Consider the following 57,088-nt stretch of genomic DNA (forward strand, 5'->3'; position numbering starts at 1 on the left):
CACGCACTTGCAGGACGTGGCCGGGAAGAGTTGCCCGCCTGTGCAGGCGAACTTCTCGTACCCGGCGCCGCCCCATGCTGCGGTCTACGCCGAATATCTGTGCTGCCCTTGTGCCTTCGACCAGGAAGTTTGCGAACTCATCTACGACAGCACGATCCTCGACCAGAAGCCGCAGCTAGCGCATCGGCATACTGCGGCAGTCTTGCAGGAAACCTGCGACCGGCTGATCGGGCAAGCCAAGACATCGCTTGGCGCATCGGGGGAGGTCTACCAGTTCCTGATGCGAAGCCCCGGAGAGTTTCCGTCGATGGAGGCGGTTGCCAGCGCATTCAATATGACGAGCCGGACATTGCGTCGACGGCTCGATGCGGAAGGCACTTCATTTGTCGCCATCGTCGATGACGTCCGGCGTTCGCTGGCGACGGAATACCTGAAGACGACCAGGATGAGCGGCGACGATATCGCGATGCTGCTGGGCTTCAGCGACACCGCGAATTTTCGTCGCGCGCTCAAGCGCTGGACGGGAAAGAGCCTGACTGAACTGCGCGGACCCTGAGCGCGAGATGCTCGGTCCGGAAGCGCTTATTGCGGCTGCAGATTGATCCGCTTCGCCATAGCGCGGAATTTTCCGGTCTCCGCCTGCAGGAAGCGCTGGGCGTCTGCCAGGGAGCTTGGCTTGGCCACTTCCGCGCCCGTTGCTTCCAGGCCGCTGGCTACCTGCGGATCTTGCAGCGTCTCGACGAGGGCCTGATGCAGGCGCGTGACCACCGCTTCCGGCGTGCCCTGTTTGACCATGATCCCGGCCCAGGTTGCCTGGTCGAAATCCTTCAACTGCGTGCCTTCACCGAAGGCCGGAATGGCCGGATCGGTCTTGCTGCGGCTGTTTCCCGCCCAGCCTACGAGTTTCAGCCTGCCCTGGTCTGCCAGGCCACGGAAACTGGTGGCATAAGGAAGGATCGCGAAATCGACATTCTTCCCGGCCAGGTCCTGGACGAGCGGTGCCATGCCTTTGTACGGGATATGGCTGACGCCGATGTGTGTACGCGTTGCCATGTCTTCGGTCACAAGGTGATACATCGAACCTGGACCGACGCTGCCATACGTCAGCGGCTTGGCAGGATTGGCCTTGGCGAGCGCGATGACCTCATCGACTGTGCGCGCCGGCAGGTCGGGCCGCGCCACCATCACCAGCCGGTTGACGGTTACCGGCGTCAGCAGCCGGAAGTCTTCGGTGCGCAGCTTGACCGCCGCGTTCGAGAGCGGCGCAAGGATGACCTCGTTGGGCGAGCCGAGGAAGATCATGTAGCCGTCGGCAGGCGCGTTCAATACCTTCTGTGCCGCCATGGCGCCGCTGACGCCGCCCAGGTTCTCGATCACCACGGGCTGGCCCAGCGCCTTCGAGAGGCGCGCGTTCATGCTGCGTGCAATCGCATCGGAGAGTCCGCCAGCCGGATACGGCACCATCAGCACCACCGGTCTGGAGGGATACGCGTCCGCCGCGCTCGCGCCGGGTGTGGCGAACAGGCCAACCGTGGCGACAGCGGCAAACGTGCAGCGGGCAAGCATTCGGCGAATCGGGTTCATGGCAGTCAGGCGGTGGGGTGGAAGAATTCGGTGGCAAGTGCCACCCAGAATGCCGCGCCCGTATCCAGGCAGCGGTCGTTGAAATCGTAGGAAGGGTTGTGCACGCTGCACGGGCCGGTCGGCACACCGTCCGCGTGGCCATTGTCGCCATTGCCGATCATCAGGTAGCAGCCGGGCCGCTCCGCCAGCATGTAGGCGAAGTCTTCGCTGGCGCAGAGCGGCGTGGCATCGTCATCGACGCAATCGTCGCCGTACAGCTTGCGCGCGACCTTCACGGCGAGCGCTGTCTCTGGCCCGGTGTTCACCAGCACGGGATAGCCGCGTTCATAGATGACGGTATGCCTCAGCCCGAACGTCGAAGCCTGGCCGGCAGCTACCTCGTGGATGCGCCGCTCGAGTAGCGCGCGCACGTCCGGCTGCAAGGCGCGGATGCTCAGTTCCAGTTCGGCTGATTCAGGGATGATGTTGTACGTGGTGCCCGCCTCAAGGCGCCCCACGGTAATGACGGCGGCGGCCTGCGGATCGACATTGCGCGCGACGATGCTTTGCAGCGCCATCACGGTTGACGCGGCGGCAATGGTCGGATCGGCCGCCAGTTGCGGCATGGCGCCGTGGCCGCCGACGCCGTGGAAGGTAATCACTGCACGGTCGGATGAAGCCATGAACGCGCCATCTGTCACATAGAAGCGTCCCACTGGGCGTCCCGGGTAGTTGTGCATGGCGAACACGGCATCGCACGGAAAGTTGTCGAACAGACCTTCGTCCATCATCCGCCGCGCTCCACCAGCGCCGCCCAGCTCCTCCGCCGGCTGGAAGATCAGGTGCAGCGTGCCGTTCCAGTCCACGCCCTGTTGCTGCATGGCTGCCAGATGCTGCGCCGCGCCCAGCAGCATGGCCGTGTGGCCGTCGTGTCCGCATCCGTGCATCTTGCCGGGCACCTCGCTGGCCCATGGCAGACCCGTGGCTTCCTGGATCGGCAGCGCGTCCATCTCGGCACGCAGACCGAGGCGGGGACCGCCATTGCCGAAGCGCAGCCGCCCGACGAGTCCTGTCCCCGCAATGCCGGTGGTGACGTCATAGCCCCACGTCTTCAGCTTCTCCGCGACAAAGGCGCTGGTCCGGAATTCTTCAAAGCCCAGTTCGGGATGGCGATGAAACTGGTGACGCCAAGCCGTCATGCTGTCTGCATCGGGAGTACTGAGGGTGGCGTGTGTCGCTTGGTTCATGGGCAATGGCGAGCGATTTGGTCTGCTCCATCATATGGCCCACGACGAAAACCAATTAGCGGTATATTTTCCGAGGTGAACACCCATGGTGTTCACCCCCTCCCGACATCCGCGAGTCCTTGCCATGCGCCAGCATCAGCTCCGAGCCCTTGTCCAGGTTGCCGAAAGCGGCACCATCCGCGCGGCCTCCCGCAGCCTGCATCTCAGCCAGAGCGCGCTGACCAAGGCGTTGCGCGAGTTGGAAGACGATGTGGGGACGGAGCTGCTGGTGCGCAGCCACAAGGGCGTGGATTTCACGGCGGCGGGACGCGTGCTGCTGACCAACGCGCGGCTGGCGCTGGCGTCTCTGGAACGGGCGCGTGACGAGATTCGGGCGCTGCAGGGTGGGGCCGGCGCGCATGTGACCGCCGCCGTCACGCCTTTGCTGGCGCTCGATGTGCTGCCCCGGGTCTGGGAGGCTTTCACGGCTCGGCAGCCCGACGCGACACTGTCGTTGAGCGAGGGCTTTCTTGCCGACCTGATTCCGCGTCTGATCGAAGGGCGGCTGGACTTCGCCATTGCCATTGCCGATCCAGAGGACCTTCCGCCCGAGCTCACTTTCGAGCCGCTGCTGGCGGTGACCGCCGTTCCCGCCGGCAGAGTGGGGCATCCGCTGGCCGGCGCGACGCACTGGGACGCATTGGCGGACGCCCAGTGGACGCTGAACCTCTCGCCGGGCAGCCAGAGCGAAACGCTGTTGGCATGGTTGCGGGCGAGCGGCCTGCCTGTGCCGCACCGAATCACGGCGTGCACATCGCCAACGCTGATGACGGAACTGATGCGGCGCACCGATGCGATCGGCTACTGCCCCACGCGGTTGCTGGCCGATCCGCTCTACAGCAACGGCCTGCAGGCTTTCTCTGCCCTGTCTCCACTACCGCCCGCCATGCAGGCGGGCCTGATCCGACTGCGCGCCATGCCACTGGGCACGTCGGCACGCATGCTGGCCGAGCTTTTCGTCAGGCAACTCGGGCGGTAGCGCGCGGGGATCGACCTGCGCACGGCACTGATCGATCGACAGGCGAAAAAAATCCCGGCAGGGCCGGGATTCTTTCTTACAGCGGTACGACTCAGAGACTTAGATCGGCTCGATCTTGGTCGCTGCCGGGCCCTTTTGGCCAACGCCTGCGACGTAGCGAACCTTCTGGCCTTCCTGGAGCGACTTGAAGCCGTTGCCCTGGATTTCCGAGAAGTGAGCGAACAGGTCGTTACCGCCTGCGTCCGGGGTGATGAAGCCAAAACCCTTCGAGTCGTTGAACCACTTAACAGTGCCGGTTTCCATGTGCGGATTCCTTAAAAAATAGATTCTCGCCAACCGATAACTGTTAGCGAGGCATGACGATCAAGGAAGAAACATGGAGAAAAGTGGCGCCACAGAGGGCTGGCACCTTGTGCTTCGGGTTGCTGCTTGAAGATCTTGCGGGAGTTTTTATACCCGTAACCGCAAAGGCTGTCAACACGGCTTCGGCGAATTTACGGTGACGCACGTGCGGTCGGCTGCACAACCTGCCTGGGTTCCGCGCAGAAGCCGCCGCCACGAATGGGTGGGGGCCGGTGGGCTCCCCCCATAGGTGGTATGATTCGCCAGCGCTCCCTTCATCGACATGTGTCGAACATCGCGCGCCGGCCGCAAGACAACATCACTAGAAGAGCAATAGCGGTCGATCGGGCTTGTGCCCGGTCTGTTCACGGCGACAGTCGCCGGCAAACCTCACCCCGCCCAGCGGCGCGTCCGCTCCGCAACCGATTCGCCAATACCGGCGCCGGTTGTGCAAGCAAGGCCTCCCTCACGACAGTTCGGTTTTCGCGATTTGCCATTCGGGCGAGAGGCGGCACCGATCACTGATTTCTGCAATGGCGACCGGCTGCCAGGAAAGCAAGGAACATCGCATGCCTCAGGGCATGAGGCATGTGCGTGCTGCACCCTGACCCGCTCCGCCACAACAAGGAGCATTTTTGGCTAAAGAAGAACTGGTGGAATTTGGCGGCAAGGTATCTGAAGTCCTGCCCGACAATCGCTTTCGCGTGATCCTGGAAAACGGCTTCGAAGTCTGGGCGTATTCGTCCGGACGCCTGAAGAAGAATCGCATTCGCGTGCTGGCTGGCGATCGCGTGACGCTGGAAATGTCGCCCTACGACCTGACAAAGGGCCGCATCAACTACCGCCACAAGAACTGATGGCGCAGCCAATGTCGACCAGCGAGGAATGGGAAGAATTGCATCTCACGCCTGCGGGCTGGGTTGCCGGTAGCTATCGGCATACTCCCTGGCCCGTGGTTGACGTGAGCCCGCCAGAAGGTGGTGTGCTGATGGTGCGCCGCCACGTCACCGCTACCTATTGCGGTCCGTCGCGTGCGGTGGAAGACCGCACGCCGCAAACGCAGGACATGGCGCTGATCGAATCGCTGCTGGCCCAATACGGTGGGCCCGAGTTCGGTATCTAGGCAATTCGCCGACCGGCGTTTTCAGCCCGGGCGATGGCGTCCTGCCCGGGTCGTCCTGCACATCTTTATCGTCCCGCCCTCACAGTCCTGCCACCGACTCGCCGGGCACCAGTCCGTCGATGATGTCGGAGCCGTGCTGCACGGCTGCGCGCTTGGCTTCGCCCACGTTTCCCCATTGCGTCACGGGAACGTGGAAGACCCGGCCATTGTCTGCGGATGGCTGTACGCCTTCGCGGCAGATCACCACGGAAGCCTTGTACGACCGATCCGGCCGGCGCTCGTGCCATTCGCGCGGCGGCTCGCATTTGTAGACCAGCGGATAGAGATCGAAACCCTTGCTGTTGGCGGCCGGGTGATTGTCCATTGCGTGCTCCTGTTCGTCTATCTGACGACTGTACGCTCTTTCCGCCCGGCCCAGTCAGTATTTCAGGCCCTTCCCAATTACTCCACCCGTGCGCCCGATCGTTCGACGATGGATTTCCATTTCCGGTAGTCGCTATCCACCAGATCGGAGAATTGCTTCGGCGTCATGAGCTTGGCCTCGGCGCCCTGGTCGTGGATGGCCTGGATGACTTCAGGCGTGGCGAGTACCTTGTTGACTTCGGCACCGATGCGTTCCACCACGCTGGCCGGCGTCTTGGCCGGCGCGAAGATCCCGTACCAGGTACTGACGTCAACGTCCTTGTAGCCGCTCTCCGCCACGGTGGGCACATTGGGCAGCGACGTGCTGCGGCTGGCCGATGTCACGGCCAGCGCGCGCAGCTTGCCGGCCTTCACTTGTGCAAGGGCCGAGGGGACGGATGCCACCATCAGGTCCACGTTGCCCGCCATGGCGTCCATCATCGCGGCGTTCGAGCCCTTGTATGGCACGTGCAGCAGCTTGATGCCGGCAGCCTGGCTGAAAATCTCGGCGGCCAGGTGGATCGTGGTGCCGTTGCCGGGCGAACCGTACTTGATGGATTCCGGATGCGACTTCGCGGCGGCCACCACATCGGCCAGCGTCTTGTACTTCGAATTGGCCGAGGTGACGATGACGATCGGGGTGTAGCCAACGTGGCTGATCGCGATCAGGTCACGCGACGGCACGTACGAGACGGTCTTGTAGAGCCACGGTGCCACGACGAGATTGTCTTTCTGGCCCATCACGAGTTCGTAGCCGGTGGGCGCCGCGCGTACGACTTCCGCAATGCCCAGCGTGCCGCCCGCGCCGGGTTTGTTGTCCGGCACGAACGTCCACTTGGTGGACTGCGATACCTGGTTGGCCACAAGGCGCGCCAGGATGTCGGTACCGCCGCCCGGCGGGAACGGAATCACCAGGCGGATCGGCTTGGCGGGAAAGCTGGTATCGGCAAGCGCCGGGGCCGTAGCCAGGCCGCTTGCCGTGACGACCAATGCGAGCGCCGCGTTCAGGAGGGTTCGCGCGGCGTTCCGGCGATCGATGTTTCGGAGGCGCGGCACCGCTGCGCAGGTTTGAGGCATGACAGATCCAGACAACGCGTGTTGGGTAATGACTAGCAGCGGCGGATTATACCGGCCGCGCCGCATCGATCTGTCCGGACTCGGAATACTCAGAACGTGGCTGGGGAGTTCACCCAGAGCACACGCGCTACCACGTCGCCAACATTGCGATAGCCGTGCGGCACCTGACTGGAAAACGTGAAGGCGTCGCCGGGACCGATCCGGTGGATGTCGTCGCCAAGCATCAGTTCAAGGTGTCCTTCAAGCACATAGCCCACTTCCTCGCCCTGATGCTCGATCTGCCCGTCGCTGGCCTGACCGGGCCAGACGATGTGGATGTTGGCCTGCAGCAGCCCGCCGCGCTTGGGCAATACCACGCGTTCCAATGCCACGCCGCCTGCGCGGATGACGGGGCGTTCGCCGTTGCGCAGGATGGGCGACTGGTTGGGTTCCTCTTCGCTGGTCAGCGTGCCGATGTTGGTGTCCAGCGCCACAGCCAGCCGGTGCAGCGTGGTGAAGGACGGCGTGGCCAATCCGCGCTCGACCTTGGAGATCAGGCTTTCGGAGCAGCCGGCCTTGCCGGCCAGTTGCAGCAGCGTGTAGCCGGCAACCAGCCGGGCGTGGCGCAGTTTGACGCCAAGCGTCAGCGTGGCCGACTTGCTGTCGGCCGGTTCGGGAGTGGGGCGCGCGGTCTTTGCCATGCGGTCGATATCGGTGGGGGCGGAGGCCGGGCGCCGGAGCCTCGGGGATTTCAGCGGCAGGCCAGTTCCGCGACAGTGTAAGCCAGTGCCTTCGCCCCGAGGAACAGTTCGGTAGCGTCGGTGTCTTCGGCGGCATTGTGGCTGATGCCGCCCTTGCTCGGGACGAAGATCATCGCCGTGGGGCAATGGTCGGCCAGATACATGGCGTCGTGGAAGGCGCCCGATGTCAGCCGCATCGGCATGGCCCGGCCCGCCTGTTCGCTGGCGCGTGTGCACGCGCGTTCGATCGCATCGAGCATGGTGCCGGGAAAATGCGTGGGCGTGCGATGGAAGAATCGCTCCACGGTGACGGCATCGCTCGCCTGTGCATGACGCACGCACGCAGCGCGCAGTGCGGCTTCGGCGCGGTCCAGCGCAGCGTCATCGAGGCAACGCATGTCCACCGTGAACGACACATGGCCCGGAATCGTGTTCACCGAGTTGGGCGCTACGGTCCAGCGGCCCAGCGTGAGGCGCAACTCGTTGCTGCCTGCTGCGGCATCGCGCGGTGCCAGCGCGTAAAGCTCTTGTGCGATGGCGACGGCCACGGCCATGGCATCGCGTCGCACGGCCATTGGCGTGGTGCCTGCATGGGCCATCGTGCCGGCACAGTCCACGCGGAACCAGCGCACGGCCTGGATGCCGGTGACCACGCCCAGCGGCACATTCGCGGCTTCGAGTACCGGTCCCTGTTCGATATGGAGTTCGACGCAGGCCGCCATCGGGCGCGGCATGGGCAGGCGCGGCACATCGGCGCTGGCAGTGAGCGCGGCATCCAGTGCGTCGCCAAAGCGCACGCCAGCCGGATCCACCGCGTCGCGATAGATGGCCAGCCGACCGGGATCGACGAATGCACTCGATCCCATGGCACCGGGACCGAAGCGGCTGCCTTCCTCGTTGGTCCACGACACCACCTCGATGGGTCGCCGGGTTTCGACACCGGCAGCGTTAAGTGCCGCGATGACTTCGAGTCCGGCCAACACGCCATAGGCGCCGTCGTACTTGCCGCCGACGGGTTGGGTATCGGCATGGCTGCCGGTGAGCACCGGAGGCAGGTCTTCGCGACCGGGGCGGCGGAAGAACAGGTTGCCGCAATCGTCGGTACTGACTTCACAGCCGAGTGCGCGTGCCTGTTCGATCAAGTGGCGACGTGCGGCAAGGTCGATATCGGTCAGCGTCTCGCGAGAGACGCCGCCATCATCGCGTCCGCCAAAGCGGGCCAGCGCGGCCAACGATGCGGCCAGTCGCGCGGCATCGACGTGATCCTGTACGGTACCTGCAATCTCTGCGTGCGCGGAAGGCGAGTCGGTGAAATTCAATCTGTGCTCCGGAATGCGTGGAAGGCAGGCGCTTATCGCGCTTGCAGCGACATCTCAAGTTGATGGGCAACGGCCAGTACGCGTGCATCGGCATGGCGCGCGGCGGTGACGGTCACACCCACCGGCATGCCCGTGACACCGGTACCCGTCGGCACATGCACGCACGGCGTGCCGAGCAGCGTCCACATGCGGCAGAAGATCGGGTCGCCCGTGGCTTGCAGGCCCGCAGGCGCTTCGCCTTCCGCGCTGGGTGCGAGGATGGCGTCGAACCCTGCCAGGGCTTCGGCGAGTGCCAGACGTGCACGCTCGGCCAGCGCCAGCGCTGCGTGAAAGCGTTCACCCGATACGGCGCGACCCGCTTCGAGTTGCCGCACGAACGCGGCGCTGAACTGCGCTGATGGGTTGCGTGCCTCGGGTGCAAAGGCGGCCACGGCCTCGAAGGCCATGATGTCCATCTGGGCTTCGGTCAGGCCTTCGCATGCAGCGGGAAGGTCGAATGCGTGAACGGTGGCACCTTCGCGTTCCAGTGCGCGCACCGCGGTGTCGAGCGCGGCGCGTGCGTCGGCGCTCGCGCGCTCCCAGTGCGGTGTACGGCAGACGCCGATGCGCAGCGGTGTGCGTGCTGCCAGTGTCGCGTTGGCAATCGATGCATCGCGCGCAAGCGTGCCGATGAACAACGCGGCATCATCCACGCGGCGCGCAAGCACGCCAACGGTATCGAGACTCGGCGATAGCGGCTTGATGCCGGCCAGCGGCAACGTGGCGTGCGTGGGTTTGTAGCCGATCACGCCGCAGTACGAAGCAGGGCGGATCACGGAGCCTGCGGTCTGCGTGCCGAACGCGAGCGGCACCATGCCAGCCGCCACGGCTGCGGCGGAGCCGCTCGACGATCCACCCGGTGTATGGGGCCGATCTGCGGGCGCGCGCGGATTACGCGTGGGGCCAGGCTGGAACGTGGCGAATTCCGTGGTGACCGTCTTGCCGACAATCACTGCACCCGCATCGCGTGCCAGCGCCACGGCTGCTGCATCGATGGTTGGTTGATGCCCGCGATAGATTGGCGAGCCGTATGTGGTCGGCATGTCGATCGTATCCATCAGGTCCTTGGCGCCGATGGGCACGCCTTGCAGCGCGGCAGTGCCGCCTACGGTGTCGTTGGCCCGTGCCTGCGCAATCGCGGCGTCGGTGCCCACTTGTTGCCATGCCAGGATGCCCGGCTCCAGCGACGCGATGCGGGCCAGCGCCGCGCGTGTCACGGTCTCCGCCGTGAGATCGCGCTGCGCGATCATCGTGGCCAGCGTGCGCACCGGAAAATCGAGAAAATCGTCCATGATCGTCTGCCTCAAATCCGTGGGTCAGCCGAAGTACGCTGCGCGTACTTCGTCGTTCTCGCGCAGCGCCTGTGCCGTACCTTGCGCCACTACGCGGCCCTGCGAGAGCACATAGCCGTGGTGCGCGATGGCCAGCGTCTGGCGCGCGTTCTGTTCGACGAGCAGCACGGTCATGCCCAGGGCGTTGATCTGCTGGATGACCTTGAAGTTCTCTTTCACGTACAGCGGCGAGAGGCCGAGCGAAGGCTCGTCGATTACCAGCAGGCGAGGCTGTGCCATCAGCCCACGGCCAATCGACACCATCGCCTGTTCGCCGCCTGACATCGTGCCCGCGAGTTGCCCAGACCGCTCGCGCAGGCGCGGAAAGATCTCGTAGACATTGGCGATGCGTTCGCGCACCGTGGCGGGATTCGCTTCGAGAAAAGCGCCCAGCGCGAGGTTTTCGGCGACGGTCATGCGCGGAAACACCTTGCGGCCTTCCGGGATGCACGCAATGCCGCGCGCGATGATGTTGTGCGTCTTCTCGCCCGCGAGGTCGTCGCCATCCCACAGGATGCGGCCTTTGCGCGGCGGCGTGAGACCGAGGATCGAACGGATCAGCGTGCTCTTGCCCGCGCCGTTGGCGCCGAGGATGCAGGTGATCTTGCCCGGCGGCACCTCGATGGACACATCGTGCAGCACGTTGACCTTGTCATAGCCCGTGGTCAGCCCTTCCACGCGCAGTGTGGTGTCACTCTGGCTCATGCGGCTTCCTCTCCCAGGTAGGCGGTCTGCACGTCGGGGTCGGCGGTGATCTCTGCGTAGGTGCCTTCGGCAATCTTCTTGCCGTAGTTCAGCACGATGCAGCGATCCGTGATCCGCTCGATCACGTTCATCTCGTGTTCGATCAGCACGACGGACAGGTCCTTCAACTTGCCCCGCACCTGCAGGATGTCGTTCATCAGTTCGTGGGTCTCGTCATGCGTCATGCCTGCCGAGGGTTCGTCGAGCAGCAGCAGGCGCGGGCGGCTCAGCAGCGCGCGGCACACCTCGATACGGCGGCGGTCGATCATGGTGAATGTTTCCACCGGTTCGAACAGTCTCGCCGCCAGCGGCGGACTGAAGATGTTCAGCAGTTCCAGCACGGATTCCACATAGCGGTCGTATTCGGCCTTGAACGCCTTGCGGCGGAACAGGTTGAACACAAGACCGTGGCTCATGTTCTGGTAGTCGCCGATCACGATGTTGTCGAACACGGTCAGCGGCAGCGACAGTCGCGAGCGCTGGAACGTGCGCGCCACGCCGCTGCGGTAGATCTGCTGCGGCGTCTTGCCGATGACCTGCTCGCCGTCATGCGTGATGGTGCCTGCGGTGGCCTTGTAGATGCCGGTCAGGACATTGAAGAACGTAGTCTTGCCGGAGCCGTTGGGCCCCAGCAGGCCAAGGATCTCGCCGCGATGGATCTCCAACTGCAGCTTGTCCAGCGCGGTCAGCCCACCAAAGCGCATCGTCAGGTCGCGTACCTCGATCATTGCGTGGCTCATTGCGCATCCTTTCGCGGGAAGAACAGCCGCGTCTTGCGGGGCATCAGGCCATCAGGGCGGAACAACAGGATCACGATGACCAGCGCCGCGTAGAACAGGAAGCGGTATTCCTGGATGAACTGCAGCTTCTCTGGCAGCACCAGCACGATGATGGCGGCGGGCACCAGGCCCACCACATTGCCAAGGCCGCCCAGAATCACGATCGACAGCATCAGCAGCGAGTCGGCGAACGTGAAGTTGTTGGGCGCCACGAACGCGGTGACCATGCCGTAGACACTGCCGGCCACCCCGGCAAAGAAGTTGCCGAGCATGAAGGCGATGACTTTCCAGCGCGCGATATGCAGGCCGAACGTGGCCGCAGCGGTTTCATCGGTGCGCACCACGTCCATGGCCAGGCCCACCCACGACCGTTCCAGCGCCTTGACGATTGCGAACGTACCGGCGCAGATCAGCAGACTCAGCAGCGCGTAGCTCGCATAAAACGAGATGTCGACGCCAAACAGCGTCACGCCCTCGTTGAACTGGAAGCCGAACAGCGTCATGCCGGGAACCTGCAAGCCTTGCGGGCCGCCTAGCACGTCGTTGACTTCGAGGAAGGTCTTGAACAGGATGCCGAACGCAATGGTCACCAGCGCGGCGTAGTGTCCGCGTGTACGCAGCACCGGCGCGATCAGCAGCGAGCCAATCACGGCCGCTGCGATGCCAGAGAGCGCAATCACCAGCAGATGCGGAATGGGCGTGTGCGCAGCCAGTACGGCCGTGGTGTAGGCGCCGATACCGAAGAACGCTGCACCGGCAAAGTTCGAAACACCGGCAAAGCCGAACTGCACGGTCAGGCCCAGGCATGCCGTGGTGTAGAGCAGCACGGCGCACAGCATCAGCAGCACGAAGTGGCTCTCGTGGAACAGCACGATCAGTGCGAGCGTACCGCCCAGTGCCCAGAGGCGCGATTGCCCGGGGCGATGTGCGGCGGCTTGTTCGACGGTTTTCACCAGCCCCAGCTTTCCGGCTGCGAACAACGCCACCACGGCCACGGCCAGCAGCACGCCAACGGCGATCTGCGATTCAGCATGCAGGAAGAAGTACAGATAGGCGACCAACGCCACGGCTGCGATGGCGAGCACGGCGGCCGGACGGCGACGCAGGCCGCCAGTCTCTGCGGCGGATGGCGTGATCGGTTGAGAGACGTTGTCAGACACGTTCACTGGCTTTCTCCGCAATGAGTCCGGTCGGCTTGAAGGCCATCAGCACGATGACCACGGCAAAGGCAAACACGTCCTTGTAGGCGCTGGGAATGTCGGGTACCAGTGCAGGCAGCAGGGCACTGCCGAGCACCTGCAGTGCCGCAAACAGGAAGCCGCCCAGGATGGCGCCGTAGAGGTTGCCCAGTCCGCCGAGAATGGCGGCGGCAAAGCCGATCACGCCGAGCAGCAGACCCACATTGAAATTGATTTCGTTGTAGTAGAGGCCGTTCATCACACCGGCCAGCGCGGCCATGGCCGAGCCCAGCGCAAACGTGGCCAGCACCACCACTTCGAAGTTGATGCCCATCAGCCGTGCGGTCTCGCCGTCCTGCGCCACGGCGCGGATGGCCATGCCGAAGCGCGTGCGGGTGATCAGCAGGTGTACGCCGATGATGATGGCTACGCCGGCGGCCAGCAGGATCAGGTTGTCCACGCGCAGCGTCAGTGCGCCGAGCGAGAACTGGCCGCTTGGCAGCAAGGCCGGAAACGGCTTCGGGTTCGAGCCATCGGGGTAGAACAGGCGCACGGCTTCACGCAGCACCGTGCCCAGCATCAGCGTGGCCAGCAGCGTGTTGAGCGGCGGCGCGCGGCGCAGCGGCAGGATGAGCAATCGCGCAATGCCGGCACCGAGCAGGCCGGTCACCACCACCGCGCATACCACCACGGCCAGCAACTGCAGCAGCGGCGACTCCACATGCAGCGCCACCACGCCTGCCGAGGCGGCCAGGCCGGCGAACGCGCCCACCATCAGCACGTCGCCGTGCGAGAACTTGATCACGTCGAGCACGCCAAAGAACAACGTGAACCCCACGGCGACCATCGCGTAGATCATGCCGAGCATCAGCCCGTTGAATACGTACTGCCCCAATACACTCATTCGCTTTCCCCCGAATTCCGGATGGCACGGTCCGGGCGACGCACGTTGCGCGCTGCCCGGACGCAACGCTTACAGGCCGGACAGCTTCTTCTTGCCGCGGCCATAGGCGCTGTCTTCCCAGATCACCCACTTGCCGTCTTCCACCACGTACTTGGTGATCAGCGGCACGATGTTCTGGCCGTGCTCGTCGAAGGTGACCTTGCCGATGATGGTGTCCACGTCCTTGGTGCCGTTGAGCATGTCACGCACCTTCTTGCGGTCCGGGCCTACCTTCTCCACGGCATCCATGATCAGGTTGGCTGCGGAGAACGCGAACGGGCCGTAGGCTTCGGGCGGCTCGCCGTATTTCTGCTGGGTGTAGCGTTCCATGAAGAACTGGCCGCCTGGCAGCTTTTCCAGCGGGGCGCCTTCGATGAAGGCCAGCGAGCCTTCGGAGAGCGGCTTGCCCACGCCTTCGATATAGGCGTCGGACTTGATGCCCGACGTGCCTTCGAACTGGGCCTTGATGCCGAGCTTCTCCATCTGGGTGCGGATGCGCACGCCCAGCGGCGTGAGGCCGCCGAAATAGACCACGTCCGGCTTGAGTTCGCGGATCTTGGTCAGCTCCGTGGTGAAGTCCTGCTGGTCGGCGGTCACGCCAAAGGTGCCGACGATGGTGCCGCCGTCCTTCTTGAGGAATTCACTGAAGTACTTGTTGTGGCCTTTGCCGTAGTCCGTGGTGTCGTGGATGATCGCCCACTTCTTGTACCCCAGGCCCGTCATGAACTTGGCGGCCACTTCGCTCTGGTTGATCATCGTGCCGTTAACACGCATGATCTCCTTGAAGTTGTTGCCGTAGGTGACTTCGGGCAGCACCGCGCCCCACACCACGGCCGGCATGCCGAAGCGGTTGTAGACGCCTACCGTGCCCATTGCCACGGCGGAGCAGAAGTGGGTCACGCCGCCGACGATGGACTTGTCCGCTGCGATCTTGGTGGCCACTTGCACGCCCACGTTTGGGCGGCACTCGTCGTCCTGGACCACGAGTTCGTAGGTGTATTTGGCTTTCGGATCGGCATTGCGCAGGCGCACGGCCAGGTCTGCCGAGTTGCGGCCACCGAGGCCGATCGACGACACGCCACCGGTCAGCGGACCCACAAACGCGATCTTGACGACTTCCTTGGCCTGCACGGGCGCGGCCATCAAGGCCATGCCGGCGGCGGCTGCCACGGCGGCGGCTACTGCGATTTGTTGCTTGCGCACTCTCTTCCCCCTGGGTTGGACGACATGGTCGGGACCCAAACCGATGCGGAAAGTCTTCTGCACCGTATTCAAGTCACTTGAATCCTATGCAATGCCCATGCCAGACCGCAAATATCGCTAACCCCTAGTGCTGAGGGAGGGTGGCGGACGGTTTTTCCTCTTGTGGTGCGGGCTGGCGGTGCGCGGCATGCCCGATCGGCGCGCATCGGGCACGCTCGCGGTGCGCCGCACTGGAGGAACCGGGAACGGAAGTAGCGGACAAGGGCCGCAATCATCCCTTCGTATAAGGCCGGCATGCGAGTGCGCTACCAGGGTTGTGCCATCGGGCAATGCACAGGCGGGGCCCGCCTGCCTACTATTGGCTCACAGGGCGCGCGAGTGTGCCGCCAAGGGGGAAAACATGGATCAATCTGCCGGACTCGAAGTGATTCGCCTGCGCGCCGCTGCGTCGGCCCTGACGCAGGATGCGCGGTTGTGGCGCTGGTTCTCTGACCAGATGGAAGAACATCGCCTGAACTGCGAGCGCAACCGCGATTTCTGGCGCATCACCGTCGCGGGACGTGAACTGGCCTGTGACCGTTCATTCGACGTGGCCGTGCGTGCCGCCTACACGTTGAGCCGCGCGCTGGAGGCGCTGTAGTCACCCGACGTGCCTCGTCGTATCGAAGGCGCCATCGCGGTGCAGTCAGTCGGCGTCCATGCCGATGACGCCTGGCGTTTTGCAAAATCTGAAAAAGCATTGATAATCCGCCTCGCGTAGGGCGGATTCACGTCGGCGGCGGGCGCTTACCTATCAGTGGCCCGCGTTTTTCGTCGCGTCATTATGCAGCTCCGGCTTATCCGCCGCAGCCTGTCCGCCCGCCTGCGCCACGCGCTGCGTGCCTCGGGAAGATCCCCGGAGCCGGGCAGGATGTCACACCAGATGCATAGTGAGAGTTGCGATGAACGGCAGGGCCGCCATGTTGAGCGAACAATTTGACGATGCGGCCGATGGCGCCGACGCGGGGAGCGATGGAGACGGCGTGGTGCTGGTCGTGGACGACGACCGCGACGTGCGGCATGCGTTGTCTGGCCTGTTCCGCTCGATCGGACTCGCCACGGCATCGTTTGCATCGGGCGAGGAACTGCTTGCCCATGGATTCCCGGACCGGCCCACCTGCATCGTGCTCGATGTACGGTTGCGCGGCGCCAGCGGACTCGACCTGCAACATCAACTGAACGACGCGGGCAAGCGTGCCTCCATTGTCTTTATCTCGGGCTACGGCGATGTGCCGATGACCGTGGCGGCGATGAAGGCCGGCGCCGTCAACTTCATCGCCAAGCCCTTCCGCGAACAGGACCTGCTCGACGCAGTGAACGAGGCGCTGCAGCGCGATCGCGAGCGCCGTCAGGCCACGTCGCAGACGCGACAACTGCGCGAACGCTTTGGCGGACTGACCGGCCGCGAGCAGGAAGTCATGCAACTGCTGGTGCGCGGGCTGATGAACAAGCAGGTGGCAGACAGCCTCGGCATCAGCCAGGCCACCGTCAAGATCTATCGCGGACAGGCCATGCGCAAGATGCAGGCCCGCACGTTCGCCGAACTGATCATCATGGCGCAGACACTGGGCCTGGTGCAGGCCGACGATATCCCGCACGTCCAGCCGGTGGGTGCCGGCCAGCGTCAGGCTACGGCGTAGCGCATCAATCTTCCGGACGGGACTTCAGGGCGTTCTCGATGCAGTCGAGGATATCGGTGTCCTGGAACGGCTTGCTGAGAAAGCAGGTGGCACCAGCGGCGCGGGCCCGCTGCTCGTAGCCTTCGTGGGCAAAGGCGGTCATGAAGATCACCGGCATCTTGTGTCCGGCCGCACGCAGGGTCTCGCACAGCGTGAAGCCGTTCATGACCGGCATCTGTACATCGGTGATGACACAGGCGATATCCGCCAGCAACGGCGATTGCAGCAGTTCCGGACCGCCGCCATAGAGTTCGACAGCCATGTCGAGGGAGCGCACCAGTCGTCCGATGGCATGCCTGACTGAAGCGTCGTCATCGACGATGGCAATCATGGGGATGGCAGTCACACGCGTTCCTTGAATAGTCTTGAGCGGCGATACAGCTCACCGCTTGCTCGCAGCATAATCCGGGTGGCTCCTGCCCCCAATCATACGGTGGTATTGCCAGGGCGCCGGAAGCCCCTCCGCTGACTGGCGGGAGACCCTCCGCAGGGCCCGCCCGCACGCAAAAGCCGCACAAGGATATGCGCTTCGGAACGACTCCGCCACGATTCAGCGCAGATTCATACCATGGTATGAGTTCACGATGGAGCGTGCCCAGCGGTGCCGCCAATCATGTCAGAAGCTGTGCCGCATGCCGAGTGCAAAGGTCTGCGGATCCGCGCCCGCGCTGACGCCAAGTTCGTTGATGGCAAAGTCATAGACTGCATTGCGCTTGTTGTTGATGCGGCTGTAGAACGCAAACAGCGCCGTGCGCTTGGACAGCGGATAGTCGTAGCCGACCGTGAACTGCGTGGCGCCCGTCTGCGAACCGCTGCGGAAGAAGCCAACCGTATCGGTCGATGATCCCGTGCCGTTTGCCGCCAGCGCGAAGCCCACCCGCACGCTGCCCACGCCAACCTGCTGCACCAGCGACGCGTAATAGCCATTGCGTTGCAGGTCGCCCGTATCGGTGCGGTAATGCAAATGTTCATAGAGTGCCGAGATCCGCGTGCCGGGGAGCAACTGGTAGGCGACGCCAACCTTGATGGCATCGTCGTTGCGTCCAGCCGCCTGGTAGTGCTGGTGCATCTCGTAGGCGACAGTCGCGTTCAGCGGTCCCTTGTCGTAGACCACGGCCGCCGAATAGAGCGCGGGATTGCGCGGCACGGTGGTCTTTTCTTCGGGCAATCCCCAGCCCAGCCAGACGCTGACGCCGGCCATCTGCGGCGAGCGGTATTGCACGATGTTCTTCTGGCGCCGGTCAAACGAACTGGTGTCCTGCACGTTGTCCGACGTCGAGGTCGAGCCATTGCCGATCAGCGCCATATACCCCGCGGTGGTGGGGTAGTACGGATCGTAGGCCATCGTTGCTTCGGTGTACGGCGTATGCCAGTGGCCCATGAACAGCAGGCCGTAATCGCCCTGCAACCCGATGCGCGAGTTGCGTGTGGCAATGCCGCCCTGGCCGTTGTCGATCGACAGGTTGCTTTCGATCTGCCACAGCGCCTTGAGCGAGCCACCGAGGTCTTCCTCGCCGCGCAGGCCCCAGACGGAGCGGTAGTTGGTCTGGCGCACTACGCTGCCGAGCGAGGTGCCATCGGTGGCCGTGCTGGCGCGCGAGTACTCGATGGCGGTGTTGAGACGGCCGTAGAGGGTGACGGTGCTGGCGAGGGCGGGAAGCGGTAGTGCGGCGAGAACGGTTAGCAGCAGACGCAGGCGCTTGCCCTCTCCCCCGGCCCCTCTCCCGCCGAGCGGGAGAGGGGAGCAAATATCGCGGGAGAGGGGAGCAAACCGTCGGGAATGCAATCCTTCAATGTGCCGACGCATCGCCATCCTTCTTCTCGTTCGATGCCACCAGCGGGCCCGGCGTGCCGGTGATCTTCGGCACGCATTCGGAGTGGAACCATGCGGCAGTGACCGGTTCGCCGGCGATCATGCGCTTGATGGGCGGCACGACCTGTTCGCCGATCAGCATGCCCAGCAGGCCGAGCAAGGCCACGGCGGGCGGCGCAGGCGAACGGACCTGCATCAGCGCATAGATGATGCCGACGAGCACGCCGGCACCGAGGGAGACGAGATAGATTTTCATGGTGGCTATCGATATGTTGTGAAGGATCAGCGTGCGTCCGGCGGCAGTCCCACGCCCAGCAGGTGGCGCACACGCGGCGGCTCGGTGCCCACGTGGAAGCCCGCCACGCCACGTTGCAAGTCGGCATCGGCATTGGGCACGCGACGATGCTGGCGCATGTGCTCGGCCCACGATTCGACGAGGAACCATTCGGTCAGCAGTTCCGGATCGGTGGGGTCTTCCATCACGCCCCAGCTGAACGCGCCATCGCGCAGGCGTTCTTCGGAGAGGCCATGCACGGCGCGCAGGAACGCGTCGCGGCTGGCAGCCGGGATGCAGTACTCGATCAGGATCATGACGGGGCCACGATCATGCGCGATCTCGTCGGCCATCTCGGGTTCGGCCCAGTGGCGTGCAGGTGCCAGGTCTTCCTCACCGCGCGGCAGGCGGATGCGATGCAGCAATATCGCCGCCACCACGAGGCCGATGCCCGCGATCAGCAGCGCATGGGGCGTGCCCATGGCTTGCGCCACGAAACCCCACAGCAGGCTGCCGCCAGCCAGCGCGCCGTTGAATACCATCTGGTACACCGACAGCGCGCGGCCACGTACCCAGTTCGGCAGGATGGCCTGCGCGGCACCGCCCAGCGTGGTCAGCGCCATGATCCATGCGGCGCCGAGCACCAGCAGCAGCGGCAGCGCCAGCCAGACCGGCGGCGCAAACGACAGGCCCGCCATGACGGCAGCCGTGGCGATGGCCGAGGCAAGCACCACGCCGTCGCTGTCGAGCTTCTTCTGCAGCGCAGGCATCGTCAGTGCGCCGGCGATGGCGCCTGCACCCACGGCGCCAAGCAGCACGCCATAGAGTCCGGCGCCGCCGTGCAGCAATTGCTTGGCGACGAGCGGCAACAGCGCCCAGACACTGCTGCCGAAAGCGAAATGCACCGCCGCGCGCAGCAACACGATATGCAGCTTGCTGTGGGCGCGCGTGAAGCGCAGCCCGGCGCGGAAGGCGCTGAAGAAGTGCTCGCGCAGCGGATCGCTGGCCTGCTTCGGACGCTTCCACCACACCAGTGCGCCGATCACGAAGATATAGCTGACGAGGTCGGCGCCATAGGTCACTGCCGCGCCAAAGCCGGCCAGCAGCAGGCCACCCGTGGCGGGGCCGATGGCGCGTGCGATGTTGACGCCGAGCGCGTTCAGCGCCACGGCTTGCCGCAGCGTGTTGGATGGCACCAGTTCCGGCACGATGGATTGCCACGTCGGTCCCATCATCGCTGCGCCGATACCGCCCACGAAGGCCAGGCCGATCAGCAGTTCGATGGTCAGCCCGTTCTGCCACGAAAGTAGCGCCAGCGTGCCGCTGACACCCGCGAGCAGGAACTGAATGGCGATCAGGAAGCGTCGGCGGTCGAGGATGTCTGAGAGCACGCCGGCCGGAATCGCCAGCAGGAAGACGGGCAGCGTAGCGGCAGCCTGGATGGTGGCGACGGCGGCGGGCGACGAGGAAAGATCGGTGGCCAGCCAGGCGCTGGCCACGTCGCGCATGAAGCTGCCGACGTTGCCGAGCACCGTGGCTACCCACAGCACGGCGAACGTGGGCTGCGCCAGCGGCGCGAACGATCCTGCCGGCTTGGCGGTTGCGGTGGCCTGCGTCATGCGCGGCCCCGCTGGTTCAGGTCATGCCAGGCTACGAGAATGAAGCCACCCACGAGACCGAGGTGTTCGAAGAACGCGTTCATCAACATGAACTGCGCTTCGGGCGGAGCGCTCCAGAAACGGTTGGCGAGGAACATCGCACCCAGCGTGAAGGCGGCCAGCGCGAGTGCGCCGAGCCAGCGGAAGACGCCGAGCAGGATCATGGCCGGTGCAGCCAGCTCGAGTGCGATGGTGGCGGCAGCCAGCGGCACCGCAGGCGACAGGCCAAAGTGCTGCATCTCGGCCACGGCACCCGGGAAATCGAACAGCTTGACGAGTCCGCCTTGCAGATAGGCCGCGCAGAGCAGCAGCAGGGCGAGCCAGTGGAGCCAGCGGGGGAGGTGCCGCTGATGACCGCCGGCTACCGCCAGCGAGGATGAGGAAGGGGGCATGGCGGGTTCTCCGGGGAATTCAGAAAATCGGGTGAGGCGTTTCTTGCTCCCCTCTCCCGCGAAGTGGGAGAGGGGCTGGGGGTGAGGGCGGGGGGTTCTGCTTGCTGATATCGCAGTTAGAACCGCTGGCCCTCTCCCCCGCCCCCTCTCCCGCAGAGCGGGAGAGGGGAGACAACATAGCGGAGTGGTGAGGTATCAGAACGCCCAGCAAGAACATCCCAGCGCGCCCCAGAACGTGCTTTCGTCCGAAGTCGGTGCGCTGGTGGTCCACGCCTTGGCGTGGGCATGGCCGTGAACGCCGCAGGAGCTGGCGCAGCCGCAGGCGGTGTTCATCGCCAGCTTGGTTTGCGCCGTGGGGCGTGGCTGGTACTTGCTGCCGTGGCGGGCCGGCGACCAGTCCGGCATGGCCGGCGGAATCTCGGGCGAGAGCTTGTCGAACTCGTGGTCGCCATAGACCACCTTGCCGCCGAGCACGGTCATCACCGAGGTGATGTCCTGGATGTCGTCGCCCGGCACGGCGAAGTAGTCGGCGGAGAGCACGGCCAGGTCGGCCAGTTGACCGGCCTTGATCTGGCCCTTCTTGCCTTCTTCCGACGAGAACCACGTGTTGGCTTCGGTCCACAGGCGCAGTGCGGTTTCGCGATCGAGCAGGTTGGCCTGCGGATACATCGACATGCCGCCCACGGTCTTGCCCGTGGTCAGCCAGTACAGCGAGACCCACGGGTTGTACGAGGCCACGCGCGTGGCATCGGTGCCTGCGCCAACCTTGACACCTTTTTCCAGCATCTTCTTGATCGGCGGCGTGGCTTCGGCAGCCTTGGCACCGTAGCGTTCGACGAAGTACTCGCCTTGATACGCCATGCGGTGCTGCACGGCGATACCGCCGCCCAGTGCCGCAATACGGTCGATGTTGCGATCGGTGATCGTCTCGGCGTGGTCGAAGAACCAGTTCAGGCCGGTGAACGGCACGTCCTTGGCCACCTTCTCGTAGACGTCCAGCGCGCGCGTGATGGTTTCGTTGTAGGTGGCGTGCAGACGCCACGGCCAGCGCTTTTCGGCCAGCAGGCGGATCACGGGTTCGAGATCGCCTTCCATCGACGGCGGCATGTCCGGACGCTCGACGCGGAAGTCCTCGAAATCGGCAGCGGTGTAGACGAGCATCTCGCCCGCGCCGTTGTGGCGATAGAGATCGTCGCCCTGGCCTGGCTTGACCGTCGATGTCCAGGTCTTGAAGTCCGACAGTTCTTCCTTCGGCTTCTGCGTGAACAGGTTGTAGGCCAGGCGCACCGTGAGCTGCCCATCGCGGTGCAGTTCCTCGATGATGTTGTAGTCCTCAGGATAGTTCTGGTAGCCGCCGCCAGCATCGATCACGCCAGTCACGCCCAGGCGGTTCACTTCGCGCATGAAATGGCGCGTGGAGTTCTTCTGGTACTCGGCCGGCAGCTTCGGACCCTTGGCCAGCGTGGCGTACAGGATGGTCGCGTTCGGCTTGGCCAGCAGCAGGCCGGTCGGATTGCCAGCCTTGTCGCGAATGATCTCGCCGCCCGGTGGGTTCGGCGTGTCCTTGTTGTAGCCCACGGCGCGCAGCGCGGCGGCGTTCAGGATGGCGCGGTCGTACAGGTGGAGGATGAACACGGGCGTATCGGGCGCCGCGGCGTTCAGTTCCTCGATGGTCGGCAGGCGCTTCTCTGCGAACTGGTGTTCGGTGAAGCCACCCACCACGCGCACCCATTGGGGCGCGGGAGTGCGGGCGACCTGGTCCTTCAGCATGCGCATGGCGTCGGCCAGCGATCGCACGCCGTCCCAACGCAGTTCCATGTTGTAGTTCAGGCCACCACGAATGATGTGCATGTGGCTGTCGATCAGCCCGGGAATGGCCCGCCGGCCATTCAGGTCCACTACCTTCGTTGTCGCGGCCGCGAGCTTCATGACCTCGTCGCGCGTGCCCACGCTGACGAAGCGGCCATTCTGGATGGCCACGGCGTCAGCTTGCGGGTTGGACTTGTCAAGGGTGGTGAACTTGCCGTTGACGAGGATGAGGTCGGGAGTCGAGGACGGTGACATGGCAAAAAGCTCCGAAGAGGCTGCTGCGCCCAGGGCAGCAGCCGAGGCAATGAATTGCCGGCGGGATACGGACATGAAGCGTGAACCTTAGCTGTTGATGAAGGCGAGCAGGTCGGCGTTGACCTGGTCGGCGTGCGTGACGCACATGCCGTGCGGCGCGCCCGGGTAGATCTTCAGCGTGGCGTGCTTGATGATCTTGGCCGAGAGCTTGCCGGCGTTGTCGATCGGCACGATCTGGTCGTCGTCACCATGCAGCACCAGCGTGGGCACGTCGATCTTCTTCAGATCGGCGGTGTAGTCCACTTCCGAGAACTCCTTGACGCACAGGTACTGGCCCAGGATGCCACCGGCCATGCCCTGCGCCCAGAAGGCGTCGATGGTGCCTTGCGAAACCTTCGCGTTCGGACGGTTGAAGCCGAAGAACGGCACGGCCAGGTCCTTGTAGAACTGCGAGCGGTTATCGGCCACGCCCTTGCGGATGCCGTCGAACACTTCGATGGGCAGGCCGTTCGGGTACGCGGCGCTCTTGGCCATCGTCGGCGGCACGGCGCCGATCAGCACGGCCTTGGCCACGCGCTTGGTGCCATGGCGGCCGATGTAATGCGCCACTTCGCCACCGCCAGTGGAGTGGCCCACGAGCGTGGCTTCGCGGATGTCGAGGGCGTCGAGCACGGCGCCCAGGTCATCGGCGTACGTGTCCATGTCGTTGCCCTTCGCAGGCTGGTCCGAGCGGCCATGGCCACGGCGATCATGGGCGATCACGCGGAAACCCTTCTGCACCAGGAACAGCATCTGCGCATCCCATGCGTCGGCATCCAGCGGCCAGCCGTGCGAGAAGACGACCGGACGGCCCGAGCCCCAGTCCTTGTAGAAGATGCGCGTACCGTCCTTGGTGGTGATGTAGCTCATGTCTTTCGATCCGGAGGAGTGATGGGAAGATGCGCCTTGCTTGCCGGCCGCAGCGGCCGTGGCAGGGGCGCCAAGCGTGACCGCGGCCACGGCGGCAGCGCCGACCGTGCCCGCACCCGACAACAGCACCTTGCGACGCGACGACGAATGTTCGGCGTCCTGTGTCTTGTTTTGCATGTTCATTTAAGGAGATGGACGTTTGAAAGTCTGGTGAAAACGATGCCGCGCGCTTCAGCGTGCCGGGACCGGAGCGATCGACTCATGCGGCGTGGCGGTGCGCTGCTCGGCCTTGTGGACCATCGTGTAGGCGTAGTCCACGCCCATGCCGTAGGCACCCGAGTGTTCCTTGACCAGCTTCATCACGGCGTCATAGGTGTCGCGGTGTGCCCAGTCGCGTTGCCACTCCAGCAGCACCTGTTGCCAGGTCACGGGCACCACGCCAGCCTGCACCATGCGTTGCATCGCGTAGTCGTGGGCTTCCTTGGTGGTGCCGCCCGAGGCGTCGGCCACCATGTAGATCTCGTAGTCGCCTTCCAGCATCGCGCACAGGGCGAAGGTGGTGTTGCAGACTTCGGTCCACAGGCCCGCTACGACCACCTTCTTGCGGCCGTTTGCGGCCAGGGCGTCACGTACCTTCTGGTCGTCCCACGAATTCATCGAGGTGCGCTCCAGCGTTTTCTGGCCCGGGAACACATCGAGGATTTCCGGGAAGGTGTAGCCCGAGAACGAATCGCTCTCGACCGTGGTGATCGTCGTCGGCACGTTGAAGATCTTGGCGGCCTTGGCCAGGCCCACGACGTTGTTCTTCAGTGCCTGACGGTCCATCGACTGCACGCCGAAGGCCATCTGCGGCTGCTGGTCGATGATGATCAGCTGGCTGTTTTGCGGGGTCAGCACTTCGAGCTTCGGATTGGACATGATGTTGCTCCTTGATACGCAGGTTGGGGGCGACGCACGGACAGCGCGGCATATGCCTGGCGTCCGCGCCGGTTGCAGCGCGACTCCGGGTCGTCCGATCATCTGATGGTGTGACCGGACGGCACGATGCAACCCGACGGGAAGCCTAGTTGGCCCGCTGATGGCGGGCCATTGGCTGATCGTATTAGTCGATGGTGCCTCGGGCCTACCGTGTGCGGTACGCGGCAGTTGACCCATACGAACGTCGTATGAGGATGCGCTCACCGACGGCAGCCCGCGCAGGGTAGGCCCGTGCGGAAGCCCGCGCCATAGACACTTCGTATGGGTTTGCGCAGGGAGGGACGGCGCGTGGCGCAGGGGGCGCGCTGCGGTGAGGCCCGGCGGCGTGCCGCGCCCCTCACACAATGGTATAGGTGGCAGCCTGGCGCCGGGTGTGTTGAAATGCGGGCTTCCGGGGGACGGCACGCCATGAGCGCCGCGCGTATCGTGCCCCACATTGGCCAGCGTAACGGAGAGAGCAAGCGTGATTGCGCAGAGCGGGGAGCCTGGCGTTACCGGCACCGACATCCAGAATGTCGAGAGCGTCGATGACGCCCTGGTACTCGTCGTCGATGACGACGCCATGCTGCGTCGTGCACTGGGCAACCTCTTCCGTTCCGTCGACATGAAAGCCGAATTGTTCGGCTCGGCGGCGGAGTTGCTCGACTTCCCGCTGCCAGAGGTGCCCTGCTGCCTGGTGCTGGATGTGCGGCTGCGCGGCCCGAGCGGGCTCGATCTCCAGACGCGCCTCGCCCAGATGGGCATTCATATCCCGATCATCTTCATGACGGGCTACGGCGACATTGCGATGACGGTCACGGCGATGAAGGCTGGCGCCGAGGATTTCATTGCCAAGCCGTTCCGGGACCAGGACCTGCTCGATGCAGTGGCGGCGGCGATTGCCAAGGACCGGCTGCGGCGCAGGAGCCTGCGCAAGGTCCAGGAGATTCGTGCGAACTACGCCACGCTGACACCGCGCGAAGCGGAAGTCATGGGCATGGCCGTGTCAGGGTTGCTGAACAAGCAGATTGCCGGCGAGATCGGCATCAGCGAGGTGACCGTGAAAATCCATCGTGGCCAGGCCATGCGCAAGATGCAGGCGCGCACGTTTGCCGATCTGGTGCTGATGGCGCAGCAGATCGGCGTTTCAAAGGTCGATTTCTAGTTTTTCTCGTTCAGGTTCGGCTCAGCCGAACTTGCGGGCCGCGTCCAGCGCCAGCCCCGAACCGATGCCGCCGAACAGGTCGCCTTCCACGCGGCGCGCAGCGGGCAGCAACAGCGCCAGTTGCTCGCGCAACATCGGCACGCTGCTGGAACCGCCTGTGAACAGGATCGTGTCCACGGCGTCGGCCGGGACGCCAGCGGTCTTCAGCATGCCCTTCACCGTGTCGGCCGTCTTCGTCACCAGCTTGGTGATCGATTCATCGAACGTATCGCGCGTGATTTCCAGCGTGGTCTCGGGTGCAATGCGGCCCAGGTCCACCAGCGTGCGCTCGTCTTCGGACAGTGCGATCTTGGCCGCTTCCACCTGAATCGCCAGCCAGTGCCCGGCGCGTTCGCGAATCAGGCGGATCAGCCGGTCGAGCTTCTCGGTCTCGGCGGCGTCGCGATAGTTATCCATCACAAGCGCCCACGCTTTGCGTGTATAGACCAGGTTGATCGTGTGCCAGCTCGCCAGGTCGAAGTACTGGCCGGAGGGCATGGCCTTGCCGTTGCGCAACTGGCTGTTCAGGCCCAGCATGGGCATGACGCTGGCCAGGCTCAGTGCACGGTCGAAATCCGTACCGCCGATATGCACGCCGCCGTTAGCCAGAATGTCCTCGCGGCGATCGATCTTGCGTGCCCGCTCGGGCGACAGGCGCACCAGCGAAAAGTCTGACGTACCACCGCCGATATCGGCCACGAGTACCAGTTCCTCTTTCGAGATACCAGCTTCGTAGTCGAATGCCGCGGCAATCGGCTCGAACTGGAACGCGATGTCCTTGAAGCCCGCGTCGCGCGCAATCTCCGCGAGCGTGTCTTCGGCCAGTTGATCGGCGGCGGCGTCCTCGTCGATGAAATGCACGGGGCGGCCCAGCACGGCCGAAGTGAATTCACGACCGGCCGAGCGTTCGGCGCGACCCTTGAGTTCGCCGATGAAGTGCGCCAGCAGTTTGCGGAACGGCATGGCCTGGCCCATGACCTCGGTGCTGTCGTCCATCATCGACGTGCCCAGCAAGCTCTTGAGCGACCGCATCATGCGGCCTTCGTAGCCGGCCAGATAGTCGGTCAGCGCCGCGCGGCCGTAGCTGACCAGCGGGTCCTCGGCATGGAAAAAGATCACCGACGGCAGCGTGGCCTTGCCGTCCTCGAGCGGCAGCAGGGTAGGCGCGCCCGGGCGCAGCCAGCCGACGGTGGAGTTGGACGTGCCGAAATCGACGCCGCAAGCGTTTGTGGTCATGGGATTCAGGAGTTCAGGTGCAGCCAAAAGCAGACGGCGGCCACGCGGCCGCCGTTGTACGGGGCGATATTGTAGGGGGTTTCGGTGTCATGCACGCGGCAACGATGCCCCAGGCGGCTTGGCCGACCCATATCCGCATTCTCCCCATGCGGGTTTGTGCCAACTGTTCGCCACGCCGGCGCTGCAGTCTACTAAAGCCGCAGGATGCAGTGTGGCCGGGACAGCGCACCAGCGCCGCCCGGGCGTTTGGGACAACCAAAGGGAGACAACCATGGTGACCGCGCAAGACGATGCATGCATTTTCCGCAACCTGATGGCCCTGGCCGTGGTGGAGACACTGGGCGGGGCGGTCGCACTGGGGTTTGTGTTCAACCTGCTGACTTAAGAAGACATACCGCTCCCAGTTTGTTTTCTCCCCTCTCCCGCATGCGGGAGAGGGGTCGGGGGAGAGGGCCCAGCGGTTCAAATTGCCACATGTCGGCAAGCAGAACCTCCATGCCCTCTCCCCTAACCCCTCTCCCGCGCGCGGGAGAGGGGAACAAACTGCGCGGGAGAGTGGCGCAAATCCACCGCCAGCACCAATTCCATCCCCCCACTACAATGCCCCATCGCCTGGCTGCCATGGCCGGGTCTGACCTGGGGAGTCGAAGATGCGAATTCTGGTGGTTGGGGCGGGCGCCATTGGCGGCTATTTTGGTGCGCGGCTGTTGCAGGCCGGACGCGATGTCACGTTTCTCGTGCGTGCCCGTCGGGCCGCGCAACTCGCAGAACACGGCCTGCGCGTGAAAAGCCCGCACGGCGACGTTCATATTCCCGATCCCCCACGCGTACTTTCCGAGCAGATCGCCCAGCCCTATGACGTGATCCTGCTGAGCTGCAAGGCATACGATCTGGGCAGCGCCATGGACGGCATCGCGCCGGCCGTGGGACCTGAAACCGTGATCGTGCCGATGCTCAACGGCATGGCCCACCTTGACCAGCTCGACGCCCGTTTTGGCGCGACTCGCGTGATGGGGGGGCGCTGCATGATTTCCAGCACGCTCGATGACGATGGCACCATCGTGCAGTTGTCGCCGATGCATATCCTGTCGTTCGGCGAGCGTCCGTCCGGCACCAGCAATCGCGCACAGGCGCTGGCCGACCTGTTCGGCAATGCCGGGTTCGACCTGCAGCACAGCCAGTCGATGCTCCAGGACATGTGGGAAAAATGGTTCTTCCTGGCCACGCTGGCCTCGTCCACCAGCCTGATGCGCGCAGCCATCGGCGATATCCTCGCCGCACCGCGCGGTCGGGAGACGATTGCAGCCTTGCTGGAAGAATGCGCGGCTATCGCCGCCGCCAATGGGCACCCGATCCGGGAGCCCGCGCTGCAGCAGGCCCGGACCAACCTGTTCACCGAGGGTTCGAAGATGACGGCGTCGATGCTGCGCGATATCGAGCGCGGCGCAGCCATCGAGTCCGACCAGATCGTTGGCGACCTGCTGGCGCGCCGGCAGCAGACGGCGGCGCCCACGCTGCAACTGGCCCTGACCAGCCTGAAAGCCTACGAAGCCCGCCGCGCACGCGGCGGCTAGGCCAGCGACATTTGTGCTTCCAGCCAGGCCGGCAGGTCTGCCTCCGGCATCGGCCGCGCCAGCAGGTAACCCTGCATGGTCTTGCAGCCGATGTCGATCAGCGCCTGTCGGTCGGCCTCGTATTCCACGCCTTCGGCAACCACCTCGAAGCCGAATGAACGGCCCAGGCTCAGCACGGCGCGCATCAGATCCTGGTTGCGCGGCGAGCCGGCAATGCCGGTGATGAAGCTGCGATCCACCTTCACGCATGCCGCGCCAAGCTGCCGCAGTGCGCCGAGCCCTGAATAGCCGACGCCGAAGTCATCCAGCGCGATGGTCACGCCAGCACGGGCCAGGTTCGCCAGCTTGCCTTGCACGGCATCCACGTCGAGCGCCACTTCCTCGGTGATCTCCACCGTCAGCAAGGCAGGTTCGATGCCGTGCTCGGCCAGCGTGGAGAGCAGTAGCTTGTCGATATCGCCCTGGCCCATTTCCCGGGGCGAGAGATTGATGGCGATGGGAATCCTGCGGCCGTCGCGCGCGTGGATCGCCTTGGACAGGCGGCAAACCTTGGCCAGCGTGGCGCGCAGCAACGGCTCGGCCAGCCCGGATGCGGCGGCCACCGACACCAGCTCGGGCGGCGGCACCCAGCCGTGGCGCCAGTGCTTCCAGCGGATCAGCGCCTCCAGGCTGCGCACCCGCGTGCCGCCATCGGCAAAGATCGGCTGGAACCAGACTTCGAGCAGGTCGTCCGTCAGCGCGCGCGGCAGGTCGCGTTCGATATCGCGCTGCATCTTGAGATGCCGGCGCAGGTCCTCGTCGAAGACATAGTGGCTGTTGCGCCCCAGTCGCTTGGCGGCGTAGAGGGCCGCGTCCGCGAACAGCAGCAGGTCGTCCAGACTCAGGTCCGGACCCTGGCAGATGCCGATGCTGATGCCGACCGGGCAGTATTCGTAGCCATCCAGCGGTTCGCGTATGGCGGCGATGAGGCGGGCAGCCAGGCTGGAGGGGCAGTCCGAGGTTTCGAACGGATCGTAAAGGATCATGAACTCGTCGCCGCCCATGCGGCCGACCATCATGTCGGGGCCTGCCACGGCTTCGAGCCGCCGCGCCACTTCGCGCAGCACGCCGTCGCCGGCCTTGTGGCCGAAGGCGTCGTTGATGACCTTGAAACCATCGAGGTCGAGCAGCAGCAGGCAGTGACGCCCGCTGGTCCCCTGCATGAAGCGCTTGTTGGCGCGGTCGAAAAAGCCGCTGCGGCTCAGCAGGCCGGTCAGCGGGTCCTGGCTGGCCAGCGTCCACAGTTCGTCCGCGCGGGTGACCGCGTCTTCGTGAGCAATCCGCAGCGAATGCTGGATCGCCGTGGCCTCGTTCTTGAGACGGATCGAATGGCGGATCTGCTGTTCACTTTCGAGCGTGCACCGGAAAAGCGCCGCAAGGTAGAGCACCGTAGTGAAGGCAAGCCAGTACCGGTCGAAATCGCCAAAGACCACCAGGCACGCGGCAGCAGACAGCAGCGGCGGCGTGATGAAGCAGAGGGGAATCGGCGCATACGCAAAGCCATGCGTGACGGCGCCGGCCGTGATGCCGCAGACCACGGTCAGGTAGAACAGCGCTTGTGGCGACGTATAGCCGTCGCACAGGATGGGGATGGCCGCCCAGGTCAGCCCGGAGAGAAAGGCCAGCGTGCAATGCATCCGCAGATGCCATTTGACCGCACGATGCAGGCGCGGGTCCTCGGCCTGCGTTGCCGCACCGGCCTTGCCCAGCGGCAGGCGGCACAGCCAGATACGCAGCGCATTGAACAGCAGTGAAACCAGAAACCACGCGCTGGCCGTGGGGCCGCGCCCGGCATGCCATGCCACGGCCAGCACGCTGACGCCGAGCACGATATTGATCGGAATAGAGATACGTACCGTGCGGCAGACGGCCTGTAGCTGGTCGTGCCGGGTGAGCCGTGCCAGCGAGGCGTCAATGGTTGCGCCGCTGCGGTGATCGGCGGGCACAGGGATTTGCGCCTGCGCTGCCCTGCGAATTGTCTTCATCAGTTCCTGCCCGTCGCCTGTCGGTCGCGCGCTGCCGACTCCGCCGCGCCACCAGAAGGCGATTTCCTGCGCCCCAAAAAATACCTTGTTCCTGCTTGTTGTTATTGTGTTGCCGCCGTGTTGGCCGGTCGGCATATTCATGAACCTGGTGCCTGACTGCCCACGGCACCGGTACTGTCCCCGATTTGGTGCCATGCCAATCAGGCCGCTTGACGTGTGCCATGGGTCCGGATTGGAACCGGCGAGTATAAGGCCGAAGTGTGAAAACGGAACCGCGGAGATGGACTGTGCTTGTGCGGATCAGTCCGCGGTGACTTCCCTGCCGGCCTCCTGCCGCCCGCGCCGGCGGAAGAAATCGATGAAGTCCGCCACAGGCATGGGTCGGCCAAAAAGCCAGCCCTGCCCATACTGCACGCCGCGCTGTTGCAGAACCGCACACTGCGTCTCGGTCTCGATGCCTTCGGCCACCATGCGGATATCCAGCGCCCGCGCCATCTCGATGATGTGCGGGCCGACGCCGCGCGTGGGGCCGTCGGTGGTCATCGACTCCACGAACGCGCGGTCGATCTTGAGGCCGTCTACATCCAGATCCTGCAGGTAGGCCAGGCTCGAATAGCCGGTGCCGAAGTCGTCGATCCATGTCGGATGCCCGGCGCGGCGGAACGCGGCGATGGCCTCGCGGCAGGCCGCGTCGTTGGCAAAGCCCCGCTCGGTGACCTCGATCCAGAGTTGCTGCGCGCGGATGCCCTTGCGCTGCAGCGCTGCCGTGAGGAAGGGCAGCGTATCGGCCCGGCGGAAATCCTCGGGGGACAGGTTGATCGAGATATGCAGGCTGCGATCCGCGGCCAGTTGCGCGCCCAGGTCCGCGAGCACGGCCTCGACCATGCAGCGGGTGATGGCGTGGACGGTGCCCGTCGCTTCCGCCATGGGAATGAAGTTGTCGGGCATCGCGATCTGTCCGTCGGGCAGGCGCCAGCGCACAAGCGCCTCGGCGCCGATGCAGTGACCGGACTGCAACGCCATCACGGGCTGGTAGACCGCAAAGAATTCCTTGCGCCGGATGCCCCCCCGCAGCGCATGTTCCGGGCTGCTCAGGCGCCGGCCCCAGCGCAGCATCAGCCAGGTGGCCAGCGCGCTCACTCCAAGCGCCAAAGGTACGCTGGCATAGAGGAGTCGCGCCCAGGTCTCGTTCAGTTCGACGGACGGCTCGTAGGCCACCACGGCGAATGGCAGGCTGCGCGAGGCCTTGACGTCGAGGTATCGTCCCTCCTGAACCTGCCCGTCGAGTTGCCGGGACCAGGCCCGCTGCAACGTGGCCTGTTCGGTATCGCTCCACGCCGCCACGACGTTGCCCGTGCCGGTGTCGATCATGCCAAGGCGGATGTGCGCGTCGAGCGGAACGATGTCGATGAAGAACTGGGCGTCGACCACCGCCACGTGCCGGCCCACGCGGAACTGAATGGTGGGCTGCGTCAGCGCTGCCCCGGCGGGACGGTAGCTGGTGCCGAGTTCGGGTAGCGGGGTCCATGGCCGCGACTGGTCTTCGATACCGCGCAGGGCGCCAGGGAGCGACGACGACGCGCAGAGGAAGCGCCCGTCATCGAGGTACGTGATTTGCCGGACGTAGCGATGCTGGAGGTCTGACGCGCGCATGGCGTCGAGATGGGCGGCGCTGCACGTGTGGCCTGTGAATGCATCGGCCGATTGCGCGGCGGCGATGGCATCGCGCGCCACGGCTTCCACACGCTGGAGCGCCCGTTCGGTGAACTGGTCCACACGCTGCCGGAACATCTGCTCGGCAAACGCATGCGATAACCACGTGGTAAGGGCCACCGGCCCGCAGATCCCGAGCGCGACCACACAGAACATGAAGAACCAGAGGCGAAGCCTGCTCATGAGCGTCCGGGCCGGGGGAAATGCGTGGCAGGATACCAGACCCGATTCTCTGCACAGTCTGATATGGCTCATGCGGGAATCAGGTTCCCGTGTTCCTTATTTTGTCGGCTTGCCTCGCAGCGCCTTGCTGGCGCCGATGTCCACCAGATGTTGCTTCCATGCTGAAAACACCGTATCGAGGCACGCCGCCGTATCGCACTTGTCGCGCCGCGCCCGAAAGCCGTCGATATCGGCCTGTGAGATCACGCCAGCCTGCAGCAGGCGCTGCTGGTCGTTGTAGATGCGCTGATAGCCCATCGAGAAGAGCGCGTGTTCGCAGATGATGCGGCCGGCGGGCGTGGCCGGTGCATCGCAGGCGATGTCGTTGGCGTGTGCCACGGCGGAAAACGCCAGGAGCGCGGCGAAAAGGGTGGCAGTACGGGTGACGGAAAGCGCGGCCTTGGAATCGAGGATCACGGGGAGTGCGCGGCGGTGGCCAGGTCTTGGGGGAAGCGCGTGATCATAGCGCAGGCCCCCTTTCCATTGCGCAGCAAAAAAAAGAGCGCCCGCCGGGGAGAGCGGGCGCAACGGAGGGAGGATGGTCCTCACGAAGAGGTGACTTGATAGTAGGTCCGGCGCGTCCCGCCCGCTATTACGCGATGGTATGCCAACTCCAATCTTTCGGATGGCATGGCCCACGCGGCGGTATGCGGCAGCGCCCGAATACATTCGATATTTCATGACATGCCGAAGCATTGGGCGGGCCGATGCTGGGATCATGGGTGCATTCTTCATCGACGCCCCGCCCATGCTGCCCGCCGATCCCATTGCCGCTGTTACCCATGCCGATCCCTATCCGTATTACCGGCAGCTCGCGCAGTCACGGCCATTCCACTTCGATCCCGCGCTGAAACTCTGGGTGGCCGCCAGTGCCGCCGCCGTGGCCGAGGTGCTCGGCCATTCCGATGCCCGGGTACGGCCGGTTGGCCAGGCGGTGCCACCTGCACTGGCCGGGGCAGCGGCTGGCGAACTGTTCGGCAGGCTGATCCGGATGAACGATGGGCCCGCGCATGCCGCGCTCAAGGGCATCGTGATGGCACGGCTGATGCGGCTCGACCTCGGTCGCGTGCGTGTGAGGACGCAGCAACTGGCGGCTGCCTTGCCGCGCGCCACGTCGGACGATGCGCACGAAGCCATGCGCTGGATGTTCACGCTGCCGGTGCTCGCTGTGGCGGACACGCTGGGACTCCCGCTGCATCACGACGAGGACGGCCACGTATCCACGCGGATGGCGGGGTTCGTGGCGACCTATGCGGCAGCCATGTCGCCACTCGCCTCCGCAGCCGATGTGGAAGCCGGCAACGTGGCCGCGCAATGGCTGACCCGGAACGTCGAGCAGTGCGCAGATGCGGCGCCCCACGATGGTCTGCTCGCCGCGTTGCGCCAGGACGCCGCGCTGGCCGACATCGCGCCGCCGAAGTGGATCGCCAATGCCGTTGGCCTGATGATCCAGGCGTGCGAAGCCACGGCGGGGTTGGTCGGCAACACGCTGGTGGCGCTCGGGCGCGAGCCTACATCCGCGCGCGACAATATCAATGCGCGCGTCGCCCGAGTTGCTCACGACGATCCTCCAGTGCAGAACACGCGCCGTTTCATGGCAGCCGATGCCATCATTGGCGGCCAACCGCTGCGCACCGGCGACACCATACTGGTGCTGCTGGCCGCCGCAGCGCATGATCCCGATGGCGCTGGACCTGCCGAGGATCGGCCATGGACATTCGGCACCGGCCGCCACGGCTGCCCCGGCGCTGCGCTGGCCCAGATGCTGGCTGCGTCTACGGTTCAGGCGCTGCTGGACCGGGGCGTGCGGCCCGAACGGCTATTGCCTGGCTTGCGTTATCGTCCCTCGGTCAACGCCCGGATTCCGCAGTTCCAGTGACGACTACGCATACTCCATAACCATAACCATACCCATACCCATAACGAAGGAGCCCCCGAATGATTGCCGTGATCTTTGAAGTCGAGCCCGCACCGGGCCGGCAGGATGCCTATCTCGATATCGCCGCTCATCTGAAACCGACGCTGGAGGCCATCGACGGATTTATTTCCGTTGAACGTTTCCAGAGCCTGACCACGCCGGGCAAGCTGCTCTCGCTGTCGTTCTTCCGCGACGAGGCAGCGGTGATGGCATGGCGCAACACGCTCGATCATCGCCAGGCGCAGGCTGCCGGGCGCGGCGGCGTCTTCGCCGGATATCGGCTGCGCGTGGCACAGGTGCTGCGCGACTACGGCCTGAACGAGCGTGACGAAGCGCCGGCCGACAGCCGGGCTGCCCACGACGCGCACGAACACTGATACAGGGAGCCGATTCGCATGACCATGCTGCAAGCGAGCCACGAGATCGCCTTTATCGGGCTGACCTTCCTGCTGGCCGGATTCGTCAAAGGCGTGGTGGGTCTCGGCCTGCCTACGGTGGCGGTAGGACTGCTCGGGCTGGTCATGCCACCCGCCCAGGCCGCCGCGCTGCTGGTGGCGCCTTCGATGGTGACCAACGTCGTGCAACTGTTCAGCGGACCACGCTTTGGCCAACTTGTCCGACGGCTGTGGCCGTTGCTGGTGACGATCTGCGTCGGCACCTGGGTTTGCGCGGCCCTGGTGCCCGCCAAGCTGATGGCGCATGCGACCAACGCACTGGGCGTGGCGTTAATCGCCTACGGGGTGCTCGGACTGGCTGCGGTCAAGTTGACGGTGCCGCCGCGTGCCGAGCGCTGGATGGGGCCGCTGGCCGGGCTGGTGACAGGCGCCATCACGGCCGTGACCGGGGTGTTCGTGATTCCCGCCGTGCCCTATCTGCAGGGTTTGGGGCTCGACAAGGAAAGCATGGTGCAGGCGCTGGGGCTGTCCTTCACGGTTTCGACGATTGCCCTGGCTGTGAGCCTGGCGCTGGGCGGCGCATTGCTGCATACGCCGGTGCTGGGCGCGTCGGCGCTGGCGCTGGTACCCGCGTTGGGCGGCATGTTCCTCGGCCAGTGGCTGCGGCACCGGATCAGTGCCGAACGGTTCCGCAAGCTGTTTTTCTGTGGCTTGCTGCTGCTCGGTGCCGAACTGGCCCTGCGCGGCGCGTTCTGACACCGGCGTCCGCGAGAAGCTGACACAATTGCCCGCCATACTCGTGCATCATCGCAACGGATGTGTGACAGCACGAAACGAAAGGGCTGATCGGCATGAAGCGGCGCACCGGTGGCATGAAGTTGTGGACGACGTTGAGCAAGCAGGCGACACGCAGTGCGCGCCAGCTTCAGCGCACCATGGCGCGCACGGTGACCGATCCGATGATGCGGGCCGCGCAGAAGCAAAGCCAGTCGGTCAGCAAGGCCGTGGGCGAGGCGGTCGGCAAGGCAGCCCGGCAGGCGCTGACCGGCGTGGTGACGCCCGCCCGGGCACCGGTCAGCCGTGGCGGCGGGGCCTGGGAGGAAGGACAGTGGGGCTTTGGCCTCGGTATTGGGCGCCTGGCGCAACGCCGCTATCGCGTGTTCGTGCCGCCCGGCGTTACCGTGGCCCGGCCGGCGCCGCTGCTGGTGCTACTGCACGGCTGCGGCCAGGACGCGGCCAGCTTTGCCGCCTGCACGCGCGTGGCGACCGTTGCCCGTGATGCGCGCTGGGTGGTGTTGATGCCCGAACAGTCGTCGCACGCCAATCACCAGCGCTGCTGGAACTGGTTCCGACCCACGGTGCGCGGCGCCTCGGAAACCGCGCTGCTGATGGCGATGATCGACCACGTTATCCGACGCTATCCCGTCGTAGCGGATCGCGTCTGCGCATTCGGTCTCTCGGCAGGTGGCGCCATGGCAACGATGCTGGGACTGAACCACCCCGACCGCTTTGCCGCCATCGGCTCCCACTCGGGCGCCGCGCCCTACAGCGCATTGAACGCGACGCAGGCCGGCAAGGCCATGCGCGGCGAACGCGGTCCCGACATCCTCGCGGCGAAGGTGGCACTGGCCGGCCGCCGCGCGCCGCCGTTGCTGCTATTGCATGGCGACGAAGACAACGTGGTCACCTACGACAACGCCACGGCCACGGCTGCCATGTGGCTGGAACTGACACCCGCTGGAATGCCAAAGCCCGAGGCACAGCCCGCCAGGCGCGTGCGGCGTGGCACGCGGCGCGCGGTGGATGTATTCGACTGGCAGGCAGGGGAGAGACCGTACCTGAGGCTGGTCCGGGTGGAGGGCTTGCGCCACGCGTGGAGCGGCGGCACGCCGGGGCAGGCGTTCTCGGACCCGTCCGGCCCCGATGCCCTGAAAATCGCGCTGCGTTTTTTTTCAGTCAGCGGCCAACATCCCGCGTGATTCAACGCGTGCCGACGGGCTCGAATGTGACGTCGCTCGTGGGACACGCCACGCACGGCAGGATGTAGCCGTCTTCCTTCTCGTCGAGGCTCAGGCCCGGCCATTCGATCCGATACCGGACGCTGCCCGCGTGGAGCTTGCTCAGGCAGGCGCGGCATGTGCCATTGCGGCAGGAGCTGGGCAGCGGCAATCCTTCGAGCAACGCCGCTTCGAGCAGGCTGAGGGACGCCGGCGCTGCAAACCGGGTGTTGGCGGGCAGCAGGTGGGCGATGTATTCGCAGTCGTCCACGCCATCGTGTGCGATTTCCTTTGCTGCGCTCATGCCTCGGCATCCGGAAATGCCGCGCGTCCATGCGTGGCATCGCGTAGCGTTGCGATGGCGGATTCGCGCATAGTGACCGGCAGCCGGATAACGAGCTTCGCCAGCGCGCCGTATTCCGTATCGATCAGCGAGCAATTGTCCGCAGCGGCCTGATCGATCCAGCGGCGCACGCGCGGCTCGTCGGCATAGTCCACCAGCACGGACAGCGTGGCAAACGCGATGCGCTCGACGCGCGGCGCATCCTTGAGCGCACCGGCGATGGCATCGGTGTAGGCCCGCACCAATCCACCTGCACCCAGCTTGACCCCACCGTAGTAGCGCACCACGGCAGCGAGCACGCCGTCGAGGTCGTGATGACGCAGCACTTCGAGAATCGGCCGCCCGGCGGTGCCCGAGGGCTCGCCGTCGTCGGACATGCCCGACTGTCCACCCGCCAGCAGCGCCCAGCAGACATGCGTGGCGGTGGGGTGGGTGGTGCGCAGGTCATGGATCACGGCCATGGCCGCATCGCGATCGGGAACCGGTACGGCCAGTGCGATGAAGCGGCTCTTGCGGATCTCGATCTCGGCGTGAACCGGGGCGGCAAGCGTGTAGGTGGGCAAGATGTGAAGCAGCAGTGCGGCAGGACAGAAGGGCGAGTGTAGCGCAGCGGCGCGGTGGCTGACGCCGCAGAGACCCAGGTGCTGCTAACCTGTGGCCTGTGCGCCGTCGTCATCCGGACGCATCGCGAGACCGACCCCCAAGGAGAATGCATGACCCAGCCCGCCGCAGACCTCAACGCGCGCCGCATGGCGCCCGCCACCGACCGCAACCGCGAGGCCATCCTGGCCGTATTGCGCGAGGCATTGCCGGCTTCGGGCACGGTGCTGGAGATCGCCAGCGGCACAGGACAGCACGCGGTGCATTTCGCCAAGGCGCTGCCGACGTTGACCTGGCAGCCCAGCGACCCCGATGCCACGCACCGCGAATCCATCGCCGCGTGGACCACCCACGCACAACTGCAGAACGTGCCCGCGCCGCTGGACATTGACGTCCGCCGCGAACCATGGGCCGCGCCGGGCGTCATCGATCGCGTGGACGCCATCGTCTGCATCAACATGATCCACATCGCCCCCTGGGCCGCCGCCGAAGCACTGTTCGCCGGCGCCGGCAAGCGCCTGGCACCGGGCGGCGTGCTCTACCTCTATGGTCCGTATCGCCGGCACGACGCCCACACCGCGCCGAGCAACGAGGCATTCGACCGCCAGCTACGTCTTGCGGATGCAGAGTGGGGTGTGCGGGATATGGAAGCCGTCGTCGCGCTTGGCGCGGCACAAGGGCTGACTTGCGATGAACCGGTGGCGATGCCGGCAAACAACTTTAGTTTGGTGTTTCGGCGGGGGTAGTTGGGAGGTTCTGCCCTGCGTGCTCGATTTCGGGCGGGAACTGCGGCTCTATGCACAGCAGCATAGCCAGCCAGTGCAATGCGGCGCGAGCCAGATCAATGGGAGCAAGTCCGATCAGCAGCAACCACCACAACGGGCCACCGTGTATCAGCCGTTCCGGGTAGATATAAAAAATTTCCAGAAGCGACATGTGCGGCCAGACGCCTTTCCACAGCCGCAGGCGAGGCCTAGGTACGCTGTGGGGGCCTTCTTCCATATATCGGCGGATGTACTCCCACCAGGCGCGACCACGGGCAGCGTTACCCGCGGCGCGGCCCACGAAGATCAGGCCCGTCGCTTTCTCGCCTTCGGTATCTTGCCAGCCCATCAATAGCCGGCCATCGCCATGGTCCGGCACGGCATCGTCGAGCAGTGCGGTGGCACCGTCCCAGTCGTGGATCTGGATGCCGCCTGCATGAGGCGGCTGATGGACATAGACCTTGCGCGTGACACGATTGAAGCGAATAACCGTGCGACGCGAGGTGAAATAGTCTCTGCGGATCAGTGGGAGGGCGAAGCGTATGCAGGCCCAGAGAATGGCCCACAGGATCAGCAATCTCAATATGAAAGTGAATATGTAGGTCCCCCATCTGACAGATTCGTCCGTTACTATTTGATAGACCAGACCCAGTGCGATGGCGAGCAATTGAGAAATGCTTTCAAAGATCACCCAAGTCGGAAACGCGCCCAATACGAAGCCGAGCAATCCACGATGCGCTTCGAATTGTCCGCATACCTCCAGATAGGTGTCGTTCTTCTTGAAGACCGACAGGTTGGAAATTGGCCGATCCGCAGCGCGCTCGTCATGCGGCATCCCACCGGTGGGCAAGCTGGAATTCAGTTCGGGGCACTCCTTCAACCCGATAGCGATGGTTTCTTCTACGAACATCAGCGGAGTCCGTATGACGATCGTGGCAACGCAGGCAACGCACTTGATGGGATTTCCTGCGCATGCATGTCTGTGGGCCTCATCCCCTGCAGCGCCTTCTTGAACTCATCTTCCTCCTCGTCATGACTGACGTAAGGTTTGCCAGCCTGATCTCGATGCATGATCTCGGTCCAGAAGTCTCGATAGGCTGCGATCGGCTTGCGGAAGCGACAGCGCGTCAACCAGACCTGCACCGGATTGTCCTTCGATGACATGATTGCAAACTCGCCCATTTGATACAGGACCAGGACCCAGCCAACGAAACCCGCCGCCGTTGTCGCTGCGGCTCTGATTGTCACACCGGCCAATGCGCGATGGGCAATCTTGCGCTCTGCGTAGGCGGCGATATGTTTCCCGAAATTCTCGACAACAGCTCCGTAATTGCTGCCGCTGATGAACTTCCCCATTGCTTGCAGCAGTGGCCCGCTAAATAGCAGCCCCACAAACGTTGAGCCGACCGCAGCCGTTGCGGCCAGTGCGCCCTTCACATACAACGCGTTGGCGGCAAACATGCGACTGTCGTCCTGTGCGCCCCAGGCATCTTCAAACGCCTGAACCGCCATCAATCCCGCAGCAAATCCACCCAGCACTCCGCTGCCCAGCGCCAGATGGTCAATCCACTTTGTCCCGTTGCGTACCACCTTCGGTAGTTGGGCGACCGAGATTGCGATGGCGCCGGACGTCGCGGCAGTTGCTGCAATGAGTTCCCGTTGCTCGCGCTGATTTAGATCCCGCCCCTGCGATGCATGGAGTTTCATTCCAAGATTCAGGAGTTCGACGCAAGCCAGTCCTGTCGAAAACCGCAACGCGATGTAGTTGGCGTTTCGTCTGTTGTCAGTGGCAGCGGCTTCCGCCAGCACCTTTCTATATCGATCCGCTTGTTCCAGCGGCAGGTGGGCCCGGGATGCATGAGCCGCGTCGAATATGCCAAACACCGCATCGGACACCCCTTGCGCGTAGGCTCGGGCGCTGCCGCGCATGTACAGCAACAGCGAATAGAACTTGGTCACCACCGGGTTGAGCGGTTGCAACGCGGATTGCCCGATGGTCGCGTACATCTGTTGGGCGAGTACGAACTTGGCGGCAACGCCACCCATGCCGACTGGCACCATCCCCCCTTCGCCCATTGCGGCAATCGCTGCCGCCTTGTCGAACGTACTGGCGATGTGCGATACCATCGTTTGCAAGGTCGCCGTGTCGATATCGCGCTTGCCCTTCAGACCCTTTGCGATGGTTCGGAACTCATCGAGCGCCGCCTGTTGGTTGAACAGCAACTGCCGCAGGATCAGGTTGTCTCTACCGCCGTCGACATCCGCGGTCCATGCCCTGAGCAACACCTGTCCGCCTCGGGCGATCCCCATCCCGTAGGTACACAACGTGACCTGATACTCGAACAGTACGCCACAGTTCGCATCATCCTGGGCATACCATTCCAGCGCGTTCAGTAGCGCGGAGCTGGCCATCCACGCTTTCAGGTCAGTGAATCGCCGCTCGGCAACCTCCAGCCTGGACTGGATCAGGCGGCGAACCCTCGCGACTAGTTCGACGCGGGCCACCTCGTCGTAACAGGCGTCGTAACGGGCCCAGGCACGCTTCTGATTGAGCCTGACCCAGCCTTCAGGATCGCGCTCCCATTGTCGGTACTCGCTCTCTGCCTCAACGCCGGTGAGTTCGTAGGGATTGGCACGAAGGCGCGAGGGTGGCACCGCAGCCTGCATCATCACCTGATCCTTGATTCCTTCGATCTGGAACGAGGTTTGCAGCGCCCATTCATGCGGCCTGATGGTTGTCTCGATATCCTCCTCGACTGCGCGCAGCGAGCGGTTTAGCTCCTGGGTGATGCCGATGGGGTCCCACAGCACGACGGCCGGTGACTTCGTATCCTCCAGCCGCTGGATCAGGTTCGTGAGGCGCTTGCCGTGGAGGTTGAAATCGGGCACGTCCACCCCGGGGCCGCCCATCAGTGGATACAGTTGACGCGAAATTTGATTCTGTCCGGTCTGGCGCGGATCTTTCGTGTCGATCTCGCCAATCCCGTCCATGTTCAGCTTGAACTCCGCCACCCATTGCGTCAGTTCGTTCGCCTGCAGCGTGTGAGCCTGGCCTTTCCATTCCTTGGGAGACAAAGTCTGCATGCCAAGCCTGTCCCTGGCGCGCTGGTCGAGCATGGCAATCGGCACCACATCGGGCGAGAACAGCATGTGGATGGCCGAGACGTCATCGATCTTGTCGATCGAGACCAGAGAGGCGCCCACGCCATCGGTGGCCAGATCGCACGTAAATGGCACCGGCACATTGGGTGGAAATTTAATCGGGAACTGCGCCAGCATGCCGCCGGGGGTGACGGCGTAGCCCTGCCATTGCGGGCCGCGCTTTCGCTCGACCAGGACGTACAGATAGCCTTCACGCAGCAGGCGAACGGTATAACGCGACTGGCCTGGCGCCTTGTCGGCAACGTTCGTGCCCAGTGTGGACCCCAGATCAGGCCATTGGCTGGCTGAGGCATTGCACACCACGGCATAGCGCAGGGGCAGGAAGGTGTATCCCTTGTGTTTGCAGAATCGACAGTCCATTTTGCCGCCCATCTGGCCGCGCAAAACCGACTCTTCCATGCGTTGGAAAATATCTTCGGGAGTGGTCTTTCTTTGCACCCCACTCCCGACTTCCTTTTCTCCCTCCACCCTACTCGCCATGACTTCGCGCTCCGTTATCGGCGTGACTGAATATTCGGCGGGGGCCAGCGGTAATTGATGTACCACCTGTGGGCGCACGTTACGCCGATTTCATCGAGCCGTGAATGTGCGATTCGTGGTGTTTGCAACGCGTCCAATACGAAACTGCAAAATCAATGTTTGCCGATGTACGGCGTGGGAGGGCGATGCTAGTCCCGCATGTTCCGCGGCAGGTTAGTTGACCTCCGTCGAGGTGGGTTCTTAACCCCGCACCAGCATCACCACCGCCGTCGCAATCAGACACACCGCAAACGCGGCGCGCAGGCGGCGTTCGGGCATGCGGTGGGCGAGGGCGACGCCCCAGGAAATGGTCAGCATGCCGCCGAGCGAGAGGGGGATGCCTGCGTACCAGTCCACATGTCCGGCTTGGGCATAGGTGAACAGCGCCACGACTGCGCCTGGGGTCACCAATGCGAGGGCGAGTCCCTGTGCCGCGGCCTGTCGCATGCCGAACAGGCCGACGAGCGCGGGCGCGGCCACGACGCCGCCGCCGACGCTGAAGAATCCCGAGAACGCGCCGCCGACCACGCCGACCGCTGGAATCCACGCGGTGGAGACACGCGCCTGTTGTTGCGTGACGGATTTGCCGGGCAGCAGGCGCCAGAGAAAGTAGATCGCCATGCCGATCATGAACAGCGCGAAGATGCGGCGCAGCAGTACGGCGTCCATCGACGTGGCGACCTTGGCGGAGAGGTAGGTAGCGAGGACGGCGGAGAGGCCAAGGATCAGCGCGGTCTTCAGTTCGATATCGGCGCGCTTGCGGTATTGCCAGAAGCCGATCAGCACGTTCGGCGCGATCATGACCAGCGAGGTGCCCTGCGCCAGTTGCTGGTCCATGCCGAACAGCAGGCCGAGTGCCGGAATCGCGATCAGTCCGCCGCCGATGCCGAACAGGCCTCCCACGCCGCCGAGCAGCCCTCCGAGTCCGAAGATGAGCAGGGCGGAGAGCAGCGAGTGGTCAGGCATCGTGAATCGGCGGGTTGAACGTGGGGGCGGGGGGCGCAGCCAAGCCTGCGATGATACGCGGACATCGGGCAGACATTCGGGAAACTACCGATGTGGTGTCGGTCGCGGGGCGCACGGGTGATGAGGTGTCATTCGGAGGGGCAGGCTATCGAATCCGTTTATGCCCCCTTTCGCAAAGCCAAGTTCACAGGGCCGGCACTGGCGGGTAGATTGGCGACATCGTGAAAGCTCACAACGCCCCGCATACCGCCATGTCCAGACCGCTCGAAGGCATTACCGTACTCTCGCTCGAACAGGCCATTGCCGCGCCGTTCTGCACGCGTCAACTGGCTGATCTGGGCGCGCGCGTCATCAAGATCGAGCGTCCCGGTCCCGGAGATTTCGCCCGTGCCTACGATGGCCGCGTGCGCGGGATGTCGTCGCACTTCGTCTGGACCAACCGTTCCAAGGAGAGCCTGACGCTGGACGTCAAGGCGCCCGATGCCGCACCGGTGCTGGCTGCGTTGCTGGAGACTACCGATGTGCTGGTGCAGAACCTGGCGCCCGGTGCGTCGGCCCGGCTGGGGTTGGACTATGACACGCTGTCGAAACGCTATCCGCGCCTGATCGTCTGCGATATCTCGGGATATGGCGCCGATGGCCCCTATCGGGACAAGAAGGCCTATGACCTGCTGGTGCAGAGCGAATCGGGCTTCGTGTCGGTGACCGGCACGCCGGAAGAGGGCGTCAAGGCCGGTGCCTCCGTGGCGGATATCGCCGCCGGCATGTATGCCTATAGCAACATCCTCGCGGCGCTGATCGAGCGGGGGCAGACCGGCCGGGGCAAGTGCATCGACGTGTCGATGCTCGAATCGATGGTCGAGTGGATGAATTTTCCGATGTACTACGCGTTCGACGGCGCCGAGCCGCCACCGCGCGCCGGGGCGGCGCACGCCACGATCTATCCCTATGGCCCGTTCCCGACCGGCGACGGCAAGACCGTGATGCTGGGTTTGCAGAACGAGCGCGAATGGGCGATGTTCTGCAAGGTGGTGCTGCAGGAACCCGAACTGGCCACGCATGCGCCGTTTGCCACCAACAGCCTGCGTAGCGCCAACCGTGCGCAGTTGCGCGCACGGATCGTCGAGGCGTTCAGTCGATTGACTGCAGCCGAGGTGGTGGAACGCCTGGAGGCGGCGAGCATCGCCAATGCAAACGTCAACACCATGGCCGACGTCTGGAATCATCCGCAACTGGCGGCGCGCAATCGCTGGCGCCAGATCGAGACACCGGTAGGCAGCGTACCCGCCTTGTTGCCGCCCGGCCTGACCGATGCCCGCATGGACGCGGTGCCGGCAGTCGGCCAGCATACCGATGCCCTGCTGGCCGAGATTGGCTACAGCGCCGAGCAGATCGCGCGCCTGCATACCGATGGCGTGGTCTGAGGACGCGCGATGACTTCCACGAAAAAAGCAGCGCGCGTGCCCCGCAGCTATCTGTTCGTCCCCGCATCGCGCCCAGAGCGCATTGGCAAGGCCATTGCGGCGGGCGCCGATGCCGTGATCGTCGACCTGGAAGACGCCGTGGCGCCCGATGCCAAGGCCACTGCGCGCGATGGCCTGACGGCGCCCTGGCAACCGTTGCAGGCACAGGCCGACGCCGCAGGCGTGGCGTTGCTGCTGCGTGTGAATGGTGCCGATACCGCGTATTTTGCGGACGATCTCGATTTTTGCGCGATGCAACATGTGCAGGCCATCGTCCTGCCCAAGGCAGACGCGGTTTCGCTGGCCGCGCTCCGCAAGACGCTGCCGGACATTCCTTGCCACGCCCTGCTAGAGAGTGCGGCAGGGTTTGCGGACCTCCACGAAGTAGCTCGCGCCCCCGGCGTCACGCGGCTGCTGTTTGGCAGCATCGACCTGATGTTCGACCTCGATGTGGCCGATGACGATCTGCCGCTGCACGCATTCCGCAGTGCGCTGGTGATGCATTCGAGGGCGGCCGGCCTGCCGGCGCCTGTCGATGGTGTGTGCACGGCCATTGGCGACGCGCAGGCGCTGGCGGCGGATACCGCGCGCGGCCGGCGTTTCGGCTTTGGCGCCAAGCTGGTGATTCATCCCAATCAGATCGAAGGGGTCCACGCGGGATTGGCGCCGAGCGCCGAAGAACTCGCCTGGGCCACTCGGGTGGTGGAGCAGGCTGCCGCGTCGAACGGTGCCGCGATTGCGGTGGACGGGAAGATGGTGGACCGCCCCGTGCTCGATCGCGCGCAACGCATCGTGGCCGCAGCGGAAACCGCTCGCATGCGTTGAATCCTGCAAAAAGTGGCGCGGCAAGCCTTTGGCGACGGCAGGGCCCGCGCCGCCAATCGGTGTTTTCCCTGACCGGACGGTTCGCAGAAATTGCGGTGGCTTGCGTGAATATGTAAGCCATTTGAAATCACGTTGGGATCAAATGCGCGTGGGAGATCGTGCGCATCCGCCTTCGGGCAGGCCGCGTGTCCCGGGCGGCCAGAATCATAAAAAGTCTCATGCCCGGTGCACCGTTCGGTTGGCACGGTCGTTTACTGCAGACCGCTAGCGAATCGAGCCTGATTGATCGTGCATTTTTCTGTTGTTTCCAAAGCTGCCGCGGTAACGCTGCTTGCCCTGGCGGCCAGCGCGGGCCACGCGGCCAGCGAGCCAATGCCGCCGGATGGCCCTTGTGTGCCGCCGCCCGCCAAGGCCGCCCTGACACTCTCGCAGGCTCGTCTCGATGCCCTGCGCTGCAATCGCGACATCATTGCCGCGCGCCGTAGCGAAGAGGCCAGTCAGGCCGATATCCAGATTGCCTCGCAACGACCGAACCCGGTGCTGAGCCTGGGTGTGGCGAACATCAACCCGCATCTGGGCGTGGGGGCTGGCAACTGGCGCAGCAAGACCGTGGACTCCACGGTGCGCGTGGATCAGGTCATCGAAACCGCCAACAAGGGCAATCTGCGTACCGACGCGGCGCGCAAGGCCAGTGTGGCTGCGGGCGAGCAGACCCAGGCCATCGTGGCCCAGCAGCTCGGCAGCGTGGATCAGGCGTGGTACGAGGCGCTGGTCAGCCAGACGCGCGTGGAAGTGCTGACCGAAATGGTTGGCCTCTACGGACGGACGCAGCAGGCCAACGAAACGCGGCTCAAGTCGGGCGACGTATCGCGCGCCGATGTGACCAAGCTCCAGCTTGAAACGTTGCGCGCGCAGAGCGACCTGCGCAACGCGCTGGCCGATCACGCCAGTGACAAGGCCGCACTGGCCGCCGCCATGGGCGTGCCCGGCACGCTGATGGACAACCGCCTCGTGGCGGACTGGCCGGCGCCGGACGCGCCCGTGCCGCCGGTCGATCCCGAAGTGCTCCAGCGCCGGCCCGATGTGACCGCCGCCGAAGCGCGGCTGGCGGCTGCGGCATCGCAGCGCGACCTCGCCCGTGCGGGCCGGGTGCCTGATGTGACCGTAGGCGTTCAGTACGAGCACTATCCGATTTCCGAAGCCAATACCACGGGCAGCGGCAACAGCTACGGCGCGTTCGTGTCGATCCCGCTGTTCGTGCGCCATAGCTATGGTGGCGAGGCTCGCCGCGCGGAAGTCGACTACTACGCGGCGCTCGACGACCGCAACCGGATCCTGCTCGAAGCACAGAACGACATCGGCCGGCTGCGTGCCCAGCTCGAAGCGGCCCGCGCGTCGCTGCAGCAGATGCGCGAATCCGTACTGCCCGCTGCCGAAAGCGTGGCCAATAGTGCCGAGTTTGCCTATACCAAGGGCGCCAGCGGCGTGCTGGATCTGCTCGACGCGCGCCGCGCGTTGCGTCAGACCCGGGTGGATGCACTCGAGGCGCAAGGCAACTATGCCAAGGCCCTTTCGGCCTATCTCACGGCGCTGCAAGCTACCAGTTCCGATCTCAACAAGCTTCCCCAGGTTCGTACCGATGCGTCGCGCCCTTGATATGCGTATTTCCAGCGATTTCCGTCTGACTCGTACCGCTGCGGTACGAATGGCCGCCGTGGTGGCGTTGTGCACGCTTGCCCTGACGGGCTGCGGCAAGAAGGAAGCCCCCGAGAACGATGACGATCCGAAGATCTCGGGCCAGACGATTTCCTACCCGGCCAGCGTGAAGACGCTCGCCGGCATCGTAGGCCAGCCTGTACAGAGCGGCGGTGACCGCATGCTGCAGATGCCAGGGCGTCTGGTCTGGAACGAGGACAAGACGGTGCGCGTGGCCACGCCGTTCACGGGCCGCGTGATGGAAATCCTCGTGCAGCCCGGCGCCACGGTGAAAGCCAACCAGCCGCTGGCAATGCTGACCTCGCCGGACTTCGGTCTCGCGCAAGCCGATGCACGCAAGGCCGCCGCCGACAGTGCCGTGGCGTCGAAGTCGCTGGCCCGCCAGCGCGAACTCTACGACGCCGGCATCATCTCGCAGAAGGATTTCGAACAGGCGCAGGCCGACAGCGCGCGCGCTTCGGCCGATACGCAGCGCACGCAGGCCGCGCTGCGCATGTACGGTGCGGGCGGCGACGCGGTGAACCAGCGCTTTGCGCTGCGCAGCCCCATCGACGGCCTCGTGGTGGAACGCAATATCAATCCGGGCATGGAAGTGCGCCCTGACCAGCAACCCACCGCACCGCTGTTCCTGATCACCGATCCCACCACGCTGTGGGCACAACTCGACGCCGCCGAAGCCGATCTCGGCCTGTTCAAGCCGGGTATCGAGGTGCAACTGGCGAGTGCCGCGTATCCCGGCGAAACGTTCAAGGGCACCGTGGTCAAGATCGCCGACTATGTGGACCCGGCCTCGCGCAGTGTGAAGGTGCGACTGTCGGTGCCCAATGCCGACCGCAGGCTGAAAGCCGAGATGTACGTGACGGCCAAGGTGCAGGCCGCGTCGTTCCAGGGGATCTCGGTGCCGGCAAAGGCCATCTTCCTGGCGGACAACAAGAATTACGTGTTCGTGCGCAAGTCTGCTGCACCGATCGTGTTCGAGCGTCGCGAAGTCAAGCTGGGCGTGACCATGCCGGGCACCTCCGAAGTGGTGTCGGGGCTGTCTGCCGGCGATGTGGTGATCACTGACGGCAACCTGTATCTGCAGGACATCCTGCGCGACGCCACGGCCGTGAACAACGCGCGTGCGTCGGCGAAGTAAGGCGGGGACGACAGATACATGATTTCCCGAATCGTTCATTTCTCGCTGCACCAGAAGCTGTTCGTCTGGCTCGGCCTCATTATTTTCGTCGCCGGCGGCCTGGCCGCCTTCAAGAACCTGCCAATCGAGGCGTTTCCCGATGTGTCGGACATCCAGGTCAACGTGATCACGTTGTACCCGGGCCGCGCCGCGGAGGAAGTGGAACGTCAGGTCACGATTCCCATCGAAACGGCGCTGGCCGGTACGCCGAATTCCGTGCGCGTGTTCTCGCACACGCAGTTCGGCCTGTCGTTCATGATGGTGACGTTCAACGACAAGGCCACGGACGTGACCGCGCGCCAGCAGATCATCGAGCGCCTGCGCGCCGTTGACCTGCCCGATGGCGTGCAGCCCGAACTGGCGCCGCTCTCTACGGCCATCGGCGAAATCTTCCGCTTCCGTCTGGCCGGCAAGGGCTATACGCCGCAGGAACTGCGCACGCTGCAGGACTGGGTCGTGGAGAAGAACCTGCGTCAGGTGCCGGGTGTGGCGGACGTGGTGACCATCGGCGGATCGGTGCGCCAATACGAGGTGAATCCGAACCTTGGCCGCATGCGCGACGCCAAGATCTCGATGGCGCAATTGTTCACGGCGTTGCAGCGCGGCAACTCGAATGCGGGCGGCGGTGCTGTCACGTATGGCCGCCAGCAGTATCTGCTGCGTTCGCTGGGCAGTTTCCGTACTTCGGCGGATATCGCCAACGTGGTGGTGGCCGAGAACAACGGCACGCCGATTCTGGTGAAGGACATCGCCGAGGTGCGCGTAGGTGCTGCGCCGCCGCAGGGTTTGATGGGCCAGGATGACGAGGACAATATCGTGTCCGGCATCGTGGTGATGCGCAAGGGCGAGAACCCGTCGGTGGTGCTGGAGGCGCTCAAGCAGAAGATCGAACTGCTCGACTCGCAGATCTTGCCCAAGGGCGTGAAGATCGTGCCGTACTACGACCGCTCCACGCTGATCGACAAGACGCTGCACACGGTATTCGGCAACCTGGTGGAAGGTGCCCTGCTGGTGATGGCCGTGCTGTACCTGTTCCTGGCGAACGTGCGCGCGGCGGCCATCGTGGCGCTGGTGATTCCGCTGTCGCTGCTCTCGACGTTTATCGGCCTGACGTGGGTTGGCATTCCCGCCAACCTGCTGTCGCTCGGCGCGATGGACTTCGGCATCATCGTCGACGGCGCGGTGATCGTCGTCGAGAACATCTTCAAGCGTCTGGGCGAACTGAAGGAACAGCAGATCAAGGACAGCCGTGCGCGCCTCGACGCCATCCTGCAGGCCACGACCGAAGTGGGGCGTCCTACCGTGTTCTCGATGGTGATCATCATCGCGGCGCACATTCCGATCTTCACGCTGCAGCGCCACGAGGGCAAGATCTTCGCGCCGATGGCCTACACGGTGACGGGCGCGCTGATCGGCTCGCTGATCCTGTCGCTGACCGTGGTGCCGCTGCTGTGCCACCTGCTGCTGAAGAAGAACATCGCGCACGAGGACAACTTCGTGGTGCGTCACTGCAAGCGGCTCTACGAGCCGATGCTGCGCTGGGCGCTCGACAACAAGAAGAAGGTGGTTGGTGTCGCGCTGGGCCTGCTGGTGGCCACGGTGGGTGTGGGCAAGTTCCTCGGCAGCGAATTCCTGCCCGAACTCGACGAGGGTTCGATGTGGGTCAGCTTCGACCTGCCGGCCTCGGTCTCCCTGACCGAAGCCCGCGAGCAGGCGCGCATGCTGCGTACCGTGATCCGCAAGACGCCCGAGGTGAACACCACGATCTCGAAGGTGGGCCGCCCGGACGATGGCACCGATCCCAAGCTGATCAACACCGTGGAAATCCTGGTGGACCTGAAGGGCGAGAAGCAGTGGCGCGATGGGTTCACCAAGCGCCGCATCATCGAGGAAATCAATCACAACCTGCGACAGTTGCCGGGCATCGAGCCGAACTTCTCGCAGCCGGTGCGCGACAACATTCTGGAGAGCATCTCGCAGATCAAGGGCCAGATCGTGATCAAGGTGCAGAGCGACAGCCTGGAACACAACAAGGCAGTGGCCGACCAGATCCTGGCCAACGTGCAGTCCGTGAAGGGCGTGATGCGCGCCTTCATCGACCGTGACGGGGAACTGCCGCAGTACGTGCTGGAATTCGATCGTGCCCAGGCCGCCCGTTATGGCATCAACGTGGCCGATGTGCAGGACCTGATGGAGAGCGCACTGGCCGGCAAGGCTGCCACCGAATTGTGGGAGGGCGAGAAGCACTTCAGTGTAGTGATCCGCCTGAAGCCGAACGAGCGCGAACTACCGAACCTGCCGAACATCTTCATGCAGACCGCCGAAGGCGCGCAGGTGCCGTTGTCGCAACTGGTGACGTTCCGCACGGCGTCTGGTGCCATGAACATCAGCCGCGAGAACGGCCAGCGCACCACGTCGATCGGCATCTTCATCCACGACCGCGACATGGGTAGCGTGGTGAAAGACATGCAGGCGCTGGTGAAGAAGAACGTCAATGCCGAGGATGTGAAGATCAGCTGGTCGGGCGAGTTCGAGAATCAGGAACGCGCGATGGCACGTCTGTCGATCGTGGTGCCGCTGTCGGTGCTGGTGATCTTCCTGCTGCTGTTCAACGCGTTCCAGTCGTTCAAGAGCGCGGCGCTGATCATCTCGAACATTCCGTTCGCGTTGATCGGTGGCGTGTTCGCGCTGTTCCTGACGGGTATTCCGCTGTCGGTGTCGGCGGCCATCGGCTTCATCGCGCTGTTCGGGCAGGCCGTGCTGAACGGCGTGGTGATGGTGACGTACTTCAATCAGCTTCGCGGTGAAGGGCTGTCCGTGCGGCAGGCCGTGCTGACCGGTTCGATGGATCGCCTGCGCACCGTGCTGATGACCGCGATGCTCGCCATGCTGGGTCTGTTCCCGATGGCCGTCTCGCGTGCGATTGGTTCGGAAACACAGCGCCCGCTGGCCATCGTCATCATCGGCGGCCTGATCACGGCCACGATGCTGACGCTGATCGTGTTGCCTACGCTCTACGAGTGGATGGTGGGCCGTAACTGGCCCGACGAGGAAGCGGAACCGGAAAACGGCAACCGCCTGTCGGATTCCGTGGCGGGTTGATTCAACGCACCAGCGCCGGGATGCGCAAGCCGCCCGGCGCGATGGCTTGCGCAGCCAGCGTGCAAACCGCCAGCGTGCCGGTGAGCAGGCCCAGCGCCGACGAGGTCTGCGCATGCGAGGAGAACCCGGCCGCGAATGCGTAGGCGGCCATCTTCAGATGGTGGGCGTCACGGTGGCTGTGTTGGGGGCGGGTCATGGCTCGCTGCCTTGCTAACGGTTAGTTGGGTTCAATTGGTTTGAAGGGTGGTGGCCAGGGCTTCGGCGTGGCTGTTGCCTTTCGTCCTCTGCTGCGCTGTCCATGTGCAGCACTATACCGACGGGCTCCCCGCCCAAAGTCGGCTATCGGTGTCATAGTCATTCAAATTTATTAAACGCCCGGTGCGGAGGCATCTCGATACGGCCTTGTATCGATAAAGCGACAAACAGACAGGAATGACTGCAAATAGAAATAATTCTCAATTAGTATGCGACCCTTCCTTCTCCTGACTGCGGGTTTTCCCGCATCCTGCCGCATTCGATGTCTTTCCGCCGCCGTCCTCTCGCTATTGCAGCCCGCACGCTGGTTGCCGCTTCATTCACGCTGCCCGTCGTGCCTGTCATGGCCGCCGAGGAGCCAGTAGCCGATAACGTGACTTCGCTGCCCGCCGTCACGGTCAAGGCCGCGACCGATCCGTATGTCGATGTCGGTTTCGCCACGCGCCGTCCGGCCGGCGTCACCAAGTCCAACGAGGCGGTGGCCGACACACCGCAGTCAATCACCGTGATCACGCGCGACCTGATGGACAGCCAGCAGTCGCAGAACCTGAGTGACGTGCTGCAGAACTCGGCGGGGGTATCGACCAATACCTACGGCCGTCGCGGATGGGACGACTTCATCATCCGCGGCCAGCGGGCGTCGGAATCGCTGTTCGCGGATGGCCTGCTCGTCGACACGAACAACCGCGTGGCGCAGGAAGTGTTCGGCATGGAGCGCGTCGAAGTCTTCAAGGGTCCGGCCTCGGTGCTGTTCGGCGCGGTGCAGCCGGGTGGCCTGGTCAACATGGTGACCAAGCGGCCGCGTCCGGAATTGTTCGGCGAGTTGGGTCTGACCGTGGGCAACTATGGACTCCGGCAGGTCACCGCCGACGTGGGCACGCCGCTCAAGCCCGACAGCAAGGCGGCCTTCCGCCTGACCGCGCTGGCCATGGATAGCGACGATCCCACTGACTACGTGTGGTATCGCAACCGCTATGTGGCGCCGTCGCTGACGCTGGACTTTGGCGAGCGTACGGATTTCACGATTCTCGCCAGCCACAACGAGCGCCACTATATTCGCCAGCAGGGCCTGCCGGTCAATGGCACGCTGGTGTCGAACATCAACGGCGTGGTGCCGAACTCGCGCTTCATCGGCGAGCCGAATGCCACGCCGTATGACGGCGAGCAGAACCGGATTGGATACGCGCTGACGCACCGCTTCGATTCGGGCTGGACGGTCAACCAGAACCTGCGTTACCAGACGTCGTCGCTGACGGGGATGTTCGTCACGGCGGGTGCAATGGCGGTAAACAGCCAGACGATGGCGCGCAGCGGTACGCAGCAGAGCTTCAAGGGCGATAGCTTTGGCGTGGATACCAACGTTCAGAAGACGTTCGCGTTCGCCAGCCATCAGCACAGCCTGACATTTGGTATCGATTATCGGCACACCAATGAGGATCGCCTCCAGAAGACGTGCCGCGTGGCGTCACTCAACGTGTACAACCCGGTGTATGGCGCGGCGATCAACTGCCCGACCAACTTCAGCACCGACTCCAACGACACGCTCAATGCGCTGGGCCTCTATGCGCGCGACCAGGTCCGCGTGGCCGATCGCTGGACGCTGACCGGCGGCCTGCGCTACGAATCGGCGCGCACCGCATCGCGCAACCATCTGACCAACTCACGCGTCGATACCGATGACAACGCGGTCTCCGGCAGTGCCGCAGTCATGTACGACCTCACGCACTGGGCGCGACCCTATGTGAGTTTCGCCACGTCTTTCCTGCCCAACGCGGGCACCGACGTGAGCGGCAACTCGTTCAAGCCCGAGAAAGGCCGGCAGTACGAAGTGGGTGTGAAATTCGATACGCCGGGCAAGGCCGGACTGGTGACACTGGCGGCGTTCGACCTGACTCGCCGCAATGTGCTGAGCAGCGATCCGATCAACACAGGGTTCAGCGTCGCCGTGGGCGAACAGCGCAGCCGAGGTTTCGAGTTCGAGGTGATGCAGGACTTCGGCAATGGCCTCAGCGTGACCGGTGCCTATGCGTATATCGCGAGCGAAGTCACGGACGATACGACTGCTGCGAACGTCGGCAAGTCACTGAACGCCGTGCCTCGCCACAGCTTCTCGGTGTGGAGCCAGTACCGTTTCCGCGGTGCACTGGCCGGCTGGTTCGTCGGCGCAGGCGTGCGGGGCGAGAGCGCCAAGCGCGGCTACAGCTTCAACTACACGGTGCCGGGATACGCCGTGGCCGACCTCGGCTTCGGCTATACCGCCCGGCACTGGCGTGCAGCGTTCAACGTCAAGAACGTGTTCGACAAGGCTTACTACGCGGGCGGGCTGAACAACAATGTGCTGCCAGTTGGCAACCCGCGCGTGGCGATGCTCAATGTCGTGCTGAACTACTAAGCGCGTTCAGCGGTCAGTCGTCGTTCAGTCGTGATAGCCGCGACTGGACGGCCGGCAGAGCAGGGCGCCAAGCAGGAAGCCGATGCCGAGCGCCATGCCGACGGCACGCACCGGCTGCTGGTGGACGTATTCCGTCACGCACTCCTGTCCGCGTGCGTAGCTATCGGTCACCGACGACTTGATCGACGCCAGCTTGTCCGAGCCTTGCGATGCCTTGGTCAGGAACGTCTGCTTGGCGGACTCGATGGCGTCGCCCGTCAGGTTGGGCAGCTTGGCCAGCAGGTCGTCCAGGTCCTGTGCCAGCTGCCGGGAGTCGGCCCGCAGGCGTTGCTGCGGGTCCGACGGATTGATGTCATTGGGATCGTACGGATCGTTGGGCATGGGACCTCCACTGTGGTCAGGTTGAATCCACCCCCTGCGCACGTTCCGTACCAGCGCGCGCTGCAAGTCCGCGCGGGCGCCTTCACGCTGGCGCGACGTTGCGCACGCCAAAAACTTACCGGTGCTTGTAACTTTGACCCGCAAGCGCACGTATGGTCACTGGCGCACTACCTGTGCTACAACGACATGCCTCCGCTACCTGCTCAACCATGGAAACCACCGGGTCCGCCACTCTGATCGGCGACATTGAACGCGATGCCATCTACCGCGTGATTGCGTTGCGGCGCGACTGCCGTCACTTCACACCCGGGCCGCGGCTTCCCGACGCGCAGTTGGAGCGGCTTCTGCATGCCGCGAACCAGGCACCCTCGGTGGGCCTGATGCAACCGTGGCGATTCATGCGCCTGAGCACGCCGGAATGGCGTACACGCCTCGCCCCGCTCGTGGAGGCAGAGCGGCAGGCCACGGCGCAGGCCCTTGGCGAACGCGCCGGGGAATTTCTTCGGCTCAAGGTCGAAGGCATCCGCGACTGTGCCGAACTGCTCGCCGTCATCCTCGCGCCCGACGACGGCACGGTCTTCGGCCGCCGCAGCATGCCGCGCGAAATGGCATGGGCTTCCGCCGCCTGCGCTGTGCAAAACCTCTGGCTCGCCGCCCGCGCAGAGAATCTCGGCCTCGGCTGGGTTTCGATGTTCGATCCCGATGCCCTCGCGCAAGAACTGGCGCTCCCTGACGGAGCTACACCGTTCGGGCTGCTATGCATCGGGCCGGTCCCCGCGTTCTACGACGCACCCATGCTGGAACAGGAAGGCTGGCGCCAGCGCCGCCCGCTGGGCGAGATGCTGTGGGAGCCATCGGTGCGCGACGCCGATTGAGATGGATGTTGCGTGGCCCGGCGGCCACGTCCGACCTTGAACCGAATAAAAAGATGAAACGCGTTCGCAGTATCCTCCTGCTCCTGGTCTTTTTCTTTACCAGCCAGACTTACGCCACACCGGGCCAGCCATTATCGGCACAGGGCTGGCAGCGCCAGGTCGTCACGTTCTCCGTCGCCCTGTACTACCTGTCGCCGCCATCGGCAGACCCGGCCAGGGCCGCGCGATCGCTGGCCGCAGACCCAAGGTTCGCGATGCAGGTTGTGGAGAAGCCCGGCAAGGCCGCGTATGACACAGCCTTGCTGCACATCGTCGATAGTCGGAACGTCGCGCGTGATTCCGCGCCGCCTTCGCTCGAATCGCTTCGATACTTTGGACGGGGCCTGACGCGGGAACAAGCGCAGGCACTGCAGAAGGCACCACGCGCCGTCTTCCTGACGTTCGCGCATCCGGGCAGTCAGGCCATCACCCGCTTGCGACGCGCCGAAGCGTTTGTCGCGGAACTGGTGCGGCAAGGGCAGGCGATTATCTGGGATGAGGAAACACGCGAGGCATTCACGCCTCAGGTATGGGAATCGTCCCGACTGCAGTCATGGGAGGCCGATACCCCCGACGTTGCACGCCAGATCGTCTATCACGCGTACAACAATGACGGCCAGACGCGCGTGATCTCTCTCGGCATGGCAAAGTTCGGCCTTCCCGATCTGGTGATCAACGATACGGTGTGGTCGTTGAATACCCCATTGGGCACCGCCATGAGCAGCGTGGGGCAGCAGTTGGTGGAAAGCGGACCGGCCAATGACAAGGGCCTGCTCGAATTCAGGATCTCGGGATTCCGCCACGCTGGGGCACGCAAGCGTCTACGCGAAAGCGTTCTCGCTGGTGGTAGCGGACAAGGTCGCGTGCGTCTGCTGGAAGCACCGGCGGAAGAAGGCGACCCGGACAATACGCTCGTCGCCCTGCATTTCGATACCTATCCAGGCAGCGGCACAACCGAACGCCAAACCAATTTCGTCAAGGCAGTGTTCAGCGCAAAACCCGATGAAGTGATCGGCGTGCGTCCCAACAACGCATTGCGCGAGGCAAGCGAGCGTGCGCGTCTGCAACTCCCCGCACTTCAGAAAGCGTTTCAGCGTGGCTTGTCGCCTGGTGAACTGCTGCTGGTCAAGGCGCCGTTTGCCACGACAGACGACAGACGGGAATTCATGTGGGTCGAGGTGATGGAATGGAAGGGCGAGCGAATCAAGGGAATGCTACGCAGCGAGCCACGTTTTGTCCCCAGCCTGAAAGCAGGGCAGATCGTGGATATCCAACAGGCGGAAGTCTTCGACTATCTGCACCGCTGGCCCGATGGCCGCACCGAAGGCAACGAAACCGCGAAACTACTGAAGTAGGAGACCGCCATGACCTTCCAGGATCAACCTTCTTACATCATCCGCATGCGGTGACGCTT

The 57,088-nt window shown here is 64.4% G+C and carries 53 protein-coding genes (1 of these 53 cut by a window edge); 21 read left to right on the forward strand and 32 right to left on the reverse strand.

All coding sequences use genetic code 11. The features are described 5' to 3' along the window. Window positions 1-556, forward strand: the 3' portion of a protein-coding gene (locus GA566_RS26780) for an AraC family transcriptional regulator (RefSeq protein ID WP_160474526.1). The gene continues 473 nt to the left of window position 1, outside the view; 556 of the gene's 1,029 nt are visible here — the last part of the coding sequence; the start codon falls outside the window, past its left edge; it ends in the stop codon at window positions 554-556. A 26-nt stretch (window positions 557-582) separates the two neighbouring features. On the opposite strand, the gene GA566_RS26785 is transcribed toward GA566_RS26780, so the two are convergent. Together GA566_RS26785 and GA566_RS26790 are read right to left on the reverse strand one after the other, a co-directional pair. Beyond that, window positions 583-1,566 carry a tripartite tricarboxylate transporter substrate binding protein gene (locus GA566_RS26785; protein WP_160474527.1) on the reverse strand — a complete coding sequence of 328 codons (984 nt, stop codon included), beginning with the start codon at window positions 1,564-1,566 and terminating at the stop codon, window positions 583-585. Window positions 1,567-1,589: 23 nt separating this feature from the next. Continuing rightward, window positions 1,590-2,810 (reverse strand): M20 aminoacylase family protein, encoded by a 1,221-nt coding sequence (locus tag GA566_RS26790; protein ID WP_237380691.1) that lies wholly within the window; start codon window positions 2,808-2,810, stop codon window positions 1,590-1,592. A gap of 85 nt (window positions 2,811-2,895) precedes the next feature. Here GA566_RS26790 and GA566_RS26795 point away from each other — a divergent pair, with 85 nt between their 5' ends. Further along, complete coding sequence (locus GA566_RS26795; protein ID WP_237380693.1) at window positions 2,896-3,828, forward strand: LysR substrate-binding domain-containing protein; 933 nt, start codon at window positions 2,896-2,898, stop codon at window positions 3,826-3,828. A gap of 99 nt (window positions 3,829-3,927) precedes the next feature. On the opposite strand, the gene GA566_RS26800 is transcribed toward GA566_RS26795, so the two are convergent. Then, a complete protein-coding gene (locus GA566_RS26800) occupies window positions 3,928-4,131 on the reverse strand; it encodes a cold-shock protein (RefSeq protein ID WP_010812830.1) in 204 nt (67 codons plus the stop codon). A gap of 674 nt (window positions 4,132-4,805) precedes the next feature. On the opposite strand from GA566_RS26800, the gene infA reads away from it, so the two are divergent. Then, on the forward strand, window positions 4,806-5,027 hold the full coding sequence (gene infA, locus GA566_RS26805) for a translation initiation factor IF-1 (protein ID WP_101682497.1): 222 nt from the start codon (window positions 4,806-4,808) through the stop codon (window positions 5,025-5,027). A gap of 11 nt (window positions 5,028-5,038) precedes the next feature. Further along, complete coding sequence (locus GA566_RS26810; RefSeq protein ID WP_137926638.1) at window positions 5,039-5,293, forward strand: translation initiation factor 1; 255 nt, start codon at window positions 5,039-5,041, stop codon at window positions 5,291-5,293. A gap of 79 nt (window positions 5,294-5,372) precedes the next feature. On the opposite strand, the gene GA566_RS26815 is transcribed toward GA566_RS26810, so the two are convergent. The 10 genes from GA566_RS26815 to GA566_RS26860 form a co-directional block, all read right to left on the reverse strand. Beyond that, on the reverse strand, window positions 5,373-5,657 hold the full coding sequence (locus GA566_RS26815; RefSeq protein ID WP_137926610.1) for a hypothetical protein: 285 nt from the start codon (window positions 5,655-5,657) through the stop codon (window positions 5,373-5,375). A 77-nt stretch (window positions 5,658-5,734) separates the two neighbouring features. Then, the gene (locus tag GA566_RS26820) at window positions 5,735-6,772 is read right to left on the reverse strand and encodes a tripartite tricarboxylate transporter substrate binding protein (protein WP_160474528.1); all 1,038 of its coding nucleotides are present in this window, start codon (window positions 6,770-6,772) and stop codon (window positions 5,735-5,737) included. An 89-nt stretch (window positions 6,773-6,861) separates the two neighbouring features. Further along, window positions 6,862-7,452, reverse strand: coding sequence for a helix-turn-helix domain-containing protein (locus GA566_RS26825; RefSeq protein ID WP_137926608.1), 591 nt, complete (start codon window positions 7,450-7,452; stop codon window positions 6,862-6,864). Between the two features lie 50 nt (window positions 7,453-7,502). Then, window positions 7,503-8,810, reverse strand: a complete 1,308-nt coding sequence (locus GA566_RS26830) for a M20 family metallo-hydrolase (protein WP_160474529.1) — start codon at window positions 8,808-8,810, stop codon at window positions 7,503-7,505. A 32-nt stretch (window positions 8,811-8,842) separates the two neighbouring features. Continuing rightward, window positions 8,843-10,141 (reverse strand): amidase, encoded by a 1,299-nt coding sequence (locus GA566_RS26835; RefSeq protein WP_160474530.1) that lies wholly within the window; start codon window positions 10,139-10,141, stop codon window positions 8,843-8,845. A 24-nt stretch (window positions 10,142-10,165) separates the two neighbouring features. Further along, complete coding sequence (locus GA566_RS26840; protein ID WP_137926605.1) at window positions 10,166-10,885, reverse strand: ABC transporter ATP-binding protein; 720 nt, start codon at window positions 10,883-10,885, stop codon at window positions 10,166-10,168. Further along, window positions 10,882-11,664, reverse strand: a complete 783-nt coding sequence (locus tag GA566_RS26845; protein WP_137926604.1) for an ABC transporter ATP-binding protein — start codon at window positions 11,662-11,664, stop codon at window positions 10,882-10,884. Before GA566_RS26845 ends, GA566_RS26840 begins: the two co-directional genes overlap by 4 nt. Further along, entirely contained in the window at window positions 11,661-12,869 is a 1,209-nt protein-coding gene (locus GA566_RS26850; RefSeq protein WP_137926603.1) for a branched-chain amino acid ABC transporter permease, read from the reverse strand. Before GA566_RS26850 ends, GA566_RS26845 begins: the two co-directional genes overlap by 4 nt. Next, window positions 12,856-13,785 carry a branched-chain amino acid ABC transporter permease gene (locus GA566_RS26855; RefSeq protein ID WP_137926602.1) on the reverse strand — a complete coding sequence of 310 codons (930 nt, stop codon included), beginning with the start codon at window positions 13,783-13,785 and terminating at the stop codon, window positions 12,856-12,858. The genes GA566_RS26850 and GA566_RS26855 overlap by 14 nt, the downstream gene beginning before the upstream one ends. A gap of 69 nt (window positions 13,786-13,854) precedes the next feature. After that, window positions 13,855-14,976: a branched-chain amino acid ABC transporter substrate-binding protein gene (locus GA566_RS26860; protein ID WP_171020459.1), complete on the reverse strand. Its 1,122-nt coding sequence runs from the start codon at window positions 14,974-14,976 to the stop codon at window positions 13,855-13,857. A gap of 451 nt (window positions 14,977-15,427) precedes the next feature. Between GA566_RS26860 and GA566_RS26865 the strand changes: the two genes are divergently transcribed. After that, window positions 15,428-15,667: a hypothetical protein gene (locus GA566_RS26865; protein ID WP_137926600.1), complete on the forward strand. Its 240-nt coding sequence runs from the start codon at window positions 15,428-15,430 to the stop codon at window positions 15,665-15,667. Between the two features lie 319 nt (window positions 15,668-15,986). Beyond that, window positions 15,987-16,706, forward strand: a complete 720-nt coding sequence (locus tag GA566_RS26870) for a response regulator transcription factor (RefSeq protein WP_160474531.1) — start codon at window positions 15,987-15,989, stop codon at window positions 16,704-16,706. Between the two features lie 4 nt (window positions 16,707-16,710). Here the strand turns inward: GA566_RS26870 and GA566_RS26875 are convergent, their stop codons facing one another. The 8 genes from GA566_RS26875 to GA566_RS26910 all read right to left on the reverse strand — a co-directional run bounded on the left by GA566_RS26875 (window position 16,711) and on the right by GA566_RS26910 (window position 24,773). Next, window positions 16,711-17,091 (reverse strand): response regulator transcription factor, encoded by a 381-nt coding sequence (locus GA566_RS26875; protein WP_249359514.1) that lies wholly within the window; start codon window positions 17,089-17,091, stop codon window positions 16,711-16,713. A 270-nt stretch (window positions 17,092-17,361) separates the two neighbouring features. Next, window positions 17,362-18,552, reverse strand: a complete 1,191-nt coding sequence (locus GA566_RS26880) for a porin (protein ID WP_160474532.1) — start codon at window positions 18,550-18,552, stop codon at window positions 17,362-17,364. Continuing rightward, window positions 18,536-18,814, reverse strand: a complete 279-nt coding sequence (locus GA566_RS26885; protein ID WP_137926597.1) for a XapX domain-containing protein — start codon at window positions 18,812-18,814, stop codon at window positions 18,536-18,538. Before GA566_RS26885 ends, GA566_RS26880 begins: the two co-directional genes overlap by 17 nt. A 26-nt stretch (window positions 18,815-18,840) precedes the next feature. Then, the gene (locus GA566_RS26890; RefSeq protein ID WP_160474533.1) at window positions 18,841-20,451 is read right to left on the reverse strand and encodes an MFS transporter; all 1,611 of its coding nucleotides are present in this window, start codon (window positions 20,449-20,451) and stop codon (window positions 18,841-18,843) included. Continuing rightward, window positions 20,448-20,882 carry a DoxX family protein gene (locus GA566_RS26895; RefSeq protein ID WP_160474534.1) on the reverse strand — a complete coding sequence of 145 codons (435 nt, stop codon included), beginning with the start codon at window positions 20,880-20,882 and terminating at the stop codon, window positions 20,448-20,450. The genes GA566_RS26890 and GA566_RS26895 overlap by 4 nt, the downstream gene beginning before the upstream one ends. Before the next feature lie 195 nt (window positions 20,883-21,077). Further along, a complete protein-coding gene (locus GA566_RS26900) occupies window positions 21,078-22,946 on the reverse strand; it encodes an amidohydrolase (RefSeq protein ID WP_202126874.1) in 1,869 nt (622 codons plus the stop codon). An 87-nt stretch (window positions 22,947-23,033) separates the two neighbouring features. Beyond that, window positions 23,034-23,855, reverse strand: a complete 822-nt coding sequence (locus tag GA566_RS26905; protein ID WP_160474778.1) for an alpha/beta fold hydrolase — start codon at window positions 23,853-23,855, stop codon at window positions 23,034-23,036. Between the two features lie 231 nt (window positions 23,856-24,086). Continuing rightward, window positions 24,087-24,773, reverse strand: coding sequence for a hydrolase (locus tag GA566_RS26910; RefSeq protein ID WP_137926361.1), 687 nt, complete (start codon window positions 24,771-24,773; stop codon window positions 24,087-24,089). Between the two features lie 565 nt (window positions 24,774-25,338). Here GA566_RS26910 and GA566_RS26915 point away from each other — a divergent pair. Beyond that, window positions 25,339-25,977 carry a response regulator transcription factor gene (locus GA566_RS26915; protein ID WP_283205146.1) on the forward strand — a complete coding sequence of 213 codons (639 nt, stop codon included), beginning with the start codon at window positions 25,339-25,341 and terminating at the stop codon, window positions 25,975-25,977. A 21-nt stretch (window positions 25,978-25,998) separates the two neighbouring features. Here the strand turns inward: GA566_RS26915 and GA566_RS26920 are convergent, their stop codons facing one another. Then, a complete protein-coding gene (locus GA566_RS26920) occupies window positions 25,999-27,252 on the reverse strand; it encodes an Hsp70 family protein (RefSeq protein WP_160474536.1) in 1,254 nt (417 codons plus the stop codon). 650 nt (window positions 27,253-27,902) lie between these two features. Here GA566_RS26920 and panE point away from each other — a divergent pair. Next, on the forward strand, window positions 27,903-28,826 hold the full coding sequence (gene panE, locus GA566_RS26925; RefSeq protein ID WP_160474537.1) for a 2-dehydropantoate 2-reductase: 924 nt from the start codon (window positions 27,903-27,905) through the stop codon (window positions 28,824-28,826). On the opposite strand, the gene GA566_RS26930 is transcribed toward panE, so the two are convergent. The 3 genes from GA566_RS26930 to GA566_RS26940 form a co-directional block, all read right to left on the reverse strand. Beyond that, window positions 28,823-30,850 (reverse strand): bifunctional diguanylate cyclase/phosphodiesterase, encoded by a 2,028-nt coding sequence (locus GA566_RS26930; protein WP_160474538.1) that lies wholly within the window; start codon window positions 30,848-30,850, stop codon window positions 28,823-28,825. The genes panE and GA566_RS26930 overlap by 4 nt on opposite strands. Window positions 30,851-31,150: 300 nt before the next feature. After that, a complete protein-coding gene (locus GA566_RS26935) occupies window positions 31,151-32,746 on the reverse strand; it encodes an EAL domain-containing protein (RefSeq protein ID WP_160474539.1) in 1,596 nt (531 codons plus the stop codon). A 96-nt stretch (window positions 32,747-32,842) separates the two neighbouring features. Beyond that, window positions 32,843-33,202, reverse strand: a complete 360-nt coding sequence (locus GA566_RS26940) for a hypothetical protein (RefSeq protein WP_370459358.1) — start codon at window positions 33,200-33,202, stop codon at window positions 32,843-32,845. Window positions 33,203-33,503: 301 nt separating this feature from the next. Here GA566_RS26940 and GA566_RS26945 point away from each other — a divergent pair, with 301 nt between their 5' ends. The 4 genes from GA566_RS26945 (at window position 33,504) to GA566_RS26960 (ending at window position 37,077) form a co-directional block, all read left to right on the forward strand. After that, window positions 33,504-34,664, forward strand: coding sequence for a cytochrome P450 (locus GA566_RS26945; RefSeq protein WP_237380696.1), 1,161 nt, complete (start codon window positions 33,504-33,506; stop codon window positions 34,662-34,664). Window positions 34,665-34,723: 59 nt separating this feature from the next. Then, on the forward strand, window positions 34,724-35,080 hold the full coding sequence (locus GA566_RS26950) for an antibiotic biosynthesis monooxygenase (protein ID WP_160474540.1): 357 nt from the start codon (window positions 34,724-34,726) through the stop codon (window positions 35,078-35,080). An 18-nt stretch (window positions 35,081-35,098) separates the two neighbouring features. Further along, a complete protein-coding gene (locus GA566_RS26955) occupies window positions 35,099-35,854 on the forward strand; it encodes a sulfite exporter TauE/SafE family protein (RefSeq protein WP_137926367.1) in 756 nt (251 codons plus the stop codon). Between the two features lie 95 nt (window positions 35,855-35,949). Beyond that, window positions 35,950-37,077 carry a PHB depolymerase family esterase gene (locus GA566_RS26960; RefSeq protein WP_160474541.1) on the forward strand — a complete coding sequence of 376 codons (1,128 nt, stop codon included), beginning with the start codon at window positions 35,950-35,952 and terminating at the stop codon, window positions 37,075-37,077. 1 nt (window position 37,078) lies between these two features. Here the strand turns inward: GA566_RS26960 and GA566_RS26965 are convergent, their stop codons facing one another. Both GA566_RS26965 and GA566_RS26970 read right to left on the reverse strand, forming a co-directional pair. Beyond that, window positions 37,079-37,399, reverse strand: coding sequence for a 2Fe-2S iron-sulfur cluster-binding protein (locus GA566_RS26965; RefSeq protein ID WP_137926369.1), 321 nt, complete (start codon window positions 37,397-37,399; stop codon window positions 37,079-37,081). Next, a complete protein-coding gene (locus GA566_RS26970) occupies window positions 37,396-38,001 on the reverse strand; it encodes a YigZ family protein (protein ID WP_160474542.1) in 606 nt (201 codons plus the stop codon). Before GA566_RS26970 ends, GA566_RS26965 begins: the two co-directional genes overlap by 4 nt. A gap of 150 nt (window positions 38,002-38,151) precedes the next feature. On the opposite strand from GA566_RS26970, the gene GA566_RS26975 reads away from it, so the two are divergent. Beyond that, window positions 38,152-38,784 carry a DUF938 domain-containing protein gene (locus GA566_RS26975; RefSeq protein WP_160474543.1) on the forward strand — a complete coding sequence of 211 codons (633 nt, stop codon included), beginning with the start codon at window positions 38,152-38,154 and terminating at the stop codon, window positions 38,782-38,784. Here the strand turns inward: GA566_RS26975 and GA566_RS26980 are convergent. The 3 genes from GA566_RS26980 to GA566_RS26990 form a co-directional block, all read right to left on the reverse strand. Beyond that, window positions 38,759-39,712 (reverse strand): DUF6708 domain-containing protein, encoded by a 954-nt coding sequence (locus tag GA566_RS26980; RefSeq protein ID WP_160474544.1) that lies wholly within the window; start codon window positions 39,710-39,712, stop codon window positions 38,759-38,761. The two genes, GA566_RS26975 and GA566_RS26980, sit on opposite strands and share 26 nt — an antisense overlap. Next, on the reverse strand, window positions 39,712-42,402 hold the full coding sequence (locus GA566_RS26985) for a T6SS effector BTH_I2691 family protein (protein ID WP_160474545.1): 2,691 nt from the start codon (window positions 42,400-42,402) through the stop codon (window positions 39,712-39,714). The genes GA566_RS26980 and GA566_RS26985 overlap by 1 nt, the downstream gene beginning before the upstream one ends. A gap of 282 nt (window positions 42,403-42,684) precedes the next feature. Further along, entirely contained in the window at window positions 42,685-43,449 is a 765-nt protein-coding gene (locus GA566_RS26990; protein ID WP_137926373.1) for a sulfite exporter TauE/SafE family protein, read from the reverse strand. 251 nt (window positions 43,450-43,700) lie between these two features. On the opposite strand from GA566_RS26990, the gene GA566_RS26995 reads away from it, so the two are divergent. From GA566_RS26995 to GA566_RS27015, 5 genes are all read left to right on the forward strand, one after another. Next, a complete protein-coding gene (locus GA566_RS26995) occupies window positions 43,701-44,873 on the forward strand; it encodes a CaiB/BaiF CoA-transferase family protein (RefSeq protein WP_160474546.1) in 1,173 nt (390 codons plus the stop codon). Window positions 44,874-44,882: 9 nt separating this feature from the next. Next, complete coding sequence (locus GA566_RS27000; protein WP_160474547.1) at window positions 44,883-45,737, forward strand: CoA ester lyase; 855 nt, start codon at window positions 44,883-44,885, stop codon at window positions 45,735-45,737. A gap of 372 nt (window positions 45,738-46,109) precedes the next feature. Continuing rightward, window positions 46,110-47,393 carry a TolC family protein gene (locus GA566_RS27005; protein ID WP_137926409.1) on the forward strand — a complete coding sequence of 428 codons (1,284 nt, stop codon included), beginning with the start codon at window positions 46,110-46,112 and terminating at the stop codon, window positions 47,391-47,393. Continuing rightward, window positions 47,377-48,591, forward strand: a complete 1,215-nt coding sequence (locus GA566_RS27010; protein WP_160474548.1) for an efflux RND transporter periplasmic adaptor subunit — start codon at window positions 47,377-47,379, stop codon at window positions 48,589-48,591. The genes GA566_RS27005 and GA566_RS27010 overlap by 17 nt, the downstream gene beginning before the upstream one ends. Window positions 48,592-48,609: 18 nt before the next feature. After that, window positions 48,610-51,732, forward strand: coding sequence for an efflux RND transporter permease subunit (locus GA566_RS27015; RefSeq protein WP_160474549.1), 3,123 nt, complete (start codon window positions 48,610-48,612; stop codon window positions 51,730-51,732). A gap of 1 nt (window position 51,733) precedes the next feature. On the opposite strand, the gene GA566_RS27020 is transcribed toward GA566_RS27015, so the two are convergent. Continuing rightward, entirely contained in the window at window positions 51,734-51,928 is a 195-nt protein-coding gene (locus tag GA566_RS27020) for a hypothetical protein (protein ID WP_137926378.1), read from the reverse strand. Window positions 51,929-52,249: 321 nt separating this feature from the next. Here GA566_RS27020 and GA566_RS27025 point away from each other — a divergent pair, with 321 nt between their 5' ends. After that, entirely contained in the window at window positions 52,250-54,379 is a 2,130-nt protein-coding gene (locus GA566_RS27025; RefSeq protein ID WP_160474550.1) for a TonB-dependent siderophore receptor, read from the forward strand. A 24-nt stretch (window positions 54,380-54,403) separates the two neighbouring features. Here GA566_RS27025 and GA566_RS27030 read toward each other — a convergent pair whose 3' ends face one another. Then, window positions 54,404-54,760, reverse strand: coding sequence for a YqjD family protein (locus tag GA566_RS27030; RefSeq protein WP_137926380.1), 357 nt, complete (start codon window positions 54,758-54,760; stop codon window positions 54,404-54,406). A gap of 209 nt (window positions 54,761-54,969) precedes the next feature. Between GA566_RS27030 and bluB the strand changes: the two genes are divergently transcribed. Together bluB and GA566_RS27040 are read left to right on the forward strand one after the other, a co-directional pair. Beyond that, complete coding sequence (gene bluB, locus GA566_RS27035) at window positions 54,970-55,635, forward strand: 5,6-dimethylbenzimidazole synthase (protein ID WP_137926381.1); 666 nt, start codon at window positions 54,970-54,972, stop codon at window positions 55,633-55,635. Between the two features lie 53 nt (window positions 55,636-55,688). Further along, window positions 55,689-57,029 carry a DUF2314 domain-containing protein gene (locus GA566_RS27040; RefSeq protein ID WP_160474551.1) on the forward strand — a complete coding sequence of 447 codons (1,341 nt, stop codon included), beginning with the start codon at window positions 55,689-55,691 and terminating at the stop codon, window positions 57,027-57,029. The last annotated feature ends 59 nt before the right edge of the window (window positions 57,030-57,088 follow it).

It is taken from the genome of Cupriavidus sp. SW-Y-13, from assembly GCF_009793345.1.
Taxonomy (GTDB): domain Bacteria; phylum Pseudomonadota; class Gammaproteobacteria; order Burkholderiales; family Burkholderiaceae; genus Cupriavidus.

Bases quoted from the DNA above. Each gene is read 5' to 3' on its own strand.
- GA566_RS26785 (WP_160474527.1), bottom strand. From the start codon at position 1,566: ATGCTTGCCCGCTGCACGTTTGCCGCTGTCGCCACGGTTGGCCTGTTC.
- GA566_RS26790 (WP_237380691.1), bottom strand. From the start codon at position 2,810: ATGAACCAAGCGACACACGCCACCCTCAGTACTCCCGATGCAGACAGC.
- GA566_RS26795 (WP_237380693.1), top strand. From the start codon at position 2,896: ATGGTGTTCACCCCCTCCCGACATCCGCGAGTCCTTGCCATGCGCCAG.
- GA566_RS26800 (WP_010812830.1), bottom strand. From the start codon at position 4,131: ATGGAAACCGGCACTGTTAAGTGGTTCAACGACTCGAAGGGTTTTGGC.
- GA566_RS26810 (WP_137926638.1), top strand. From the start codon at position 5,039: ATGTCGACCAGCGAGGAATGGGAAGAATTGCATCTCACGCCTGCGGGC.
- GA566_RS26815 (WP_137926610.1), bottom strand. From the start codon at position 5,657: ATGGACAATCACCCGGCCGCCAACAGCAAGGGTTTCGATCTCTATCCG.
- GA566_RS26820 (WP_160474528.1), bottom strand. From the start codon at position 6,772: ATGCCTCAAACCTGCGCAGCGGTGCCGCGCCTCCGAAACATCGATCGC.
- GA566_RS26825 (WP_137926608.1), bottom strand. From the start codon at position 7,452: ATGGCAAAGACCGCGCGCCCCACTCCCGAACCGGCCGACAGCAAGTCG.
- GA566_RS26835 (WP_160474530.1), bottom strand. From the start codon at position 10,141: ATGGACGATTTTCTCGATTTTCCGGTGCGCACGCTGGCCACGATGATC.
- GA566_RS26840 (WP_137926605.1), bottom strand. From the start codon at position 10,885: ATGAGCCAGAGTGACACCACACTGCGCGTGGAAGGGCTGACCACGGGC.
- GA566_RS26845 (WP_137926604.1), bottom strand. From the start codon at position 11,664: ATGAGCCACGCAATGATCGAGGTACGCGACCTGACGATGCGCTTTGGT.
- GA566_RS26855 (WP_137926602.1), bottom strand. From the start codon at position 13,785: ATGAGTGTATTGGGGCAGTACGTATTCAACGGGCTGATGCTCGGCATG.
- GA566_RS26860 (WP_171020459.1), bottom strand. From the start codon at position 14,976: ATGGCCTTGATGGCCGCGCCCGTGCAGGCCAAGGAAGTCGTCAAGATC.
- GA566_RS26865 (WP_137926600.1), top strand. From the start codon at position 15,428: ATGGATCAATCTGCCGGACTCGAAGTGATTCGCCTGCGCGCCGCTGCG.
- GA566_RS26870 (WP_160474531.1), top strand. From the start codon at position 15,987: ATGTTGAGCGAACAATTTGACGATGCGGCCGATGGCGCCGACGCGGGG.
- GA566_RS26880 (WP_160474532.1), bottom strand. From the start codon at position 18,552: ATGCGTCGGCACATTGAAGGATTGCATTCCCGACGGTTTGCTCCCCTC.
- GA566_RS26885 (WP_137926597.1), bottom strand. From the start codon at position 18,814: ATGAAAATCTATCTCGTCTCCCTCGGTGCCGGCGTGCTCGTCGGCATC.
- GA566_RS26890 (WP_160474533.1), bottom strand. From the start codon at position 20,451: ATGACGCAGGCCACCGCAACCGCCAAGCCGGCAGGATCGTTCGCGCCG.
- GA566_RS26895 (WP_160474534.1), bottom strand. From the start codon at position 20,882: ATGCCCCCTTCCTCATCCTCGCTGGCGGTAGCCGGCGGTCATCAGCGG.
- GA566_RS26900 (WP_202126874.1), bottom strand. From the start codon at position 22,946: ATGTCACCGTCCTCGACTCCCGACCTCATCCTCGTCAACGGCAAGTTC.
- GA566_RS26905 (WP_160474778.1), bottom strand. From the start codon at position 23,855: ATGAGCTACATCACCACCAAGGACGGTACGCGCATCTTCTACAAGGAC.
- GA566_RS26910 (WP_137926361.1), bottom strand. From the start codon at position 24,773: ATGTCCAATCCGAAGCTCGAAGTGCTGACCCCGCAAAACAGCCAGCTG.
- GA566_RS26920 (WP_160474536.1), bottom strand. From the start codon at position 27,252: ATGACCACAAACGCTTGCGGCGTCGATTTCGGCACGTCCAACTCCACC.
- panE (WP_160474537.1), top strand. From the start codon at position 27,903: ATGCGAATTCTGGTGGTTGGGGCGGGCGCCATTGGCGGCTATTTTGGT.
- GA566_RS26930 (WP_160474538.1), bottom strand. From the start codon at position 30,850: ATGAAGACAATTCGCAGGGCAGCGCAGGCGCAAATCCCTGTGCCCGCC.
- GA566_RS26935 (WP_160474539.1), bottom strand. From the start codon at position 32,746: ATGAGCAGGCTTCGCCTCTGGTTCTTCATGTTCTGTGTGGTCGCGCTC.
- GA566_RS26945 (WP_237380696.1), top strand. From the start codon at position 33,504: ATGGGTGCATTCTTCATCGACGCCCCGCCCATGCTGCCCGCCGATCCC.
- GA566_RS26950 (WP_160474540.1), top strand. From the start codon at position 34,724: ATGATTGCCGTGATCTTTGAAGTCGAGCCCGCACCGGGCCGGCAGGAT.
- GA566_RS26955 (WP_137926367.1), top strand. From the start codon at position 35,099: ATGACCATGCTGCAAGCGAGCCACGAGATCGCCTTTATCGGGCTGACC.
- GA566_RS26960 (WP_160474541.1), top strand. From the start codon at position 35,950: ATGAAGCGGCGCACCGGTGGCATGAAGTTGTGGACGACGTTGAGCAAG.
- GA566_RS26965 (WP_137926369.1), bottom strand. From the start codon at position 37,399: ATGAGCGCAGCAAAGGAAATCGCACACGATGGCGTGGACGACTGCGAA.
- GA566_RS26975 (WP_160474543.1), top strand. From the start codon at position 38,152: ATGACCCAGCCCGCCGCAGACCTCAACGCGCGCCGCATGGCGCCCGCC.
- GA566_RS26980 (WP_160474544.1), bottom strand. From the start codon at position 39,712: ATGTTCGTAGAAGAAACCATCGCTATCGGGTTGAAGGAGTGCCCCGAA.
- GA566_RS26990 (WP_137926373.1), bottom strand. From the start codon at position 43,449: ATGCCTGACCACTCGCTGCTCTCCGCCCTGCTCATCTTCGGACTCGGA.
- GA566_RS26995 (WP_160474546.1), top strand. From the start codon at position 43,701: ATGTCCAGACCGCTCGAAGGCATTACCGTACTCTCGCTCGAACAGGCC.
- GA566_RS27000 (WP_160474547.1), top strand. From the start codon at position 44,883: ATGACTTCCACGAAAAAAGCAGCGCGCGTGCCCCGCAGCTATCTGTTC.
- GA566_RS27005 (WP_137926409.1), top strand. From the start codon at position 46,110: ATGCCGCCGGATGGCCCTTGTGTGCCGCCGCCCGCCAAGGCCGCCCTG.
- GA566_RS27010 (WP_160474548.1), top strand. From the start codon at position 47,377: ATGCGTCGCGCCCTTGATATGCGTATTTCCAGCGATTTCCGTCTGACT.
- GA566_RS27015 (WP_160474549.1), top strand. From the start codon at position 48,610: ATGATTTCCCGAATCGTTCATTTCTCGCTGCACCAGAAGCTGTTCGTC.
- GA566_RS27020 (WP_137926378.1), bottom strand. From the start codon at position 51,928: ATGACCCGCCCCCAACACAGCCACCGTGACGCCCACCATCTGAAGATG.
- GA566_RS27025 (WP_160474550.1), top strand. From the start codon at position 52,250: ATGTCTTTCCGCCGCCGTCCTCTCGCTATTGCAGCCCGCACGCTGGTT.
- GA566_RS27030 (WP_137926380.1), bottom strand. From the start codon at position 54,760: ATGCCCAACGATCCGTACGATCCCAATGACATCAATCCGTCGGACCCG.
- bluB (WP_137926381.1), top strand. From the start codon at position 54,970: ATGGAAACCACCGGGTCCGCCACTCTGATCGGCGACATTGAACGCGAT.
- GA566_RS27040 (WP_160474551.1), top strand. From the start codon at position 55,689: ATGAAACGCGTTCGCAGTATCCTCCTGCTCCTGGTCTTTTTCTTTACC.